A 55,813-nucleotide genomic window follows, 5' to 3' on the forward strand; every position below is an offset into this window, starting at 1 on the left:
AAAACAAAGCTCGTCGGGGCCGCTGCCCCGGCGAGCACACCACCCGATCGGAACTCGAAATCGACTCTGCTGATCGGAAAAAATGTACACGCGATCAATCGCTGACCTAAAAGCAGTGCTTGATCAGAGTTTCCTTAGCTCTTAGCTCGCAGGAGATGCTATGACGCGCGTTCTCGGACTGATTGGATTGCTCATCGCCATGGCGATTGGGTTTTACCTGTACACCAAATCGGCGCAAACGGCGTCGTCGGCTGCGGGAGCGGCAAGCCCGAGAGCTGCCATTGACGTGACCGGCGTGCGCAATGACCTGCTGGCGTTTGCCAGCGCGGAAAAACAGCAGTTCGCGCTGGAAGGAAAGTACCTGTCTCTGGATGAATTGCGCGCCAAAGGGACGGTGTTGCCGCAGGATCGCCGTGGGCCATACAGCTATTCGGCCGACGTCAGCGCGACGAGCTTCCGCATTACCGCGACCTATTCCGGGCCGGAGATGGCGGGCGCGCCCAAGTCGCTGAGCATCGGGGAGACGATGCAGATCGAAACGCAATAGGCTGCAGGCTCCGGGCTTCAGGCTGCAGGCTTCAGGCGAGCAATTCTGCTATCGCACGATCCACGTGTATTCGGGTCGTGTCCAGGAATGGAATGCCGACGCGGTCGGCGACCTCGCGCAGGATCAGCGGCAGCTCGGTGCCGGCGAGAATGACTCCCTGGATGCGATCCCGCTGTTTCATCTTCTCCACAATGGCCAGTAATCCGTCGCGCGTCGCCGGAAGAAAAATGTTCTCCAGCAACTCGTTGATGTACTTGTCGTGAATGAAGGCCTGCTCTTCTTTGCTGGGAACGACGAGTTCAATGCCCGCGCGCGCGAAAACGTCGGGGAAGAAGCGCCCCTTCATGGTGAAACCGGTACCCAGAAGAGCGAGCCTGCTCAGCCGCAAGCGCTGCGCCGCTTCGCACGCGGCTTCGACAATGCTGATCAGCGGGATGGGCGAACGGCGCTGTACCGGGTCGAAAACGATGTGCGGGGTGTTGGCGGCGATCAGCGCGAAGTCGGCGCCGGCTCGCGCCAGGCTTTCTACTGCGGCCACAAGATAGTCCTCAAGCTCGTCGAGTTGGTTGGCATTGAGGAGCGCGATCCCGCGCTGCACGTCAAGGCTGTTGATGATGATGGAGGGAGAACTGCCGTCGGGCCGGCGCTCACGGTAGGCTGCCAACAGGAAGCGGTAATACTCAATCGTGGACTCGGGCCCAAGGCCGCCGATAATGCCAAGAGTCTTCATGGCTTTATGGCATTGGTCACCGTGTCACTGGTGCACGTGCGGGCTTTGCGCCGGATTGCGGCGATGACTGCTGGTACTGGCCGCTTTCGTAATCCTCACGTCAAACGCGACCGGTAGCTGGCCCGGCGGGTAGCAGGCGCGGTCATCGCAAGCCTGGTACTTGAGGGTCCCCCTCACGCGGTAGGTTCCCGGCGGCATCGTGCGCGCGGCCCGCACCAGCCCGGTCACGGTGAAGTCGCCGGTGTACACGTTCAGTTTGTCACCGGGCGCAAACGGAAACGAGCGGTCTTCGCCGGCGGGATAGGTCAGCTTGGCGACCGCGATGTCGGTGGGCGGCTTGACGCTGAGCACCGTCGGGACAAGCAGCTCGGAGGTAGGCTTGTTGGAATTGATGTGATAGCCGCGGGTCACGCGGAATGGGAGCTCAACCGTGGTGGACTTTCCCGCGGCAATTTTTACGGGTGCGACCGGCGCAAAGGCGACGCGCTGCGTGGCGCCGGGCTTGGAGGAGCCGAGGACCTGATCCTGCGCGAACATCGAAGCCGCACCGAGCAGAAGGGCGAGGACGAAGTGGAAATCGCGCGACCTCATCAGCGGGCCGCTCCCGCGGCGGGCGTGGAATTCTGGGCGACCGCCGGGCCCTGCTTGAGCGCGGCGCGTACGTTGTCTTCAATCTCTCTGTGGCTTACCAGGCCGAAAACGCGGGTGACGATCTTGCCGTCGCGTCCGATATAAAACGTGGTGGGCAGCGCATCCACGCCGCCGTATTGGTCGGCGACCTTGTCGTCTCCGAGCAACACGGGGTAGTTCAATCCCATTTCCTTGGCGAACTTGGCGACCGCGTCGTGGGCGTTGCCATCATCCATGGCGACGCCGACGATCTGCAACCCCTGTGGCCCGTACTGCTTCTGGAGATCCACGAACCACGGCATCTCGATCTTGCACGGCGGGCACCAGGTGGCCCAGAAATTCAGCAGCACGGCTTTGCCGCGCAGGTCGGCGAGCCGGACGTGGTTGCCGTCGAGGTCGGTCAACTGAAAGTCGGGCGCGGGTTTGCCTTTCAGGGCGGCATTGCTGCCGGAGATGGAGGCGCCCGGGGTGGGCGGCTTGGTCAGGCGCTTGCCCGCAATCAGCATGCCGGCGATCACCAGGACAACGACGGCGATCACGGTGGCGTCACGTTTCACAGTTCTCCCTCGTTACAGCGCAAAGCGGTTGAGAAATGACAAATAGCCCGAAAGCACGGTGAAGCGCCCGGTCAGCACCAGCGCGCCGATGGCGATCAGCAGCACCCCGCTGGCCACCTCCACCGCATGCAGGTGACGGCGGAAGCGAACGTAGAACGACAGGAACCGGTCCACCCCGAGCGAGGTCAGCAGGAACGGGACGGCCAGCCCGGCGGAATAGACGGCCAGCAAAAGCATGCCCTTGGTCACGGTTTCTTCCGCGGCGGCGAGGGTGAGAATTCCGGCAAGGATGGGGCCGATGCACGGGGTCCACCCGAAGGCGAAGGCGAATCCCACGAAGAAGGCGCCGAGCGCGGAGCTGCCGCCCTTGACGTCGTGCAGGCGCTTGTCGGCATACAGCGCTTTGATCTTCAGCAGCCCGGTCAGGTGAAGGCCGAAAACGATGATCACAATGCCGGCGACGAATGTCAGGTCGCGGCGGAAGCGGCCGACCACCTGGCCCAGCGCCGTGGCGCCGGCGCCCAGCAGGATGAAGACGAGGCTGAAGCCCAGGATGAACGTGATGGAGTTCAGCATGACGGTGCGCAGCGCGCGGCGCTCGTGCGCCACGCTGTCCACACTGGTACCCGAGATCAGCGACACGTATCCCGGCACCAGCGGCAACACGCACGGCGACAGGAACGAGAGTAGACCGGCCACAAAAGCCGCGATCGGAAGAGGCGTTCCGGACATCGATGGTTATTTTACCTTCCCTGGGGATTCGATGTGCCAGGAGTCAGGGCGTTACAAAAGTGTGGGCAGTGGCCTGCGGCTGGTGCCGCGTTTTCGGTTGCCGGTTATCGGTTTTCGGTTTTCGGTAAACAGGAACACCTGCAGCGTGCGCCTGAAGACTGAAGACTGGCGACTGAAGCCTAATCGGCGTTGACGTTTTCGTTCTCAAACAACGCCGGCCGGATGTCGTCAACCGCAACGAAGTCGGTGGGGTACTCGCCGGTGTAGCAGGCGGTGCAGTAGGTGGTCTGGTCGCCTTCGCCGCAAGCCTTCTTCAATCCCTCCAGTGAAACGTAGGCGAGCGAGTCGGCGCCGATGAACTGGCGGATTTCCTCGACGCTCTTGTTGGCGGCGATCAACTGGCGCTTGGAGGGCGTGTCCACGCCGTAGTAGCAGGGCGAAATGGTGGGCGGGCAGGAAATCCGCATGTGGACTTCGCGGGCGCCGGCGTTGCGGATCATGCGCACGATCTTGCGGCTGGTAGTGCCGCGGACGATGGAGTCGTCAATCAGGATGACGCGCTTGCCGTCGAGCACGCTGCGCACCGGGTTGAGTTTGAGCTTGACGCCGAAGTCGCGCACGCGCTGCTCGGGTTCGATGAAGGTGCGGCCGACGTAGTGACTGCGGATCAGCCCGACGCGGAACGGCAGCCCGCTTTCGCCGGCGTAGCCGATGGCGGCGGGCACGCCGGAGTCGGGCACGGCCACGATGATGTCGGCGTCCACCGGCGCCTCGCGCGCCAGTTGGCGGCCGAGGGCTTCGCGGCTGTCGTTGACCGAGCGGCCGAAGACGAAGCTGTCGGGGCGCGAAAAGTACACATGCTCGAAAATGCACGCCGACTGCGGCGCCGCCGGAGCGTAGAAGCGCGATTGCAGGCCTTCCGGACCGATCACCACAAGTTCACCCGGCTTGATGTCGCGCTCGAAGATGGCGCCCAGCAAATCGAAGGCGGTGCTCTCGGAAGCCAGGGCAAAGGCGTCGTTGACGCGCGTGCCGGCGGCGGGAATGCGGCCGAGCGAGAGCGGGCGGAAGCCGCGCGGGTCGCGGGCGGCGTAGATGCGGTCGCGGGTGATGACTACCAGCGAGAATGCGCCGTCAATGCGGCGGAGCGCGTCGGCGATGGCGTCGGGCAGCGCCTGCTCGCGCGAGTGCGCGATCAGGTGGACGATGACCTCGGTATCGCTGGTGGTCTGGAAAATCGAGCCCTCGGCCTCGAGCCGCGAACGAATCTCGCCGGCGTTCACCAGGTTGCCGTTGTGCGCCACCGCGATCATGCCCTTGTTGCAGTCCACGCGAATGGGCTGCGCGTTCAGCAGGGCGGAGTCGCCGGTGGTGGAATAGCGCGTGTGGCCGATGGCGAGCGCGCCGGGAAGCCCGGCCAGCACGGTCGCGGTGAAGATGTCGCCGACCAGGCCCATGGATTTGTGCACGCGGATGTTGGAGCCGTTCGAAGCGGCGATGCCGGCGGATTCCTGCCCGCGGTGCTGCAAGGCGTGCAGGCCGAGGTAGGCGAGGGTCGAGGCCTCGGGATGGCCGTAGATGGCGACCACGCCACACTCTTCGCGGAATTTATCGAGAACCGGCATTTGGGGTTACAGAGTCAATTCTCAGTCACCAGCTAAAACGGTTATGTAGTTTGCAATCGTACTTGGCTCGGGAATGGGATCGCCGTCTTCGCGCATGCCTTCCAGATGCATTTCGATGGCCTCGCGCATGAGTTGTTCGGTTTCCTCGAGCGTGTCGCCAGCAGCGACGCAGCCAGGAAGATCAGGCACGTGGGCGCTGTATCCAGTGGCGGTCTTTTCGTATAGAACCGCGTATTTCATCGCAAACCCGCCTGTCTCAGAATCGACCTGAATGTCTTCGGGTCCAAGTCCTTCGATGGATGGCCGGCAATCGTAACGCGCCCCTTCTTCACCGCATGCTTATATTGCCGATGGCTTCCTTTGGTTGCCACAAGGTACCACCCATCGTCCTCAACGAGCTTGATGACGTCGCGAATCTTCATGCGTCATCAGCTTTTCTGCAAAATTTCCTGTGCCAAGCGCTCTTCAGTTTCGGTGTGCAGCGCGCGTTCCAGGGCGTGCTCCCATGAATCTCTCAGTTCGGACACCGGCGCCGACACTACCACCTGACCGTCCACAAGAAATTCCAGTTTTTCGGATTGCGTGACGCCGATGGGGAGCGCGGCCACGCTGTATTTTACCGCTATTTCTTGGATTCTCGGGACGTTTTCGCGGACGCAGGAGATCACGATCCGGCTCGCGTCTTCGCCGAACAGCAGGTACTCGGGAAGCAGGCCGTCGCCGCCCAGGTCCTCCCGTTTCAGATCGAGGCGCGCGCCGGTCTGGCGCGGGAAGCAGGATTCGGCCACCGCGACCGCCAGCCCGCCGGTGGAGCAGTCGTGCGCGCTGTCAATCAGCCCGAGGCCGACGAGGTCAATGATGCAGTCCTGCAGCGCTTTCTCCCTCTCCAGTTCGAGCGCCGGCGGGAAGCCCCAGACCTCGCCGAAAATTTCCCTGGCGTACTCGGAGGAACCGAATTCGATTTCCGCGTCTACGGCATCGCCGGGTTCGGAGCCGCGCAGCAGCACGATGGCGCGGCCTGCTTCGCGGAAGTCGTGGGTCATGGCGCGGTCCACGTGTTCAATCAGGCCGACGATGCCGACCACCGGCGTGGGATAAATGCCTTCGCCCAAGGTCTCGTTGTAGAAGCTGACGTTGCCGCCGGTGATGGGCGTTTCCAGTTCCTCGCACGCCTTGGTCATGCCGTCCACCACTTGCGAGAACTGCCACATGATGTGCGGCTTCTCGGGATTGCCGAAGTTCAGGCAATTGGTGGCGCCGATGGGACGCGCGCCGGCGCAGGCGACGTTGCGCGCCGCTTCCGCCACCGCGTGCATGGCGCCGAGACGGGGATCGAGCCAGCACCAGCGCCCATTGCCGTCAAGCGCCATGGCCAGACCGCGCTCGGTGCCCTTGACGCGCAGCACGCCGGCATCGCCGCCGGGGCGCTGCGTGCTCACAAGCTGAACGTAACTTTCGTACTGCTCGGTAATCCAGCGCTTGGAGCAGATATTCGGCGAGGCCAGCAGGCGCTCGAAGTTCGGCGTGAGATCGTCTTCGGCGCCAAGCTGAACCTGCTCCGGCTTTTCCCGCGGAACGGGCGCATCCCAGCGCGCCAGCGGACGCTTGTACACCGGCGCCTCGTCGGTGAGCGCGTCGTTGGGAATTTCGGCGACCACCTGTCCGTGGTGCAGCACGCGCATCTTCCCGTCGTTGGTGACGCGGCCAACGGTGGAGGCATCGAGTCCCCACTTGCGGAACACGGCGAAAACCTCTTCTTCACGGCCTTGTTCGGCGACCAGCAGCATGCGTTCCTGCGATTCGCTGAGCATGATTTCGTACGGCGTCATGCCGGTCTCGCGCTGCGGCACGAGGTCGAGTTCGATCTCCAGGCCGACGTGGCCGCGCGCGCCCATCTCGCAGGTTGAGCACGTCAGCCCGGCGGCGCCCATGTCCTGGATGCCGACCACCGCGCCGGTTTCCATGGCTTCCACGCAGGCCTCGAGCAGCAACTTTTCCAGGAACGGATCGCCCACCTGCACGTTGGGACGCTTCTGCTCGCTGGTTTCGCTGAACTCCTCGCTCGCCATGGTGCAGCCGTGAATGCCGTCGCGCCCGGTTTTGGAGCCGACGTAGATGACGGGATTCCCCTCGCCGGAGGCGCGCGCGTAGAAAATCTTGTCGCGGCGGACTAGGCCGAGCGCGAAGGCGTTGACCAGCGGATTCTGCGAGTAGCAGTTCTCGAACTTGGTTTCGCCGCCCAGGTTGGGCACGCCGAAACAATTGCCGTAGCCGGCAATGCCGCTGACCACGCCTTCCAGGATGGAATGATTGCGGTGGATGATCTTGACGTCCCGCTCGTCTTTGCCGGGACGGATGGGACCGAAGCGCAGCGAGTCCATCACCGCCACCGGGCGCGCGCCCATGGTGAAGATGTCGCGCAGGATGCCGCCGACGCCGGTGGCCGCTCCCTGGAAGGGCTCGATGAACGAAGGATGATTGTGCGACTCGATCTTGAAGGCGCAGGCCCAGCCGTCGCCGATGTCGATGATGCCGGCGTTCTCCCCCGGCCCCTGCACCACGCGGCGGCTGCGCGTCGGCAGGCGCTTCAGGTGCACGCGCGAGGATTTGTAGGAGCAGTGCTCGCTCCACATCACGCTGAAGATGCCCAGCTCGGTCAGGGTGGGCGCGCGGCCCAGCAGCTTTTCGATCTTCTGGTATTCCTCGGGCGTGAGGTTGTGTTCGCGGACCACTTCGGGAGTAATCGGGCTGGCAGTCGGCATCGGGGGAGCTCGTAACCATTGTCGCATGATCAACCCCGGTTGCCGCATTGCGATAAACTTCCCTGCGATGAAGTCTGTCATCGTCGGGACCGCCGGACACATCGATCACGGCAAGACTGCGCTGGTCAAAGCGCTCACCGGGATTGACGCCGACCGCCTGGAGGAAGAAAAGCGCCGCGGCATCACCATTGACATCGGCTTCGCGCACCTTGACCTGCCCGGCGAGCGCGGCGAGACACTGCGCCTCGGCTTTGTGGATGTGCCGGGCCACGAGCGTTTCGTGCGCAACATGCTGGCCGGAGTGGGCGGCATTGACCTGGTGCTGCTGGTGGTCGCGGCCGACGAAGGCATCAAGCCACAGACGCGCGAGCACTTCGACATCTGCCGCCTGCTCGCCATCCCGCGCGGCATCACCGTGCTCACCAAGTCCGACCTGGTGGACAGCGACTCGCTCGGCGTGGTCAAACTCGAGTTGGAAGAATACTTGAGCACTTCGTTTCTCGACCCCGCTCGCATTCCGATCATTGCCGTCAGCTCAAAAACCGGCGCCGGCCTGGAGGACCTGAAGCGGGCGCTGGTGCGGGTGGCGGGCGAAGCGCCAGCCAAGGATTCGACTTCGGTGCCGCGGCTGCCCATTGACCGCGTCTTCACCATGAAGGGATTCGGCACGGTCGTAACCGGCACGCTGCTGTCGGGCACGATCAGGAAGGATGCCGAACTGGAGGTCTTCCCCGGCGGACGGCGGGTGCGCGTGCGCGGCGTGCAGGTGCACGGTGCGGCGGCGGAGCAGGCCATCGCCGGACAGCGGACTGCGCTCAACCTTGCCGGCGCCGCCACCGAGGACCTGGCGCGCGGCATGACGCTGATGCATCCCGGGGTGTTTCACACCACGTTGCGCGCCAACGTGCAGCTCTCCTTGCTGCCCTCGGCCAAGCCGCTGCGCGACCGCGCGCGCGTTCACCTGCACGTGCACACCAGCGAAACCATCGCTGAAGTCGCGGTCTTTGGCGGCAAGCCGCTGCCGCCGGGGCAGTTGGGATTCGCGCAGTTGCGCTTCCGCCATCCCCTGCTGGTGCTGCCCGGGGACCGCTTCATCATCCGCCAGTTTTCGCCGGTGGTGACTATCGGCGGCGGTGCTGTGATTGACGCTGCGCCGCCGGTGAAAGGCGTGTCCGCCGACCAGACCATCCGATTCCTGGAGACCGTTTCGCGCGGCACGCCGCCGGAAGTGCTGGCGGCGAGAGTAGCGCGGCGCGGCAAGCGCGGGTTGAGATTGTTCGCGGCGCTCGCCGAAACCGGTTGGTGGCCGCCCCGGCGCGTGGATGAAATTGCCGCCTCGCTTGCGCCCGGAGCAACGGCTGCGACAACGGCCGTGCTAAGGATCGCCGACGTGCTGATCTCCGCCGCTGCATTTCAGCAGTCCCGCGACGAGGCGGTGGCGGCGGTGAACGCATTTCATTCCGCCAATCCGCTGGTGGCGGGCATCGCCAAGGGCGAACTGGCGGAAAAGCTCGGCCTGGAGGAAACCGTATTCAACGCTGTCCTGGATTCGCTGGTCCGGGACAAGAAACTGGAAACCTCGGCGGAGATCGTGCGCGCCGCCGGCCGCGGCGTGGTGATGAAAGACGAGGAAGCAGAATCGAAGAAGATCATCGAAAACGCCTTCGCCGGCGCCGGGCTGAAAGTACCGGCGCTCAAGGACGTGCTCGCGGGCGTGAAGGTGGACCGGGTACGCGCGCAGAAAATCGTCACCCTGCTGCTGCGCGATCGCGTGCTGGTGAAGTTATCCGACGAGCTGGTATTCCACCGCGATGCCCTCGATCAGTTGCGCAAGCTGATGGCCGGGGAGAAAGCGCGCTCGCCAAAGATCGACGTTGCCAAATTCAAGGACCTGACGGGTGTTTCGCGCAAGTACGCCATCCCGCTGCTGGAGTACCTGGACCGCGAGCGCGTGACGCGAAGGGTGGGGGACGAACGCGTCATCCTTTGATCCCTGGTTCACCACCGAGACACCGAGTGCACCGAGACACACCGAGTCTGCCAGAGTCTCGGTGATCCTCGGTGGCCTCGGTGTCTCGGTGGTTAGGAACAGACGTGGCCACGTTGCACGCGATCGGCCACTCCACCCGCTTGCTGGACGAACCGGCGGATTACTCCTGGATCGTCTCCTTCTCCGGCCGCGCCATGCCCAGCATGATCTGGAACAGCAGCAGGTAGCGCTTCACGTTGCTGGTCATCAGGAAATTTTCCTTGGCGTGCTCCCGCCCGTTGCGGCCCAGTTGCGCCGCGAATTCCGGGTGCGTGAGCAGGTAGCGGATCTGGTAGGCGCAGCCCTCCACCGAGTGCACCAGCACGCCCGTGAGCTTGTGAATGATCTGCGTCGGAATGCCGCCCACCGCCCCGGCGATCACCGGCTTGTTCTTCCACAGCGCCTCGGTGACCGTAAGTCCGAAGCCTTCCTTGATGGACTTCTGCACCACGATGGTCGCGGCGCGTTGCAGGGCATTGATCTCCAGCGCCGACCACGGCGGCAGGTTGAGAATGATGACATCGGGATCTTCGCCCGCCTCGTCCATCACTTCCTGCAGCACGGCCGCGCCCTCGGGATCGTCGGTGGCGCCGCCGCCGGCCAGCACCAATTGGCAATCCACATATTTCTTCGCCAGCTTGTAGGCCTGGATCACGCCCACCGGGTCCTTCAGGCGATCGAAGCGGGAAATCTGGGTGACGATGGGACGGGTGCGGTCAATCCCAAAGTCGTCGCACACTTTGGCGATGAATTCTTCGGGGAGTTCCTTGTTCTTTTCCGACAGCGGATCAATGGCGGGATACAACAGGTATTGCGGGATGGACAGTTGGCGCGAGAACGCCGGCGAGGAAAAAATGGCGGCGTCATACTGCTCGACCAGCGGGCGCAGGAAGCCCCACACCTCGGGGTGCGGGTTGCTGACGTCAATGTGGCACCGCCAGATCCAGCGGCCGCGGTTGCTCGCCCGCGAGCGGATCAGCCCCACCGGCTGCGGATCGTGGATGACGAACAGGTCTTCGCCGAACTCCATGCGCTCGCGATTCTGCTCGTTGTACAGCATGAAGATATCTTTGCCCTGCGGCGTCAGGTTGTAGTCGCCGCCATGCAAGGCGTTGTGGAAGCCCTTGGTGACCTCGAAGAAATCGTTGCCACCGGTGATGACCTCCCACTTGGTGTGCACTTCCAGCTCGTTCATCAGCGGGACCAGGCGGTTCAGGATTTCCGCCACGCCGCCGCCGACCGCAGTCGAGTTCACCATCTTGACCGTCTTCCCGCGAAGCTGGCGGGCAAGGAAGTGCAGCTCATCGAGCTCGGGACGGCCGATGATGGGCTCGTAATCATCCAGCCGAGGCGGAGGCGGCGGCGCCGGCGGCGTTTCCGAAATTCGCGAGTGCTGGCGGCGTTCTTTTGCCGGGACCTCCGGCGGAGGCGCGGCGATGCTGCCCTTGCCGTCGTCCTTGGCGTCCCGGCCGGGCAGCGTCGCCCGCTTGGCCTTCTTCCGCTCGTCCATGGATTCCGTCTCTCCTCAGTGCGCCGGGGCCGGTGACGCGGCGCGTTCCAGGATACGCAGGATTTGGTCGCGTACGCCGTGCAGGGTGGAAGTATAAATGTCGATCCGGTTCAGCCGGTCGGCGAGCGGGCCAAGGTCCATCTCCTCTTCCAGCCACACCGAAAAATCGTTCGAGTTCAGCTTGATCCGCAGGCGGGCCTCGATGAAATGGTGGTGGATGCTGTGGATGCTGACCTTTTTCAGCGACTCGATGAACTCCGCCAAATTGCGCGCGACGAATGGCGTGGGAATGACCACCGTGTCGGACGCGCAGAAATAGAACGGCTCCAGTGCGGCGCGGTCGCGGGCGCGCGGGTTGCGCCTCAGGTATTCCTCCACGATCGCCACCAGCCGGTTCCGCAGGTCGGGAATGCTGGTGAACTCGCGCACGTCGATGGCGGCCAGCCTTTCCGCGAGTCCGACTTCGTTGCAGGCGGCAAAGGCCCAGTGGGCAAAGTCATTGGAAAAACCTTCGCGGATAAAATGGTGCTCCTGCAGGGTCTGGAAGGTGTGCTCGAAGATGGAATCGTTGGGGCACGCGCGCAGCCCTTCCAGCAGCTCCGTCAAATTGGCGGCCCGTTCGCGCCCGATGCGCAGCAGGTGCGCCTCGGAGTTGAAATAGAAGGGCGCACGCGCCCAACGGTCCACCAGGGACGGTGACTGCGCGGTCGCCATCGGGGTTCCTCCTCCGCGGGGATGTTACGCGCGGACGCCGCTGCACTGAAAACACTAGGATGCGCCCTGGGCGGCGACTTGTTGTTTTGTGGAAAGGTTCGTTGGCACGCGAACTGGCTGGAAGAATCGGTCCTTGGGTAGGGCACGGCGGAACCTGTCCCGAGCTTGTCGAGGGAGCCGTGCCGCTCGAGGCCGCAAAAACAGTGGGCTTTAGCCCCTGAGGGACATTTTTCCTGAGGCGAAAATGCATTTTTGAAATCAGTTCTGATGCCGGCGAACGAAAATGCCCTAGATTGATGGCCGCGCCGCGGAAATCGAGGGCCGCGGGCAGCTCGAAATCCAGCAGCTCCTCTCGATTTTTGTAGCCAGCGGCGCGCGGTTACGTTAGACAGAACTAATTGGTTGGAAGTCGCAAGATGCCCCAGCACGCAGACACGTTCCTGCTCGAATTGTTCGCCATTTTTGTCTGGGCGAAAGTGTTCGCCGAGATCTTCGAGCGATTGTCTTTGCCGGCGGTGCTGGGGGAGCTTCTCGCCGGCGTCATTCTCGGCCCGCACGCTGCCGGGCTGATTGCACCGTCCGACACGGTCGGTTCGATCGCCGAGATCGGCGCCATCTTTCTGCTGTTCACGGTCGGCCTGGAGACTCGGCCGCAAGACTTGATCCGCGTCGGCCGGCAATCCATCCGTGTCGCCATCGCCGGCGTCGCGTTCCCGTTCCTGCTGGGTTTTGGCTACCTGCACCTGCGCGGCGAACCGGTACGCGAGTCGGTGTTCGTCGCCGCCGCCATGGTGGCCACCAGCGTCGGCATCACCGCGCGTGTGCTCAGCGACCTTCACGCTTTGCACACGCGCGTGGCCCGCGTCATCCTGGGCGCGGCTGTCTTCGACGACATCCTCGGCATGATCGTGCTGACCGTCGTCGCCGGGCTGGCCACCGGCGGCAGCATCCGCTGGATCCACATGGCCGTCCTCATCGTCGAAGCCTTGGCCTTCGCCATCTTCATGATCTTCATCGGCCCGCGCGTGGTCGGCAGAATGCGGACCGGCCTGCAACGCATGTCGACCCCGAACGCGCCGCTGATCCTGGCGCTGGCCATCTGCCTCGGCCTTTCGGCGCTGGCGACCAGGATTGGCATGGCGGCGATCATCGGCGCCTTTTTCGCCGGCCTGATGTTCGCCGACTACTCACCCGAGTGGAACCTCCAGCCCCGCGTGCACGCCATCAACGAATTCCTGGCGCCGTTTTTCTTTTTTGTCATGGGAGCGCGGCTCGACATTCACCTGTTCACCGGCCCGGTGTGGGCAACCGCCGTTGTCATTTCGCTGCTGGCCATCGTTTCCAAGGTGCTGGGCTGCGGCCTGCCGATGCTCGGCGAAGGCGTTTCCGCCGCGCTCAAGGTCGGCGTCGGCATGATGCCCCGCGGCGAAGTCGCGCTCATCGTCGCGCTCATCGGGCTGCAGATGAACGTCGTCTCGCAGCAGGGGTACGCGGTGGTGATCTTCATGGCGGGCGTGACCACCGTGCTGGCCCCGCCCCTGCTGCGTTACCTGTTCCGCCACGTCGAGCCGGAGCCCGGTCCGCCCGACCAACTGGAAACAGAAATGCGAGCGAGCCGGCTGGGGTAGGTTTTCGGTTGACGGTTATCGGTCTTCGGTTACCGACAACCGTAAACCGACAACCGCAAACCCTCTTGCTATAATCCCCGCTTTCAGGAGCAAGCGATGGCGGAAGCAAACGCCGAGTACCGCGGCATCCGGCTTGACGGGCGTGTAGCGCTGGTGACCGGCGCGTCGCAGGGCATCGGACGCGCCTGCGCCCTGGCGCTGGCCGAAGCCGGCGCTGCCGTCGCGCTGGCGGCTCGCAACGAGCACAAGCTGGCGGAAACCGCCGATCAGATCCGCGCTACCGGCGGCCGCGCCGAGACCTTCAAGATGGATCTTGCCGTCGAAGACGAGATCAAGTCCGGCATCAAGGCTGCGATCGCCAAGCTGGGCAAGCTCGATATCCTGGTCAACAATGCCGGCATTACCCGCGACCAGCTCGCTTTGCGCATGAAGCGCGCCGATTGGGACGCCGTCATCGCTACCAACCTGACCGGCGCCTATCTCTGCAGCCAGCAGGCGCTCAGTTCCATGCTCCGCCAGCACTGGGGAAGGATCATCAATATCACCAGCATCTTCGGGCAGATCGGGCAGGCGGGGCAGGCGAACTACGCGGCCTCGAAGGCGGGGCTGATCGGCCTGACCATGGCGCTGGCCCGCGAGGTGGCCTCGCGGAACATCACGGTGAACGCGGTTGCGCCCGGATTCATCGAGACGGCAATGACCGAGGTGCTGGCCCCCGAGATGAAGGAAGCGGTCACGAAAATGATTCCGCTCGGCCGCGCCGGCACGCCGCAGGATGTCGCCGCCGCCGTCCGCTTTCTCGCCTCCGACGAGGCCTCCTATATCACCGGCCACGTGCTCAGCGTGAACGGTGGCATGCTCATGGGTTGAGTGTCACTAACGTTAAGTGCCCAATGGTTACGATGGCGGAATTTAGCGCCCCGACTGGAGTTGCGAAACTCGCCGCGCGGGTGACAAAAAATGTGCTTGCGCCGCCGTTCTACTCTGGTTACTATGCACGCACCCCCGAATCGTTCAGACCAACATGAATATCGGCGAAACCATCCGCAGTTTCCGTCTCCAAAAGGGCATGTCGCAAGGCGACATCGAAAAGCGCACCGGGTTGCTGCGCTGCTATCTCTCGCGGGTCGAGAATGGCCACACCATTCCGTCGCTCGACACCCTGGCCAAGATCGCCGGCGCCATGGAAATTGCCCTGGCCCAGTTTTTCGCCGATAGCCCGCACGATAACGGCGCCCGCAACTTACCCCAGTTGAGCGAGGACGAAATCCGCTTCCTGACCCAGATCCGGCGCTATTCCTCCAGCCTCAACGACAGCGACCGCAAGCTGGTGCTTGCCATGGTCAAGAAAATGGCCGCGGGGCCGGGGAAGTAATTTCAGTTTCAGTTTCAGTTTCAGTTTCGACAGACTTGGGTGGATGGAAGCTCACAGCTGAGAGCTGATAGCTGACAGCTAGTACGGCGAAAACGTCAGCGTCTTATCCTTTTTTTCCACCCAGATGCGCGCCGGCTCCTTGCGTTCGTTGATGGTCACCACCACCACCACGCCGCTTCCCTCCTTGGGATTGGCCGAGCCGTCAATGTGGAAGCTTTTGATGATGCCCCACTCTCCGCCCGGTCCCCAATCGTTGTAGAACTCGCGGAACGAGTAGTTGGGATAATTCTGCGGGTGCTGCTTCCAGGTGGGATCGTGCTCCCAGATGCCGTACGCCGTCTCGAAATCCTTGTTGACCAGCGCGGTGAAGAAATGGCCGACCACGCGCTCCTCCGGCCAGTTGCGGTACAGGTAGGCGAAGACGCCAACGACAATGGCCGCGGCCACCACCGCTGCCATGATGACGCGCTTGCGCCGCTCGCGCCGCGGATCGTATTGGGGAGCGGTGAAGACTGTGGTGGACACGCCTCGATTGTAACAATTAGCACTGCGCAGCACTAAGCTGTCAGCTATCAGCTGTCAGCTCTCAGCTTGGACACGAATGACGCCAGCATTTTCTTTACTTCAACAACTTGCGCATTCAGCGTTTGGTATTCACTCGTGGGCAGGAATGTCAGATCGCGCGCGAGGAGAAGATGATACTCCGCCTCGCAGGCCGAACCCATCGCCATATACAAAAAGCGGCTCATCTCAGGATCGCTTTGCCTGCCACATCCTTCGGCAATATTTGCCGCGATCGAGGCACAGGACCTCCGAAGTTGGCTGGAGAGGCCATACAGTTCATATTTTGGAAATGTTGCGGTGACTTGATAGGCGCTGAGTGTGAGTTTGTGTGCTTTTTCCCAGACCTTCAGGTTGCGGAAGTTTTGCATGTCTGCTCCTGTCCACAGCAGTACTTCCTCACCCCACGCCGTATTAGCTGAAAGCTGAGAGCTGAGAGCTGAGAGCTACGGGTGGCATGTTAACGCCTTACAGAGTTCTCTTAAACAGCGGCGTTGCAATCGAGAGCATCACGGCCGCAAACAAGGTGAGGAAAAGCAGGTCGTGCCAGATCGCCGCCAGTCCCGCATCCTTCAGCAGCAGCGCTTTGAAGCCGTGCACCGCGTAGGAAAACGGGTCGGCGGTGGCGACTGCCCGCAGCCACTTGGGAAAGGCATTGATCGGGTAGATGGCGCCGCTGGGAAAGAACAGCAGCGTGTTGAGCACGCCGAAGGTGGCGCGCGGCACCAGCGGGTCCTCCACGCGCACCATGAACAGGAACATCATGGCGTTGAAGGCGAGCGAGGTCACCAGGATCAGCAGCGCCAGCAGCACCGCCTGCTGCGCGTGAAACGTGTTGCTCACCCCCGAGATCAGCGAGCCCACCACGGTGATCACCACCCCCGACGCGATCGCCTTCAGCGCCCCGGCCGTGTTGAGCCCGAAGATCAGTTCCAGCTTGGTGATCGGGGTTACCAGGTACCCCTCATGGATGCCGCGCGCCTTGTCGTCAATGTAGAGCATGCCCCCGCCGATCATCACCGACACGAACATCGCCAGCGTGATCGACCCCGGCAGCAGGTACTTCATGTATTCGATATACGGGTACAGCTCGACGATATCGAGCGCCACCTGCTGCACCACGCGTGGCTGCACGTCGGGCGTGTTGAGCGCCTGCGTCAATTCCGTCAGCTTCTGCTCCAGCGACGAGCTCATGAAGTTGTCGCTGTTGTCCACCACCAGCGCGATCCGCGGATCTTCCTGGGCATAGAGGCGGCGCGAATACTGCGGCGGGATAATGAGCGCGCCATCAATTTTGCCGTCCTTCACGTCCTGCTTCGCCTGCTGGTCGTTCTCGTAATAAACCGGCACAAAGGTGCGGACGTTGGCAGCCACGGAGTTGAACGCTTCCTTGATCCGCAGCGCCTGCACGCCCCCGTCCTGGTCCACCACGCCCAGGCGCGCGTCGCGGATCTTGCCTCCGAAGGCGTTGCCCAGCACGATGAGCTGGATGAGCGGAAACACCAGCGACACCAGCATCAGCGCCGGCGAGCGCAGGAACTTCCGCAGTTCGCGTTCCACGATCGCCCACATGCGGTTCATGCGCGATCTCCCGGCCGTTCCGGCATGACGAACGCGTAGGCCTTCACCTGCTCGTCGCGCAACTGCCGCCCGGTGTAGTGAACGAACACGTCGTCCAACGTGGTGCTTTGCACCGACAACGACTTGATCTCGACATCGGCGGACAGCGCGCACTCCACCAGCGCAGTCACGCTGGTCGCACCCGCCGACAGGATGCGGTACATGCCCGCTCCCTCGGACTGGACCGAGTTGACCTTGGGCAGCGCTTGCAGCGTGCGTTCCCAGTCCGGCGGCGCGTGGACGAACTGCGCTTCAATCACGTTCTCGGCATGCACGTTCGCTTTCAGCTTCAGCGGCGTGTCCAGCGCCACCAGCTTTCCGTGGTCCACGATGGCGATGCGGTCGCACAGCCGGTCGGCTTCGTCCATGTAGTGCGTGGTGATCAGCATGGTCAGCCGCCGCTCGTGCTTGATCTTGGTCAGCATCTCCCAGACCGCGACTCGCGACACCGGGTCCAGCCCGGTGGTCGGTTCATCGAGAAAGAAGATCTTCGGGCTATGCACCAGGCCGCGGGCCACCTCCAGCCGCCGGCGCATGCCGCCCGACAGCGTCTTGGTCTGCGCGCCGCGCCACTTGGTAAGTTCCACGTCCTCCAGCATCCGGTTGATGGCGCGCTTGCGCTCCTCGCGCGGTACGCCGTACAGCTTGGCGTAAATGCTGAGGTTTTCCTCCACCGTCAGGTCCAGGTCGCTGGTCATCGCCTGCGGGATCACGCCGATGGTGCGCCGCGCCGCATCGGGTTCCCGGCTCACGTCGTGCCCGGCGATGTACGCCTTTCCGCCGGTGATCGGGATGAGCGTGGTCATCATGCGGATCAGCGTGGACTTGCCCGCGCCGTTTGGCCCCAGCAGCCCGAAGATCTCGCCCTCCGCCACCGAAAACGACACCTCGTCCACCGCCGTGAACTCGCCGTACTTCTTGGTGATGTGTTCCACCGCGATCGCCGGCGGCGCGTCCGCGTTCGAAGGCGCGTGCGCTCCATCGCGCATGGTCGGCTCGCTGGTCATTTTCCCTGTCCTGTGGCGGCGGTTTGCCTTGCGGCATTCAATTTCGACGCCGGCACCAGCACTTCGGCGGTCATGCCGGTGGCGTACTTCATCCCCTGGTTGTCAATCCGCAGCTTCAGCGCCACCGTCTTGATGTCGCGCTTGGTCCGGCTGACGTCCCGCTGCGTCGCAAAATCCCCTTCCGTGTTCTTGAAAATGACTTTGCCGGGGATCTCCGCGCCGCTGGGCATGCGCACCTGCAGCGTGTCGCCGAGCGCAATCTTGTCGGCGTAGGTCTCCGGCACCGCGGCGCGCACCCAGGTGTCGGTGAGGTCAACCAGGGTGACGATCGCTGCGCCCGGGTTTACCACCTCGCCCTGGCGCGCGGCCCGCAGCGAAACCACGCCCGTAATCGGCGCCGTCACCCGCGTGTACCCCAGCCGCGTGTCCACCTCAGCCAGTTGCGCCTCGGCGCTCAGCATCTGCGCGCGTGTCGAAGCCACGGTGCTTTCCGCGGCGCGGGTGTTGTGCAGGCGCGCCTCGGTCGAGGCCAGGTCGGCTTCGGCGGCCCGCACCTGGTCACGCAGTGACTGCACGTTCGCCTTGGCCGACTTCAGCGCCGCCACCGCGCGGTCGCGGTCCTGCTTGGACGCGACGCCCTGATCGGCGAGCGACACGGTTCGCTCGGTATCGGCGGACACCTGTTCCAGGTTGGCCTCTGCCATGATCAGCTGGCTCTTCACGGATTGCAGGCGCGCGCGCGCATTCAGAACATCGCTGGAGGTCGAGCCGCGCGTCATCATCTCCGTCGCGCTCGTACCCGTCACCTGGGAGCGCAGACCGGCAATCACGTGCTCCGCGGCGCGCTTCTGCGCTTCCAGTTCGGCGGAATCCAGCACCGCGATCAGGTCGCCTTCCTTGACCGGCGTGCCTTCATTCACCAGCAGCTTCTCGATTCGCCCCTGAATTCTTGCGCTCACGATCACCTGGTTGGCGTCGACCGTTCCGATCAGCACCAGGCCCTTGTCGCGCTCCGTGGTCGCCAGGTAGTAGCCGATGGAAACGGCGAGGATGATCAACAGAAGAATAAAAAAGCGCCCGCGTTTCATCGGTTTCCCCCCGGGCGAGATTCAGGCCGGGTGAAGATGGCGGCGGAAATGAAATCCAGCACCGCCGCGCGCCGTCGCGCCACCCGCTCAGGCGACAGCGGATCAATCCCGGGCATCAGCAGCCGCATCATCGGCACCGAACTGAAGTAAAAAATGTTGAGCGCAATCAGCGACGGCACCACCTGCACCGGATCCACGTCGCGGACCTCCCCGCGCGCGATGCCTTCCAGCATCACCTCGCGCACGCGCGCGAACGTCGGCCGCAGGTAGCGCTCCACGATGCGCTTGATGTGCGGCGATCCCTTGCGCCCCGTCCGCATCATCTCCCGCTGTACCATGCGCGGGTACGCCGGGTGGCTGGCGATGAAATCGAAATGCGCGCCCACGAACTCGCGGATCTTTTCCCGCGGCGGCAGATCGCGCGCCAGCACTTCCAGGACCCGCTGCGTCAGCCCCTCAAACACCGCGTCCAGCGCCGCGCCGTAAAGCGTCTCTTTGTCGTTGAAGTAGTAATAGAGCAGCGCCTTGTTGACCTTGGCGGCGCGTGCGATGGCGTCGGTTCGCGCTCCCGCCGCGCCCTCACGGGCAAACTCGGTGATCGCCGCATTGAGGATGGCGGCGCGGGTCTGCTCCGGCTGCGCGCGGGTGCCCAGCGTTTTCGCCCTGCTCGCCATGGCTGAGCCTCTATTTAACTAACTGGTTAGTTAGCATAGCAGCAGGCGGGCCGTGATGCAAGAAGATTCCCACATTCAAGCCTTCCACGCCCCCAGCGCCTTGCGCACCAGAACCAACTGCCCAAGGTGATAGGAGTTGTGGTCGGCGACCAGCAGGGCTTCACGAAGGATGGTCTGGCCGTCGCCCCACGGGATGGGCTCGTGCAGGTCGGTCTTGGGGTTCGTCACCAGCTTGCGCATGGCGGCGAGATCGGCACGAAACCGGCGGACGCTTTTCTCCCACCCACCCGCCGGCGGCGCTTCCGTTTTCGGCCAGTAGCCTTCGGGCCAGGCCATGGATTGGTATTTCGGGTTGCGGCTGAAGTCGAGGATGTCCCACTGCGCCAGGCGCATGTGTTCCAGCAGTTGCCACGCGGTGTGCGGCAGGTGGGGCGGCTTGACGCCGCGCAGTTTGGCGCCAAGTCCGCGGACGGCATCGTCGAACGAGGCATGGGCGCCGCCGCCCGAGAGCAGCCAGGCGAGCCAGTGGCGGAGGGATTTTTCGCAGCCGTCCATGGCTGTTTCGATGCTGCGTTTAGCGAACGGGTGAGAAAGAAAAAGCTAACCGCAAGGGACGCAGAGGAACGCCAAGGAAAACAGAAGAAATACTTTGCGACCCTTTGCGTCCTTTGCGGTTGATGGTTATTGCTTCTTTTTTTTCTGAAAAATTCCCAGAATTCCCCCGATGCCTTGTTCCACGCCCTGTGCAGGCGCGGTGACGGTGTTGCCGATGAATCCGCCGACGTCGGGCAGGAACACGGGATTCTGCGTGGTGCCCTGGATGAGGAACGGAATCGCCTTGTTGGCCGCGCCGAGTCCGGCGATCTTTTGCAGGCCGCCCACCAGGCTGGCGTTGCTGCTGAGCTTGGCTGCCATCTTGAAGTTGAGCGCGTTGGCCGCCGACATGGTGCCCGCGCCGGTAATGGTGCCGAGCTCGGGAACGACGATGGAGAGCGCGTCGGCGCGAATGCCTTCCGGTGCAACGCGCAGGCGGGAGCTCATGGACTGGATGGTGGTGTCGGAACTGGTGCGGATTCCGGCGAGCATGGCGATGGCGCTCATCTTCGACCCGAGGTTGAAGTTGGCCAGCTTGACGTTGGCCAGATCGAGCGTGCCGGTGGTGACCAGCTTGTCGACGGCGCCGTCGAGCGCGAGATTCGTCGTCACCGATCCGCCTTGCAGCGACGACCCTGCCGGCAGGGCGACGCCGAACGCGGGCAGAAGCGCGGCGATGTCGGCGATGGGCAGGTTTTGGCCCGTCAGCTTCATGTGGACGACAGCCTGCTCGCCGTGGGCGTCGTAGTTGCCGCTGACGCGGACGACGGAATTGCCGGTGTGGACTTCACCGCTGGCGAGCGAGCCCGCCTGGCGCTGCAGGTCGTAATCCGACGTATAGGTAACCGTGACCGGCTGGCGCGTCGGCGAGCCGGTCTTCACCAGGCGAAGATCGTGGGTCTTGGCGGTCCCTGCGCTCTTCAGGACCTTCCCGTCGGACGAGAGCGTGCCGGTGTAATCCAAGATCCCCGCAACCCCGGAATCCGCAGGCAGGAAGCCGGTTTTGGCGAGGTCCGCTCCGGTGATGGTGACCGAGGCCTGCAGCGGAGTGCGCGCGGCGTCGGTGCGATCGATGGGTCCGGCGTTGCCGTCAACCTTCAGCTTGCCGCCGCCGGGCGTGGTGGCCTCGACGGTGAACGGAATGGGCGACGTATAGGAGATGTTGCCGGCGTCGAGCGTAACGTCGTCGTAGGTGAGCGGCTTCTTGCCGACGACGGCGACCGAGACCCGTCCGCGGACGATGCGCAGTTTCTGCACCGAAAAATTGGCGGCGCCGCCTGGGGCCTTAGCGGCAGTCTCCTTGGCCGCGCCCAGCGTGGAGAAGTTCCATTTGCCGGCGTTGGTGTGAACCAGCGCGACCTCGGGCTGGACCACGGTGATGGAGTGGATGTTGAGCGTGCGGGAGAAGATGAGCGCGGGCAGGTCCACGCCCACGTCGAGCGACTTGGCGCTCAGAAAGGGCTTGGCACTGAAGGCGGGGTCGTCGGCAATGGAGATGTCTGCGGCGGAGACGCCGCCGGCCATCAGGGAGAGCGAGAGGTGGCCGATTTTGACCTCGCGGGCCAGCGCGGTGTGCAGTTCCGCCTCGATACGCGGGCGGAAAGAATCGGCGTCGATGAACAGCGGCAGCGCGATGCCGATAACCACCAGAACAGCGACGACGACGGCGACGATAATGAGCGCGCGCTTCATAAGCAGCCTCCGCGCGTGAAAGCTTACCGCTCCGCAGTGGCTAGTGGCTAGTGGTCAGTAACTGGTTAACTTGTGATTTGTGGTTGAGTTCCGAATTGCCGCCGCGCCACTGGCGCTCGCGATCATGATGGGGCCCTCCCACCGCTGCGCGACTGGCCACTCTCCACTGTTTCACGGGGCCATGGCGACAGCAGCGGCGCAGCGCACCAGGGCGAGGGTGGTGGCATCGTTTTCGCCGAGGGGATCGGACTCGGCGATCTGGTGGTTGCTCTTCGACAGCAGGCGATGCTTGTGCTGGCTCTCGAGGAATTCCCGCACCCGCTCCAGCACGCAATGGCAGAGGACTTGCGCGTCGTGGCCGGGCGCCTCCCGGACCGCCTGCTTGACGCGTTCCAGGCCGAATTCTTCCTTGTTTGCCTTGGCCTCAACCAAACCGCGGGAAACCAGCACCAGCGCCGAGCCGGGGCCCATGACGCATATTTGGGCATCGTGCGTGGCGTGGGAGAAAAGGCCGAGGGGGAGGCCATTGGCTTCGAGCACGGTGATTTCGCTGTCTTGCCTGAGCAGCGCCGAGGTGTGGCCGGCGTTGACGTAGCAGCAGGTGCCGAGAACCTCGTTGTAACAGCCGAGAAAGGCGGGGGCACAGCGCACGCCCCCGGCAGCGTCCATGATGGCGCGGTTGATGTCGAGCAGCATGCTGATGAGAGCAACCGGCTCGTTGACGTCATCGGCGTAGAACAGGTCGGCGGCGCCGTGGAAAACGTCCTGGATGGCGGCGGCGATGTGCAGGGCTTCTTCGCGCTTGCCGGCGATGTCGAGCAGCAGAACCAGAAGGCGCGAGGAACCGACCTGGATGAAGTCGAAGAAGTCGCCGCCAACGCGCGCGCCGCGATACAGCGCACCGACCCGCAAGGTGGGCAAATCGGGAAACTTCGCCGGCGTCGGCTTGCGCAGTTCGCGGACGGGAGCACGGGAGCGGAAAGGAATCTTCATTCGGGCACCGTAGGGTGCGGGAAAGTTAGCACAGGACAGTTGTCGGTTGCCAGCAGTGAGTACGGACTACCTGGTACTGAGTACAGCACATTCCTCGGGGAACAAATTCCCTTCGGAATGACAATCATTAAGAGCGGTCCCAAAAGCATCGCGCTCGGTACTCAGTACTGCTTTCCGTACTTGAGGTAGAGGTAGCGGGCGATCTGGTCTTCCAGGTCGGAGTAGCCGGAGTGGAGGGTGACGCGGAGTGAGGTTTCGGTGGAGGAGCCGTCGCCGAGGCGCTCGAGGATGGCGCGCAGCTCGGCGATGCCGTAGGTGTCGCGGATGTATTCGGCGGCGGCGAGGGATTCGTCGTAGGCGAGGACGGCCTCAAACGGCGAGAAGCTGAGGAAGGAGCTCTCCAGCGTGGCGAGCGGGATCTGATGTCCGCCGCGGTAGAGATCGGCGAGGCGGCGGCCGCGCGTGGGACCGAGTTGCTTGGGCTCCACCAGTTGCGCGATGCCTTCGTTGAGCCATTGCGGGCAGCGCCCGCGGGAAACCTGGTTGATAAAAGAGTGCGCCAGCTCATGCTTGAGGACGCGCGCCAGGTCGGGGGTGACGCCGCTCAGACCCTGGATGGGAATGCGCAACTTGCCGTCATTGAGCGCGCCGATCCAGGACGGGGCTTCGGTGACGTCAAAGAATGCCTGGTTGGTGTAGAGGGAGACGGAGATGTTCTGGCGCGGGGAGATGCCGAGGTCGCGGACGAGGTCGGAGTAACTGTTCTCCAGGGAAGCCTGCACCTGCTGGCGGAGGTCGGCCGAGGTCGTCGTGCCCTCGTAATGAAAGCTGAAGTGGCCGGAATCGGCCTGCGAGAAGTCAGATTCGGCGTTGAGTTCGCGTTGCGCGCGGGCAAGGTACTTCTGAACGTTGTCATCGGGGCGGAGGGTGAGCGAACGCTTCCACGCGATGACCGCCTGGGGAAGCCGGTCGGCGCTGTAGTCGGCGAAGCCCAGGATCATCCAGGCGTCGGCGGAGTTCGGGGCAGCGCGGGTGGCGCGCTCGGCGAAATCAATGGCGTCGCCAGGTCGCCCGAGTTGAATCAGGACGGCGGCGTAACTGACCAGGATGACATCGTTCTGGGGCGCAAAGGAAAGGGCGCGGTCAAGGTAGAAGCGGGCGCGCTCGCGGTCGCCGCGCTCGTATTCGTGGCGTCCGGCGAGAAAAAATCCTGCGGCGGCCTGCTCGGCGCTGCCGGCACGCTCCAAAGCGGCCAGAGCCTCGGAATCGACGCGGCCGTCCTTGATGATCTTGAGCGCGACGGCGTCGCTGCCGGCGAGGCTGCCGGAGACGTTGGGAACATCGGCGGGCTTGGGGGAGAGGGGCGAAGCCGAGCGGGGCGGCGGCGCGCCGCCGGTTTCGATGTGGTCCACCAGCGCCTTGGGAATGGCATAGGCGTCGTCGCCGACCTCATAATAGACACGCGGGCCGTTCTCCGTGGCCTTGTCGGCGAAAATGGTACGGCCGTTTTTCAGGTAGATGGTGTCCGCCGACATGAGCGCGGAACAGACGAGCAAGGCGAAGATCCAGGGAGGTCGCACGCTGGCGCATTCTAGCATTAGTGTTTTCCGCCGCGGCTTGACGCAGCTGATCACTGCGGTGCTGGGATCATGGTGCGCGCTGGCGGGCGCGGCGTGGGCGCAGACCGGCGCCAACGCACCGCAGCCGGCGACTTCGGCGCCGGCGGCGCCGACGGCCGCTCAGATGGCAACCGCGCCGGTGCCTGGGCCGGGACTGGCGCTTTACCGCCAACTCCGCGATGTGGGTCTGGATCCGGCGGCGGTGTACAACGTGCGCGACGCCGCCATCCAGCGCGAAGACCTGCATATCACGCTCGACGACGGGACCCTGGCCTTTGTGCGCAGCGTGGACGGCCGCGTCACGGGTGCGTTCTTCGAGGGCGAAGGCGAGGTGCTGCTGTTCCCGCCCAGCCAGGCGGAGCGCGGATCGCTGGCGCTGTTCACCGGGGCGGCGATCCTGGAGGAAAAATTCACCACCGCGTACTTCCGCTTCAACGACCGGACTGCCGAGGAACTCCAGCCCGCGCTGCGGCGGGAGGAAGAGGCGCAGGCGTTCGTCGAGAAATACGACAAGGCGGCGCGTACCCTGGCCGAAGCCGATGCGCTGCGGCTGATGACCACCTACCTGAACCAGCAGACTTACGGCGATGATCGGCTCTTCCGCGCGCGCCTGCAGGGGGAGAAGCTGGGGATCTTTGACGTTTACTTCGACACGCTGGTCGCGGAGCAGATCACGGTGCTGAAGCTGACGTACGCGGGAGGAAGCGGATACTACGACATTCTGTGCTCGTTCCCGATGAGGTCGGCGAGGAGTTCCGGTGAAGCGAGAGCAAGCCCCGCTGACAAGGGTGGGACGCCCACCGGCGGCGAACAGGTTGAGGCAGCCGCGCTGAGGATCACGAAGTACACGATCAAGGCGCGCATCGAGCCGCCGCATGTGCTGGGGGCGGATGTGACGCTCGACGTTGACGTGCGCCGCGGCGGGCAGCGCATCGAGTTTTTCGAACTATCGCGCTATCTGAAACTGACGGCCGCGGAGGCGGACGGCAAAGCCATCGAATTCCTGCAAAACGAAGCCATCGAGGGCAGCGCGCTGGCGCGGCGCGGCAACGATGTGATCGCGGTGGTGTTCCCCGAAGCGCTGCGCCGCGGGCAAAAGCTGCGGCTGAAATTCACCTACGCGGGAAACGTTTTGTCCGAGGCCGGCGGGGGCCTGGTGTACGTCGGGGCGCGCGGCGTGTGGTATCCCAACCGCGGGCTGACGATGGCGGAATACGACCTGGAGTTCCGCTTCCCGGAGGCATGGACGCTGGTGGCGACGGGGAAGCGCGTGTCGCAAGAGCGCGCCGGCGCCGAGCAGGTGTCACACTACGTGTCGGAGCGGCCGATGCCGGTGGCGGGCTTCAACCTGGGCCGCTACTCGGTGGCGAGCGCAACCGCGGGCAATAATGTGCTGGTGGAGGCGTACGCCACGGCGGGCATGGAGAGCACATTCCCGCAGCAGCGGCAGCAGGTGGTGGTGGTTGCGCCGCCGCCGCGCGCTCCGCGAGTGATGCCGCCGCTGGTAGTGATGCCGCGGCCCGCTCCCGCGGCCGCCAGCTACGGGGAAGTGGTGGCGCAACGATCGGCGCGCGCGATTGATTTCTTCGCCCGCAGTTTTGGCCCCTATCCATACGGTTCGCTGACGCTATCGCAGATGCCGGGCAGAAACAGCCAGGGCTGGCCCGGACTGATCTTCCTGTCGAGCTATGCGTTTCTATCGCCGGGAGAACTGCGGACAGCGCGGGTTGGCACGGAGGCTGCGCTCACTTACAACGGCTTCATGCAGACGCATGAGACCGCACACCAGTGGTGGGGCGACCTGGTGGGATGGAAGACCTATCGCGACCAGTGGCTGGTGGAGGCGCTGGCCAGCTATTCGGCGATTCTGGCGTACGAAAAAGATCGCGCCGCGGACTGCAGGCAGATGCTGCGGAACTACCGGGCGGACCTGTTGTCGAAGAATGCCGAGGGCGAGGAGTATGCCCGCGCGGGACCGGTAACCCTGGGACTGCGGCTGACGTCGTCCCATTTCCCCGACGGCTTTGACGTGGTGAGCTACGGGCGCGGCGCATGGCTGCTGCACATGCTGCGCTCCATGATGCGGGATGCGGCAGGCGGCAGCGACGAACCGTTCCTGCGCGCGCTGCGGACATTGCGCGACCGGTACCAGGAAAGAGAGATGACCACGTCGGACTTTCTGCGTGTGATGGAAGAGGAGTTGCCGGATTCGCTGCGCTATGAAGACAGTAGATCGCTGGAGTGGTTTCTGGAAAGTTGGGTAAAGGGGACGGCGATCCCGCGTCTGGCGCTCAAGGATGTCAAGGTAGTGCGGCGGGGCGCGGGCGCGTTGGTCACGGGAAAAATTCTGCAGACGGAAGCGCCGGATGAGCTGGTGACCTCGGTGCCGGTGTATGTCTCCGTTGGCGGTCGCAACGTGCTGTTGGGACGCGTGTTCGCCGACGGCAAGGAGACGAGCTTCCGGTTCAGCGCGCCCGCAGGCGCCCGGAATGTGGCGCTGGATCCCTACGATACGGTGCTGAGGAGATAATGGCGGGCTTTCAGTGTGCGGCGTGCGGCGCGTGGAATGAGACGTCGGTGGATGTGTCGGCGGGGCGCCGCCAGCAGTACGTGGAGGATTGTCAAGTGTGCTGCAAGCCAAACCTGCTGAGGGTGGAGTACGACGGAGAAGAGTGGCGGATGGAAGCGGAGCTGGAATGAATTCATTGCGGAATTGCCGAATTGCAGAATTGCGAAATTGAATTCGGAGGGGTCAATTCGGCAATTCCGCACTTCGGCAATTCGGCAATCTGGGGTCGCATTTTCATCATGAAGGCCAAACACATCGGCATCGTGGGCTGCAGCGCGGAGGGAGCGGCGCTGTGCTATCGCACGATCTGCGTGGAAGGCGAGCAGATGATGGGGAGGCACGATCATCCCGAGGTCTCGATGCACACCCACCCGCTCGCCGAATACATGAATTGCATTTACCGGAACGACTGGCAGGGTGTGGCGGAACTGATGCTGTCGTCGGCAGAGAAGCTGGCGAAGTGCGGCGCGGACTTTTTGATCTGCCCCGATAACACCATTCACCAGGCGATGCCGATGGTTAGGCCGCGGTCGCCGCTGCCGTGGATTGACATTGCAGGCGCGGTAGGCGATGAGGCGTTGCGGCGCGGCTTTCGCCAGTTGGGGATCACGGGAACAAAGTATCTCGTCGAGAGTAGTGTGTACCCGCAGGAATTGGAGAAGCGCGGGATCGGATGGTTGCGGCCGCAGGAGGAGGAGCGCGAGCGGATCAATGCGATCATTTTCGACGAACTGGTGCGCGGCCAATTTTCGGCGGAAGCGCTTAGCTACTTTCAGCAAGTGATCGAAAGCCTGAAGCGGCGCGGGTGCGATGCGGTGGTGCTGGGTTGCACCGAGATCCCGCTGCTGGTGAATGATGGGAATTCGCCGCTGCCGGTGCTGGATTCCACTCGATTGCTGGCGCGGGCGGCGCTGCGGCGGGCGACCGCAGGGGCGGCGGTGATGAAGTGAGCCGTCACGTACTCCGCCACAGGCGCTGCGCCATGGCCCAGGCGGCGGCAGGAATGAGAATGGCGGCGCCGGTGCAGGCGGCGAGAAAACGCACCGGGACGGCGGCATCGATGGCGGCGGAGGCAGCCCAGGCCGTCAGCGAGATGGCGGCCATGCAGATGCCGAGGTCGGCGGAGAAGACGCGGCCGCGGAACTGGTCGTCGGAATTGAGCTGAAGCAGGGTGGTAGAAAACGTCCAGATAATCGACCCGCCGAAGTGGGCGACGATGACGGAAAGAATCGCAAGCCAGACGCTGGGCGCGATGGAGATCGATCCCACACCGCAGGCGGCGGCCAGAAAGCCCAGCAAAATTCCCAGGCGGAGGCGGGAATCGCGCTGGCCGGCCCAGTCGGCGCCGAGCAGCGGGCCGAGAAGCGCTCCGATGCCGCGCGCGCCGATCAGCAGGCTCATGCCAAGCACCGCGCCGCGCTGCCCGGCGATGCCGGGGAGATGGACGGCAAAGTGGCGTTCGCCGAGGATGGTGTAGATAACCCAGGTGGACCCGATCATCAGGCCAAGCCCGCCTTTCACCAGCACGGTGGCGAGCAGGCGCGGACGGCCTTGCAGGTAGCGCAATCCTTTCATCATCGGCGAAAAATCCACGACATCGCGCGCACGCAAGCGCGGCAGGCCGGCGGCGTGGGGCTCGTCGAATTTCATTCCGCCGATCAGCAGCGCGGACGCGACGAAGGACACCGCGTTGAGTATGAACACGGCTTCGCGGCCGAGGAAGACGGCGACGATGCCGCCCAGCGACGCACCGATCGCCAGATCGAAGGACCAGGTGATGGACGAGAGCGTGTTGGCGACGATCACTTCCTGGCGCCCGACGACGTTGGGAATGACGGAATTGCGCGCCGGCTCGAAAAAGGCCGCCATCACCGTTTCCATCACCAGCAGCGGATAGACCAGCCACACGGTGGAGCGCGAGCGCACCAGCAACATCGCCAGCACGATGCCGGCGCGCAGGATGTCGGCGGTGATCATGACGCGCTTGCGGCGGACGCGGTCGTTGACCACCCCGGCGGAGGGTCCGGCGAAGGTCTGCGGCAGAACTTGCAGGACGAGCGCGAGGCCGACGGATTGCGCGCGTCCGGTGAATTGCAGCAGGAGCGTGTAGAGCGTAACGGTGTAGAACCAGTCGCCGATTTCGCTGACCATCTGCGCCAGCCACAGGCGCCGGAAGTTGCGGTTCGACTGCACCAGGCGCACGTAGGCGCGCGGGGAAATGCGCACCGGCGGGGAGGCGCTGAACTCGAGGGCGGTTTCGGGGGCAGAAGACAAGTCAGAATTAAGAAGTCAGAAGTGCAAGTGCGAATTACAAGGCCATGGGATTTTACTGCCCGCTTCCGACTTTTTACTTGTTACTTTCGACCTTTGTTTTTTCCTTTCCACCATGCAGTCCATGCAACTGCGTCTTCGCCGATGTTTTGGCCCGTGATGTTCTGTAGCGCTTTCCCTGCCGCGCTCTTGAGCGACTGATCCGAGGAGTCTCGCAGCAGCTCAATCAGAGGCAGCACAGCGCGATCATCCTTGCTCTCGCCGAGGGTGGCAACCATGGTGCCCCTGAGGTCCACCAAACTGGGATCGGGGTCACGAAGAGCCGCAGCAAGCACCGGCACCCCTTTCTCGGTTACAGCTAGTACCAAGAGCGCCTTCGTCCACACGTCGCTGTATGCTGTAAGAAGGCGACTAAGCTCTCTCGCCCGCGACAGCGCAGCATCGAGTTCGTAACCGTACAGTGTGGCCGCCTTCGCCCGAAGCTCTGCCAGGCTCTTCCCCTTGTTTTCATTCTTCGAATCGAAATCTTTGGAAGCTTGGCGCGCCACGTCAAGCAAGATCACGGGTTGGAGTCGCCCCCGCTCGATGAGATCCTTGCAGGCCTGAGCTGCTGTTTCACGCAGAGCTTTCGCGGCCTCGAACTTGTTGGGAGCACCGGTATCCCTCAATCGCGTAAGCAGTATCTCAGTGCCGGAGGGGTCACCGAGAGCCGCGGTGCCCCAGGCAAGGGCCACCTTGGAAAGTTCGTTTCCCTCGCGAGCCCCAAGTTCTTGGAGGGGCTGAAGCGAGCTCGCATCCCCAATGCTGAGCAGGTTCTGGACGGCAAGGAGAAGGTTGATTTCCCTCGCCCGCTGCTCTACCGACTCGGGTGCGTCGTCTCGGTGAGCGACAAGCAAAGCATGCAAGGCTGGCAGGGCCGGCCGCTTGTTTTTCTGCCCCTTGAGTCTCTCTAGGGCATGCATTTGGGTTGTCACGTTCTCTGAGCCCAATTGCTCCATGATTGCTTGCATTTCGCCGGTTGGCGCGATGGTTGCACCAGTCTTTTCCTGGCCGAATAGCGGTTGTGCGATGATGCAGAAGAGCACCAGAAAAGCTTGGGAGGTGGAACACTTGAAGCGTTCGTGCGGCATGGGAGACCTCGTTTTCCGAAGGTTCCTAGACGCTCCGAGCTGCCTCTCCGTCACTCACTCCGGCGATAGAGTGTTGACGATGACTTTGAAGCACGCCTCGTTCCCTTTTTGACAGGCGCCGCCCGGGGCAGTAAGTCACTCACAAGAGTCTCTTTTGTAATGAAGTGTCAGTGATGACCCGCACAATCCTCAGTGAGCATCTGGCGGCCCGGCGGGAGGAGTCGAGGAGGTGCGACTGGCAAGTCAGAAGTCAGAAGTGCGAATTGGAATTACAAGGCCGATAGGAATTTTACTTATTGCTTCCGACTTGTTATTTCTTACTTCTTATTTCTGACTTTCTTCAGGTCTTCCGCCCGGTTGGCGTCCAGCGCGTGCGCGCCATCGCCCTTGCCGGTGAGCTTGGCGGAATTGAATTGCTCGGACTCGCCGCGCGCGATGCTGAGCGTCTTCCATTCGGCGCCGCGAAAATGCTTGGCCAGAAAAACGATCTGGCCGACGTGGTAGGCGTAATGAGCCACGGCGCGGTGCAGCGCCTGGAATGCGGTGTAGGGTTCGCCGCGAATGGTGACCCTGCGCTCCAGATCGGCGGGCTGCAGCGATGCAAATGTGTCGAAGGCGATCTGCCAGGCGGCTTCCCACATTTGCATGAGCTGGGCACGCGTGGTGGCGGGCGAAATTTCGAATTCCCGGTCGCGATGGCGGTCGGGCTTTTCGCCGTCGCTGGTGAGGAAATCGGTGAGGCGCGAAGCGATGTTGCCGGCGATGTGCTTCATGATGACGGCAACGCTGTTCGATTCGGGATCGAGCTGAAGGAAGAGCTCGTGGTCGGAAAGCTGGGAGATGGCGCCCTCGGCGAGGCGCTTGTGGCCGCGCAGCGCGCGACGGGCTTCATCGAGATAGGCGGCGGCAACGTCCATGGGGACATTGTACTGAGTTGCCGGTTGCCGCTCGCAACTCACATCGCAGAACCAAGTAAAAGGGCTTCCGATGGCGGAAGCCCGTTGAAACTTCATCAGGGGCCCTGGGTACGCGAATGCGTACTCGTTAGTGCTTCTTGGCTTTCTTCTTTGCCTTTTTCTTTGCTGGCATGTGGTTGATTCCTCCTAGAACGTTTCTCCCTTGTTCAGAGCCCGGAGACCAATGAGCCAACCATTCTTGGCATGGCTCGTCACTCTGATCCAAGATATTGCGGTCAGTTAGTAGGCAAGTCAATAGTAAAATTCGTACTGGGGTTGTCGTTGCGGGCGAAGCACCGAGGGCCTGGTTGCAGCATGGCCGTTCCTGTGGAATTTAGAGTCGAAGACAATATCGGTGTTGTCCTTGCGGCTCACCTCGTGCTAGAAAACGCAGGGCAAGGCAGCGCGATGCCGGGTACTACGATGGCGACGGCGAGAAAATCCGCAAAACGCAAGGTGGAAGAAGTGCTGATCCCCGACAAACTGTATTTCCGCATCGGAGAGGTGTCGCGGCTGTGCCGGCTGCCGGCCTATGTGCTGCGATTCTGGGAGACCGAGTTCCCGCAACTGAAGCCGAACAAAAGCAGCACCGGGCAACGTATGTACCGGCGTCGCGATCTGGAAAACGTGCTGCGCATCAAGGCTCTGCTTTACGACCAGGGCTTCACCATTGCCGGGGCGCGGCAGCAACTGCGCACCGAGGCCAAGGCGACCAAAAACCAGGTGGGCTTGCCGTTTCCGCGGCGGGCGCCCAGCGATGGGCTGAAGCGTGTGCGCCAGGGCTTGCAGGAGATCCTGTCGATTCTCTCCCGGAGCGCGAAGCGGGCGAGGGCGTGAGCCGCCATGGGTGATGGGTAATTTGCAATGATTGGTTTTCGGCGGCCCGCCGATACTTGCTCTGTGACATATACTCTGCACGAATGTACCTGGTCATCCTATGCGCGTTGGTGGCGGTGGCGGTAACCGTCTGGCTGATCATGGCCGGAGAGGGAAAATCGCCGGAGTCGCGCCGCAACAACGCGCGCATTAAACTCGTGATCCCGGTGCAGGTGGAATCGTTCGGCGAGACCTACCAGGCCGACAGCCAGGACATCAGCCGCGGCGGCATGCTGCTGAAAGCCGAGGCGCCGGTCAAGGTGGCGCAGCCGGTACAGCTTTCCTTCATCCTGCCGGAAAAAACTCCCATCGAAATTCCCGCCGTGGTTTGCCATAAACGGGGCCAGCAGTTCGGCGTTCGCTTCGATCCGACGCACCACCGGCGAGGCGTGATCGAGCGCTGGGTGCGGCGCGCATTCGAAGAAGACCACCGGCGCGCGGCCAAAGCTCCCGTCCCCCAGTAAGCTCCCGCTTTTCTTTCCCTGCCAACTCCGGACTGCGATCTACGCTTATTTTGCCGCGGGCGGCGGCGGTTCGATGCGCTCGCGGAATTTTGTTAGCAGGCGCTCGGCGGCTTCCACCAGGTGTTCATCGCGTGCGCGCTGGCGGAACCCGCCCTTAGGCTGATCCGACGCGGCCCAGAGGGTGAGGTGCGTGCGAGCGTCGGACACGACCATCTTGATCGGCCCCTCGTAAACGTTCCGGCTGGCGGAGGCGGACTCCTCCATGCGGCCACTGGCGCCGACCTTTGTCTTGGTTGCGTTCTGCGAGGTGTGGTCGTCGTCCGGAGAGGTAACCTCAATGACGATGTCGGCCTGCGCGGGCGAATCGACCAGCAAGAACCTGCCCCAGCCTTCCAGTCCCCCGTTGATGACGTTAAACGGAATTTCGCTGCCGCCGTTGTTTTTTATGAATACCGTTTTGGCGGCGGCGAGGCGCGCCGACGGGCTGACATACGTGGGGTTCTTCTGCTCCGGCGCAGCTTGCGGCTTCTCCTGGGCGAGCAGAACGCCGGAAATCAACACGACGGCGACGAGCGGGGCTACGCAGCGCATGGCCGAGATTATAAGACGCGAAGCCGGCTGTGTCTTGGGCGTGCGAGCGCTCAGGATCGCGCGAGTTCGCTAGCTGGGGAAATGAAAGTAGACATCCTGCTGCGAAGGAATGGCGCGGCCGTCCATGATCGCGGGGCGGAAACGCCAGTTGCGCAAGGCGGCGACCACCTTCTCCTCAATGCCGTGTCCGAGTCCCTGAAGAACCTTGGTTTCGGTGACGTTGCCCTGCTCGTCAATGGTGACTTCGACGATCACATTGCCTTCCACGCCGGAAGGAACTTGCCAGGGCAGGATGGCGGGATTCGGGAAAACCAGCGGCAACGCCGGCCGGATGTCGTGGCCGGTGGCGGGTCCTTGCGCCAGCGAGCCGAAGGGAGATCCGGCGCGAGAGGGCTGGTCGGCGGAAACGATCTGTTGCGCGTTGTTCAGAGCCGAGGGCTTCGGGCTGGGCTTGGGGCGCGGGCGCGCCGGCGAGCGCAGCGCGATGCGGCGTTGTTCCGGCCTGGCTTCGGGATCTTGGGCGGCGGCCGAACCATGCTGCGACAGGTAAACCAGCTCGGTGGAAGTGCCGCCGTGTCCGAACGCGACCGAGGACGGCGTGACGTAGATGGGGCGGGGTGGCCGCACGAGAACGTAAATGACCACGCAGTGCAGAACGAAGGACACCAGCAACGAGGCGTTCCACCTGCGGTTCGAGGGTCGAGCTTCGCTGAACATGCGCACCCCAGCCGGTGAGGACATTGTAACGTGAGTTTGACCTGGTTTCAGTGCGAGAACTGAGTGGCTAGTGGTCAGTGGCCAGTCTCGGTCGCACTGACCACTGACCACTTGAGCCGCGTGCGCTGGACAGCGAATCGGCTCAGCGGTTATTCTGCCCCGCCATGAACCGCCGCGACTTCATCGCCACCGCCGCCGTGGGCGCCGCCGCATTCGCGTGGCCGCGTCTTGCCGAATCCGAAGAAGCCGATCTGAGGCCCATCTGGGCGGAAATCGAGAAGCGCCACGACGAGTCGGTGCGGCGCCTGCAGCAGTGGATCCGGCAGCCTTCCATCGCGGCGGAAAACCGCGGCGTGAACGAGGGCTGCGAGTTGACCATGAGCATGCTGCGCGAGGCGGGATTCACCAACGTGACGAAGGTCCCGACCGATGGCCAGCCGGGAATCTTCTCCGTCTACGACGCCGGCGCGCCCCGCACCCTCGGCCTGTATTTCATGTACGACGTCAAGCAGGTGGACCCGTCGGAGTGGTCGTCGCCGCCCTTTGAGGCCAGGCTGGTGGATAAGCCCGGACTGGGCAAGATTGTCGTCGGACGGGGCGCGGTGAACCAGAAGGGGCCGGAGGCCACATTCCTGGCGGCGCTGCACGCCATGCGGGGCGCCGGGCGGAAGCTGCCGGTGAACCTGGTATTCGTGGCGGAAGGCGAGGAGGAGATCGGATCGCCGCACTTTCCGCAGGTGGTGCGCCGGCCCGACGTCGCCGCCGCACTGAAGCGCTGTGAGGGCGTGTTTATGCCTTTTCCATCGCAGGACCTGCAAGGACAAGTCACCGTTTACCTGGGAGCGAAGGGAGTCATCGAATGCGAACTGGTGTCCAGCGGCGAGCGCTGGGGCCGCGGGCCGCAGCAGGACATCCACTCCAGCAACAAGGCGCGGGTGGACAGCCCGGCATGGCACCTGGTGCAGGCGCTGACCACGCTGGTGTCGGCGGACGGCAATACGCCCGCGATTGAAGGCTTTGCGGCCAAGGCGCGCCCGCTCTCGGCGGAGGAAAAGCAGATGATCGCGGTGGCAGCGCGGCGGATGAATGAAGAAGGGGCCAAAAAGCAGCTCGGCGTGCAGCACTGGGTGCACGACGTCAGTTTCCAGCAGGCGTTGGAGATGCTGGTTTCGCAGCCGACGGTGAATATCGAGGGCCTGGTCGGCGGGTACACCGGGCCGGGCGGCAAGACAATCCTGCCTCACAAAGCGGTGGCGAAACTCGATTTGCGCTTGGTGCCGGACATGACCGCGGCGGACGCGCTGGCGGCCTTGAAGGCACACCTGGCCAAACACGGCTTTGGCGACATCGAGGTCAACATGAGCGGCGGCTACGACCCGACGAGCACGCCGGCCAATTCGGCGCTGATTCGGGCGGAGACGGCGGTCTACCGGCGGGCGGGCATCGAGCCGGTGGTGATGCCGCGCCTGGCAGGTTCGTGGCCGGGATACGTGTTTACCGGCGATCCGCTGCGCTTGCCGGCGGGACACTTCGGCCTGGGACACGGAAGCGGCGCGCATGCCCCGGATGAGTATTACGTGATCGAGTCGGCGAACCCCAAGGTGCAGGGGATGGACGGGGCGGCGCGCTCCTATGTCGAGTACCTGTACGAGTTGGCGCGGACCAGCTAGACGACGGCGCTATTGCAGGCGGAAACGCTCCTTCATCAAACGTTGCAGCCGCGGTTTGTAGATGAGATCGTAGGCGAGTTCCTTGTCGGGGAACATGGCGAGGGCGGCGCGCTTGGCGTCGGCCACCAGCTCGGAAGCTTCCTCGACGGTCATGTTCACGTCCTGGCTGATGACGGACATGACCATGTTCATCATCACCTGCAGCCGCCGGATCATGCGCAATTCTTCCTGTTCGGCCTGGCTCCACTGCGGATTGCGCGTTTCCTCAGATTCCCTCATTTGGCCCCTGATTGGATGAAAATCACGCCACCGTGTTGCGCTTCGATCGAAAGCGGCTCTGGATGCCGGTCTTCAATTAGCCATGACAGCGAAGGCTCGGCTAGCGCGGGCTCATGCTGCGACCAGCCGCCCAACCTTTTTCCGCTTCTTTCTCGATGCCTGCCACAGATCGTATTGTGCCTGCATCCCGGACCACAAATCGGGACTGGTGCCAAGTGCATCGGACAGTCGCAAAGCCATGTCAGCCGATATTCCCGCGCTGCCGTTCAGGATGCGCGACAACGCAACCCGGGTGACACCCAGGTGCCTGGCCGCATTGGTCACCGACACGCCTTGCAGATAGTCCCGCAATACACTTCCCGGATGGGGTGGGTTGTACATCCTCATGTCCGCCTCAGTGATAATCCTTGTAGTCCACCAGCACTGCGTCCTCACCTTCGAAGGCAAATGTAAGACGCCAGTTTCCGCTCACTTCCACGGCCCAGTGGTTCTCTAAATCTCCCCGTAAACGATGCAGCCTCCAGCCCGGAGCGTTCATATCTTGCGGAGCCCTGGCGCTGTCCAGAGCAAAGAGCTGCTTACGAAGGCGTTCCGCGTGCTTCGCCTGAATCCTGGCTTTCGAGCCGTTCTTGAAGTACTGCTCGACACCTTTGTGCCGGAAGCTCTTGATCACTCCGTATAGTGTAAAGTATCACTATACAAAATGTCAAGGCCCGTTTTCCCGGAGCGGCACACGCCTAAGTTTTATCCGTGTCGCCTGGCGTCCCCTCGAGCCGGAACTCTGCTACGATTTGCTGCGGTCTGTTGCGCATCATATCGAGGCCCGCCGCGGATGCAAGCGGAATTCCGGCGTGCCCGAGTAACCGGAGTAACCGGATTGGCGCATCCAACCACGGGGGAGGATCTATGGCCACCAAACCTATGCCCAATGAAGAGCTGGTGCAGGTGTTTGGCTCCAACGAAGAATCGGAAGCGATGGTAGTGAGCGGATTGCTCGAGACCGCCGGCATCGACTGCATGGTGACCGCCATCGCTGCTCCCCAGGACGTGCTGCCCGGCGTCGGCGGCACAGTGGTCAAGGTTGCCGCGGAAGAGGCCGACGAGGCGCGCCGCATCATCGAGGAGTACCGGGCCAGCGCGGCGGGCGAGCTCAATTCGGAGAATGAAGAGGAAGAACCGGCCTGACGCCCTCGCCATCCAGGTAAAAACCAACCGCGCCCAGCGTGTCCGTACGGAAGGTGACGATGTGCCGCTCGGCCAACAGCTCCAGCACCTCCGGCCGCGGATGATGGAAAGCATTTCTGTAGCCTACCGAAATGAACGCGAACCGCGGCCGCACCGTGTCCAGAAACTCGGGCGCGCTGGAGGTCAGGCTGCCGTTGTGACCAACCTTGAGCAGCTCCGCCCGGGGCAGCGGCGCTTGTTCCACCAGCGCGCGCTCGATCTTGCGCTCCGCGTCGGCAGGCAGCAGCGCCGCGGAATTTCGATACACGATCTTCAGCACAAGCGAATCGTTGTTGCGCACCCGCGCCGCGACCTTCCAATCGCGCGGTGGGGAAAGCACCTCGAAAGTCGCGCCGCCGAAGACGATCTTATCGCCGGCGTAGCGGCGGATGACGGCGACGTTGTTGGCCGATGCCTGCCGCAATAGACGCGTATATCCCGCGGTCAGCGCGTTCGGTCCGACCCAGAGCTCCCGCGGGCGAAAGCCGCTGATGATGGTCGCCATGCCGCCGAGATGGTCGGAGTGCGCGTGCGTGAGCACGGCGGCGTCCAGGCGCGTGATGCCGCGCCACCACAGGTAGGGCGCGATCACGTCTTCCCCGAAATCGAATTCCGAGACGGAGGGGCCGAGCGCACCGGCGGAGTCCACCACCAACGTCTTGCCCTCGGGCGTCACCACCAGCGTGCAATCGGCCTGGCCGACGTCGATGGCGGTAATCTCCAGCACGCCCGGCACAAGCTGTGGCTTGCGCGGAACGAGGATGAGCACAAGTGCGGATAGCAGGAGCGCGGCAAGGCCGGCGCCGGCGAGCGCGCGGCGACGTTGTCGCAGCGACCACACGCAGACGACGAACGCGCACACGGCACACACGGCCGCCAACCATGTGGGCGGCGGCACGCGCCAATCCGCCGCCCTCAAGCCGCCCAGGACTCGTATGGAGCCGGTGATGCCGTCCAGCGCCCAGGCGGTGACCATGACGGCAGGTTTCGCCAGTGCGGGCGAGACGTACGACAGCCCCAGCGCCGCCACTGCGGCGGGCATCAGCACGCCGGTGAGCGGGACTACCACCGCATTCGCCGGCAGGCCGACAACGGTGGCGCGGTGGAAATACACAATCATGGGCAGCGTCAGCGCGAACTGCGCGACGATGGAGATCAGCAGGATTTCGCAGGCCGCGACCAGCGTCTGCGGGATTCCGATCACAACCACATGAGCGACCCAGCCGCCGGTGAGCTTCGCCAGCCGCTGGCGCAACAGGCGCAGGTCGAGCCGAAACTGCGCCATGCGCGGCGGCATGGTGAGGTCGCGGCCGGTTTCGTCCAGTCCGCTGAGAGCGCGCCGGTATGCTTCCGAGGTCCGGCGGAGCAGCGGCACGCCGATGCCCGCGATCGCCAGCACCGCGCCGAAGGTCAGTTGAAAACTGGCATCGAACAGTGAACGTGGATCGAGCGCCAGCAGCACCAGCGCCGCGGTGCCCACCGCATTGAGCGCCGCGCGGTCGCGATAGAGCAAGCGCGTGCCGAGATAAACCGTGAGCATGAAGACGGCACGCAGGATGGGCGCGCCGAGATCCGCGATGTAGGCGTACCCAATCGACATGACGACCGTCGTTGCCGACGAGATCACTTCACTCACGCGCAGCCGCCGCAGCACCCAGAAAATCACGAACGCCAGGATGCTGACGTTCATGCCCGACACCACCAGGATGTGGTAGACGCCGGTGCGCTGGAACGCCATGCGCGTGTCGCGGTGGATGGAGGCGGTATCACCGATGAGCATGGCGTCAATCAGCGCCGCGCGCGGCGGGTCCCATAGCGCATGCACGTGCGCAAGAATGCTGCGGTGGGCGCGGCTCGCCCAATCGCCCCAGCGCGTGCCACTGAAGCCGGGGAGCAGCTCGATGCGGTCCGCTCTTACCGACGCCAGGCTTGTGATACCGCGTCCCGCCAGATACCCGCGGTAGTCCCACGCGCCGGGATTGCCGAAATTGCGCGGCTCCCTCAGCCGCGCCGTGAAGCGCAGCCGCTCGCCATAAGTAAATTGGTGGTGAGCCGAAGTCTCGGGCGCGTCGCTGTCTTCGTTTTCATCGCGCGAGTAGATGGTCAGGCGCATCCCGGCATGAACGGCAGCTTGTGGCACACGCGCCCCCGCGTGTGTGTCTTCCGCCGGCGCGATTTCCTCCGTCTCGATCTCCACGATCTGCCGCCGGTCGCCTCCGAGCACGCGAACCACACCGTCGCGGACGACATGCGCGGTAATGTTCACTTCCGAACCGTCGAGGTAAGGCGCGATTTGCTGGCCGCGAATGGAATCTGAGAATTCGGCATTGCGCGCCTCACCGGCGAGGCAACCGAGCGCCACGACGGCACACAACGCCGCGCCCATGGCTGTCGTCGAGTTCTTCCGGCGGAACACCAGCGCTGCAGCAACCAGGACGAAACAGGCAACCGCCCACCACATCGGCGGACGCCATACGCGCGAGGCAAGCAGGATACCGGCGGTAAAGGCGGTGGCGGCCAGCAGCGCGGGCGCTCGCTCGTGCGGCGGCGGGTTGGCAAGTTGCGGAAGCATCGCCTGAACCGCTGATTATCAGGGGAAAACATCCGCCGCAGCCGAGAACTTATCGCTCCAGCCGGACAACAGTTTCGATATGGAACGTCTGGGGGAAGAGATCGAGGAGGTGAATCTGGCGCATGCTATACCCGGCTTGCGTCAGCACGCGCAGGTCGCGCGCCAGCGTTGCCGGGTCGCAGGAGACATACGTAATTTGCGGCGCTTTGAGCCCGGCGAGAACCAACGCGACTTTCTCGCCCAGGCCGCCGCGCGGCGGATCCACGATCACGTAGTCGAAACGGGTTTCGGCTGGCACCTGCGCCAGAAACTTCTGCACGTCAACCCGGTAGCCGGTCGCGTTCGAGGGCGAGTTCACCTGCAAGTCGTGAAATGAGCAGTCTGCCGACTCCACCGCCGCCACCTGCCGGAAATTCTGTGACAGCGGCAGCGAGAACAGCCCCACGCCCGCATAGAGGTCGAGGGCAAAGCCGCCGCTGCAATCCGCGCTGACCAGCGCCACCATTTCGTCGATCAGGAAACGGTTGGTCTGAAAGAACGATCCGGCGCTGACCCGGTAATTGGCGTGGCGCGTGCGGTACACCAGGAAGTCGCCGCCAAAGTCCGCGGCCATGTCTTTCGGAACATCAATCCGAACCACGCTTGCGTTGGCCGCCGGCTGAAATGGAACCACGCCCACCGCCGCGGGAAATTCATGGCGCAATTCACGGGCAAAGTCCGCCACGGCGCGAAGGTCTGGCGAGTGCTGCGGCGCAAGCGTCACCTCCAGCAGCAGCTCGGAATCTTCGGCGTTGGCGAAGAACTCGATTTCCGTCACCCCGGCCGGAACTTTTCCCGCTTCGCCAAGATTCCATATCGTGGCCAGCGCGCGATTGATCAGGGGCGAGCTGATCGGGCACTGGCGCACCGGCAGCAGCGCGTGCGAGGCGAAGCGGTTGTAGCCGACAACGAATTCGGGTTCGGTGCGGACGCGCATGCGCGTGCGGTTGCGATAGTTCCATGGCTGCGAGGGATGGACGTTGATGTCGTTGTCAAACTCCAGTTTGGCGAGCCGGCGCAGAGTTTCGCGCACGATGCCGGCCTTGATTTGCAGTTGATGTTCGTACGACGCGTGCTGGTACTGGCATCCGCCACACTGGCCGAAATGCGGGCAGCCGGGCTCGATGCGTTCCGCCGCAGGCTGCAGCACGCGGTTCAGCCGCGCGCGCGCAAATCCGGGCTTCTCGTCTTTTAGTGTGGCGTCCACCCGCTCGCCGGGGAGGACGAACGGCACAAACACGGCTTTGCCTTTGCCGCGTTCGGGGTCCCCGCGAAGGCCGCCTTTGCCGCCGCGGGGTGGTCGTTCCTCAGCGGGCAGATGCGCCAAGCCATCGCCGCCGTAGATCAGTTTTTCGATGGTGAGTTCCAAGAGTCTGATTATACGGGCCGGTCAGATTCACCACGGGAACAAGGAAGCATGTGCGGCTCATTTAGTAATTTCGTAAGTTGGTAATTTGGTGATTTGCAGTGCTCGTTAGCGAACCTCAATTACTAAATTACCCAATTACCAAATTACAAAATTCTCGGCTCACTGCATGTAAAACAGGCTCAACCGCGGCAGGCCGTACCGTTCCAGCAGGCGTTTGTGGACATACTGCTTCTGGAGCTGTTCGATCTGCGGCGCGGCCATGTTGCGGCGATAGGGCGCGAGTTCGCGGTCGGCCTCGGCGCGCACAGCCAGGAGTTGCTCGTCGGGTGTGGCCGCCAGCAATGAGGCGAACAGCTTGTCTTCGAGCACGGTGAGCCGGCGCTCCAGGTCCTCCAGTCCGGCGCGTGGCTTGATTTCGCCCGACAATCCGCGCAACGACTGTGCTGTCTCGGCGGCGAGCGGTTGCGAAATCTCCGGCAGCCCAGCGCGGGACAATTCAATCGCCGCCGCATTGTGCTCCAGGTAGGCCGCAATTTCTTCCGGCGCGAATCCGGCATCCGGCTTTTCCGCGCGCGCCGTTCCCACCTCCGCCTCTTTCATCTCCTCGGCCGCGGCCAGCACCTCCTGCGCGCAGTAAGCCAGGCTGTTCACCTTGCGGGTCTTCGAGGGACGCCGCTCCCAGCGCTCAAAGGCGGCATCAATCCCGCGCAGCGCGGCTTCCAGCGGAATGCCGGCATCCTTCCAGGTCTCGATCAACGCCCAATCGAGTGTGGACAGCAGCAGGATGGTGCCCCGCCGCCGCTGGAAGTGCTCCTCGATTTCGGTGAAGTAATTGAAGTAGTTTTCCACGAGAAAACAATTGACCACGGATTTGCACGGATGAACACGGATTGTTTCTTCTCTTCTCATCCGTGTGAATCCGCGGCGATCCGTGGTTTATTTTGCCGTTTTTCGTTTCGCGCTCGGCGTCGCCTGGTTGCGTTGCCAGATGATGCGCAAGCCTTCCAGCGTCAGCAGGTCGTCCACCTCGGTGATGAACCGGGAGTGCGCCCCGATCATGCTGCCCAACCCGCCGGTGGCGACGACTTTGGTTTTTTCGCCGAGTTCCGCGATCAGCCGCTCCAGGATGCCGTCCACCAGCCCGAGGTACCCGTAAAACAGGCCGGCCTGCAGGCTGCTCACGGTATTGGTGCCGATGATCTTCGCCGGCTTGCGAATGTCCACGCGTGGCAGGCGCGCGGTGTGCTCGAAGAGCGCGTCGGCGGAAATTCCGATGCCGGGCGCAATCACCCCGCCCAGGTACTCGCCCTTGGCGGAAATCGCGTCGAAGGTGGTGGCCGTGCCGAAGTCCACCACGATGCAGGGTCCGCCGAATTTCTGGAACGCGGCGACGCCGTTCACCACGCGGTCGGCGCCGACCTCCGCCGGATTATCGTAGTGCACCGGCATGCCGGTCTTGACGCCCGGCTCGATGAACAGCGGCTTGGTGTGAAAATATTGTTCGCAGACCTCGTGCAGGGTGGTGTCCATGGGCGGCACCACCGACGAGATCACGATTCCCTTTACCTGCTCGACTTCCAATTGCGCCATGGCGAACAGGTTGCGGAAGAGCACGCCGTACTCGTCCACCGTCTGCGTCTTGATGGTGGCGACGCGCCAGTGCGCCAGCAGGCGCGCAGGCTCGCTGTCGCGTTCGAACCCGGCGGCGGATTCGAAGACGCCCAGCACCGTATTGGTGTTGCCCACATCGAGAACCAAAAGCATGGCTTCGGGCTCTAGGCTTCAGGCTTCAGGCCTGAGGCTGTCTGAATGACTCACCCATGAGTTGCATGGCGGTAGCCGCCCTCGGCTGCCGCAACTCTATTCCGATCCGTGTTCATCCGTGGCGATCCGTGGTTAATCCTGTTCCCTCACTCCCCCCGAAAGCACTGTCCTTACGCCGGACTCCGTCCGCACCCGCAAAAACCCGCGCTCATCCAGGCCTTCGGTGACTCCCTCGTAACCGCCGTCTTCCTCGACCCGCACGCGCCGCCCACGGGCCGACGAAGAACTCTGTTCAAAGCGCAGCCGCACCTGGTTGCGCGCCGCAGCATCGGGAAGCCGGCGGTACTCGCGGTCGAGCGATTTTAGCAAAGCGGCCGCCAGTTCCACCCGCGACCACGTTCTCCCGCTCTCCATCCGCAACGACGTCGCTGCGATGCTGGGAGGAAACGTCTCCTGGTTGACGTTGATGCCCATGCCCACAACCGCGTAGCGCACGCGCGTGGCCTCGGCATTCATCTCGATGAGGATGCCGCAGAATTTCTTGCCGCCGAGCAGCAGGTCGTTGGGCCAGCGCAAATCGGCGCGCAAGCCGGTCACCTGTTCGACCCCTTGGCGCACCGCGAGTCCAGCCGCCAGGGAAAGCATGAGCACATCGGCCGGCGCGACCTGCGGGCGCAAGACGACCGAGCAGTAGATTCCCGCCGAGCGCGCCGAGTGCCACCCGTGACCTCCGCGGCCGCGGCCCGCCGTCTGCTCCTCGGCCACGTACACGCTGCCCTCAGGCGCCGGGATCCCCGCCGCGTGCGATCTTCGCCCGGTGGCGCGGTCAGGCGAACCTGCGGCGGCGGCGTTCATCGCTTCCGCGTTGGTGGAGCCGATGCGGAAGTAATGATGAATGTGCTCGGCAAAGATGGTGCCCTGGAGTGCGGGCGCAAGAAATTCGGGCAGCATCAGGTCAGGCATGCTTTCGATCTGGTATCCCGTCGCAGGACGGCCGACGATGCGCACGCCCAGCCGCCGTAACTGCTGCACCAGGCGCCAGACTTCCGACCGGCTGGCCGCAATCTCCTGCGCCAGCTTGGTGCCGCTCACTACCACCATGGCGTGGTCGGCAAGCAGGCGCACGATCCGGCCCAGCCGCGCGTCGCTCAGCGCGCCGTCGTGGACGCGCAGTTTCGCCGGGGGCCGCAATTGCCGCGGTGTCCGGGATGTGCGGTTGCGTGGTATGGGGAGATTATGCGTGACCAGCGAATAGGAACGCAAAGTATTCCGCGATCCGAAGTGCCGCTGACGGCTGAGAGCTGATAGCTGAGAGCTCAGAGCTAGGCGGGTTTCGTCCTCAAATTCATGTCTACCGCGGACGGGGAATGGGTGAGCGAGCCGATGGAGATGAACTCCACGCCGGTTTCCGCGTAGGCGCGCACGGTTTCCAGGTTCACCCCGCCGGAAACCTCCAGCGGCACGCGGCGCGTGTGATGCGCCACCCGCACCACCGCGCGTTTGACCTCCTCCACCGGCATGTTATCGAGCAGAATGGCTTCGGCGCCATGCAGCAGCGCCTGTTCCAATTGATCGAGGTTGCGCACCTCGATCTCGATCGGCTGATCGCCGCGGCGGTTGCGGTGCGCCCGCTCCAGCGCCGGGGCGATGCCGCCCGCCAGCGCGATGTGGTTGTTCTTGATGAGCACGCCGTCGCTCAAATCGAGCCGGTGATTGTGGCCGCCGCCGCAGCGCACGCCGTACTTGTCGAGCATGCGCAGGCCGGGGGCGGTCTTACGAGTGTCAAGGATGTGCGCTCCCGTGCCCTCAATGGCGTCCACAAACTTTCGCGTCATGGTCGCGATGCCGCTGAGCCGCTGCAGAAGATTCAGGATCACCCGCTCGCAAGAGAGAATGACACGCGCATTGTGCTGGATCACGGCAACGAAGTCGCCCTTGTGAAGCCGCACGCCGTCGAAAACTTCCGGGTGGCTGCGCACGTCGGGATAACCGCTGACCGTGCCGTCGAGCTGCGCGAAAACGTCGAAGATGCGCGGGATGGCGCCCAACCCGGCGAGCACGCAGTCCTGCTTGGTCATGATGGTGGCGGTCGCCTGCTGCTGCGGCTCGATGCAGGCATAGGTCGTCGCGTCGCTGGTGGCTTTGTCTTCCAGCAGCGCGTTCTCCAGGATCGCCGTGATTCTTCGTGAATGCCAGTCCATGGCCAGTCTTCGGTCGTCAGTCTTCAGGCGCTAGTCGTCGGTCGTTAGTCGCCAGTCTTCAGTCGCCAGTCGTCGGTCGTTAGTCGCCAGTCTTCAGGCGCTAGTCGTCGGTCGTTAGTCGCCAGTCTTCAGTCGCCAGTCTTCAGCCGTCGGTCGTCAGCAATGACCAGCGCCGGAGGCGCGGAATTCGTTAGCCCACCGCGGCAGCGGTGGGAACACGTAGTGACAAGGTACACGAGCGCCGGAGGTGCGGCACTATTTCATCTCCCGCAACCCCGCCCTGGTCTTCTCCCGCAGCATCTTCGACTCCGTCAACTGCTTCCGCAGTCCCTCCACCACCTTGGCAGGCGCCTTCGCCAGGAACTGCTCGTTGCCCAACTGCCGCTCGGCGCTCTCGATCTGTTTCTCGATCCTCGCCAGCTCCTTGTTCAACCGCTCGCGTTCGGCCGCAACGTCAATTTTCTTCTCGTAGAGCACGCGCACGTCGAACCGCGCCGTCGAACGCGCCCCAGCTTCCTTGGCCAGCGACTGCGGCACAAACGCCATCTCCCCGACATTCGCCAGGCGCTCCACCGCACCGCGATTCGCTTCGAAGATCCGCCGCACGCCATCCTGCGTGTGCACCTGGATAGGAATATTCTGCCGCGGCTCCACCTTCAATTCCGCGCGCAAATTGCGCACGCTGACGATCAGGTCCTGCAGGATCGCCATTTCGGTTTCAGCCGCTTCGTCCATCTGCGCCGCGTCCGCTTGCGGGTAGGGCGCCAGCGCGATCGATTTCAGCGGCGGCTCCTGATCGTAGAGCGCGTGCCAGATCTCCTCGGTGATGAACGGCATGATGGGATGCAGCAGGCGCAGCGCCGCCTCGAACAGCGCCACCAGGTTGCTACAGGCGCGCGCCACCGTCGGCTTGTCCTCGCTGTTCTCTTTTGCGGGGTCCCCAGCGCGCGCCTCGCGCGATGGGGTGCTCAGCCGCGGCTTGATCAGCTCCAGGTACCAGTCGCAGAACTCGCCCCAGAAAAATTGGTAGATGACGTGGCACGTATTGTCGAAGCGATAAGTCTTGATCGCCTCATTCATCTCCTGTGCCACGCGATTGAACCGCGACAGAATCCAGCGGTCCTCCAGCGCGGCTGCCTCAAAGCCCCGCACACCAGCGGTGAGCCTGCCAGCTTGTGTGGCGCGGGTCTCTGACCCGCGTCTTTCTGACCACTGGCCACTGGCCACTGACCACTCAGGATTCCACGAGCCCATCTCTTTTGCGCGGTTGACGTTCATGAACATGAACCGCGCCGCATTCCAGATCTTGTTGGCAAACGCGCGATAGCCCTCGGTGCGCGACGGATTGAACGCGATGTCCGTGCCGGGCGCAGCCTGCGCCGCCAGCGTGAAGCGCGTGGCGTCGGTGCCGTACTTCTCAATCACCTCGATCGGGTCCATCACGTTGCCCTTAGTCTTCGACATCTTCTGCCGCTCGGCGTCGCGCACCAGCGCGTGGATGTACACCTCGCGAAACGGCACGCTCTCCGCCAGTTCGTTCTTCGCCGTCGACCGTCGACCAGAGCCTGCCCCGAGCGCAGCCGAGGGGACCGTCGACTGCCCTCCTGCAGCCTGCTCTCCGGTTTTTCCTGACGACTGAAGACTGACGACTGAAGACTCGTTCATGAAATGGCAACCCATCATCACCATCCGCGCCACCCAAAAGAACAGGATGTCGAAGCCGGTGATCAACAGCGTGTTGGGATAAAACACTTCCAGGTCACGGGTTGCGTCGGGCCAGCCCAGCGACGTGAACGGCAGCAGCGCGGAGGAAAACCACGTATCCAGCACGTCCGGATCCTGCTCCAGGCTGCTGCTTCCGCAATGCGGGCAGGTATTGGGCGCCTCGCGCGCCACCGTGATCTTGTGACAGTTGCCGCAGTGCCACGCCGGAATGCGGTGTCCCCACCACAACTGCCGCGAGATGCACCAGTCGTGCAGGTTCGCCATCCATTGCAGGTAGATGGCCGCATTGTTCTCCGGCGTGAAGCGCAACGCGCCCGAGTTCACCACCTCAACCGCGGCCCCGGCCATGCTCAAGCGGATCTCTGTGCCCCTCGAATTTTGTCCGCTCGTTTTACTCTCTGGACTTGGGACTCGGGACTCGGGACTTTTGTTCACCGCCACGAACCACTGCGTCGAAATCCGCGGCTCGACAATCGAGTGGCAGCGCTGGCACTTGCCCAGCGGCACCATGTAATCCTTCGTTCCGGCGAGCAATCCCTGCTCCTGCAAGTCGTGCACGATGCGCGCGCGCGCGGTGAAGCGATCGAGCCCGGCGTACGCGCCCGCGTTTTCGTTCATGCGCGCGTGCTCGTCCATCACCGTGATCTGCGGCAGATGGTGGCGCAGGCCGGCCTCGTAATCGTTGGGATCGTGCGCCGGCGTGACCTTCACCGCGCCGGTACCGAATTCCGGGTTCGCCACTTCATCCAGAATGATGGGAATTTCGCGGTTCATCAGCGGCAGGATGACTTTTTTCCCATGCAGATGCGTGTAGCGCGCATCGTTGGGATTCACCGCCACCGCCGTGTCGCCCAGCATGGTCTCCGGACGCGTGGTTGCCACCGTGATGAACTCCGGGTGGCCCACCCTTGTCTCGCCCGGGGTTGGCGAGACAGGGTGGGGACGTTCCAATCCGCTCACTGGATACTTGATCTGGTACAGCTTGCCCGGCGTGTCCTCGTGCACCACCTCCAGGTCGCTGATCGCCGTCCCGCACCGCGGGCACCAGTTGATGATGTACGTTCCGCGGTAGATCAGCCCTTCGTCGTACAGGCGGACGAACACTTCCCTCACCGCGCGCGATAGGCGCTCGTCCATGGTGAAATACTCGCGGTCCCAATCCACCGACGTCCCCAGCCGCTTCATCTGCTTGAGGATGGTCCCGCCGTAGTGCTCGCGCCACTGCCACACGCGCTCCAGGAATTTCTCGCGCCCCATCTGGCGCCGGTCGAGCTTCTCGCTGGCCAGTTGACGCTCCACCAGCATCTGGGTCGCGATGCCGGCATGGTCGGTGCCGGGAATCCACAGCGTCAGGTCGCCCCGCATGCGGTGCCAGCGCACCACGATGTCGCTCTCGGTGTGTTCCAGCATGTGTCCCATGTGGAGCGCACCGGTGACGTTGGGCGGCGGCAGCAGCAAGGTGAACACCGGCGGCTTCGGCGGTTGCCCCACCCTTGTCTCGCCCGGGTTTGGCGAGACAGGGTGGGGGTTTTCCGCAGGCGGCGTCTTCACCGAAAACAGCTTTTCGCTTACCCAGTATTCCGCCCAGCGCTGCTCGATGGCGCCCGGGTCGTACGCCTTGGACAATTCGTGGGGCATGGGCCTTTCTGAAACTGAAACCGAAACTGAAACTGAACTTTGATATTACAGGCGGGCGGAAAAAGGGGTCAAACTAACACGGTCTATCGAATCCGGGCGCTGAGAGACTTCGGCGATGTGAGGCGCGGCGACTTGGGAGGGTATATAGAGAGCGAGAACAATTTGTGCCACGCGGGGGATGCGTGGGTTTACGATGCGGCGCAAGTTTACGGGCCGTTCGCCGTGGTGCGGGACAATGGACGTGTTAGAGGCTGCGCGTGGGTGATGGGTTGCGTCGAGGACGACGCACAGGTTGATGATTTGGCGATCGTGGCGGAGGGCGCCCGCGTGGGCGACCGGGAGATTTTACTCTATGACGAGATCGCAAGGGCGCGGACGCCGGAGCTGACGCTGCGGCCGACACGTGCGGTTTCGGCGGCGGCGATGCGCTGAGTGCCGTAGAAGCTTTGGGCGTCGGCGGTGTGGAAGCGTGCGGCGGACTCGCTCAGGCTTGCTCGGAGGTGGACGGCGCGAGATTTTGCACTTCATACCGAAGCGCAGAACTAATCGACATGGTACTTGCTTGCCGGAAGGTCGGGGATAGGGTGGTACAACTTGAAGAAATCCCGCCAGAATCTCACCACAACCTCAAGCAACGCGCCAGCGGGATAAAATCGGTGCTCTGCGGCCTGCTCTCCAAAATCTATGAGTAGGTAGGGCTGTCCATAGGGACCGACCCCATACGGTCCTTGACCGTATCCTTGTATTTTCTGAGTGTCGAAGCCTGGCTTTCGGATGAAATGTTTTGAGCCGTTAGCCAGAGCCTGGATGCTGGAAAACCAAGGACAGGCTTTATCTATCCACGCCAGAAAGGACTCCTTGTCGCGAATGCTCAGCGCTTTCCGCGTGAGATAGTCCGTTCCGAGCCAGTCTCCCCATACCCACTCATGGAGATGATAAGCGGTTATGGCGCAATGAATCGCGCGCCGCGAGGATTGCTGGTCTTCAATGAATTCATCGAAGTCCTGTACCAGCATGGCGTAGAAATCTTGGGAGCTGGAAATATCGAACATGGCTTACAGTCTATTTGAACCGAGAGTGCGCAGAATCCCTCGTGGGTCTTACCCAGAGTATTCGAGACACAGGTTGCGAAAATTATCGCGTATGACCTGGCGAGTCGACACCTCAGACTGGTACCAGATTCGAGCAAGATCGACTGTTCCCAAGTTTCGGATTCGTTGAAGCCATTGGATTGCGATTCCTGCGGTAAGGTCGAGAGCTGCGATTACGCGGTTGCGCAGCAACTGGTGTCCCGGACGTGACTCGGGAATTGGCATTTGAAGAACTGCACCTTAAGAGGCTCTTACCGCGAACTGTTTTTTCTACTTTTCTCGATAGCGGCTAACAGTTTCTCCCGCTTACCTGCCGCGATAACCCATTGACGCAATCGGGCATGGGCCTTTCTGAAACTGAAACTGAAGTTCGATATTACAGGCGGGTGGAAAACAGGGTCAAACGGCGGGCAGGGCAAGTGACTAAATCGGCCACTATTCGGCTAGCTTATCGGACAGTTTAACCACTGCCTGCCGCCGTACTTCAGCATCCTTCTGAAATGCTTTCAGAGATGCTCTCTTCTCACGAATTGTCTTGAGTTGAGACTGGAATCGGTCTCTTTGTACAAGTCCATTTCGACAAGCCGTTCGCCATCCATCGATCAACTCCTCAGATGCCCCACGCTGTCGAAGCGAGATTTCCGAGCCCTTGCAATTGTTTACGAGAGTGGCAAACTGTTTTTCCAGATTCGTTCCACCATCGGACAGCCTGTCCCATGCCGAATCAACTTGGGTGTCGAAATTGTAGCCCTCGATGTCCAGGTGATAAACGTTGGTTGATATCTGGTATCTGACACTGCTATCGGCGATTGTGCGTTCCCTTCCGATGAGTTTTTGCATCCGTGTCTCAATTTGCCGGTATCCATTTTCGATGGCGGGCAATTGTTGAACGCGGCCTTGCGCTTCTGATATCCAAGCGTCGGAGGTGGGTACCATCTGTTTGACGGCTTTAACGAACTGGGACAGCAGAGCGTTGGTCGAAATTGCTGTGGCTCTTTTCTTTAATTCGTCAGTGTACGTTGCGAACAGGCTTTCCGAAGCGCGAGATAACACCATTGGCGTTACCTTGCCTTTATCGATGATTTGGAGAGTTATGGTGTTCCCGCGCACAGTGCCTGAGCACGTCGGTTTTCCAAAACCAAGAAAGCCTTCTCCAAATGTTAAAGTGATTTGCCCGTTATCGGTGACGCCTCTGACGCTTACCTGAGAGGCTTCAATCTTTCCGTCTTTCAATAAAACGAGACTGAACACACCCGCCAGTTGTCCGTCATTTGTTTGGGTCAACTGAAGCATCATCGCCCCGCTATTATCGTGTGCCAGGTAGGCCCCGCTAATCCGTGCCTGCCCTTCAGCGCCTAGGCAGAACATGAAGGCCAACACGACAACGGCGTACAGTGAGACAGTCGAATTGCCTCGTGTAAGCATGTGGATAGCATTAGTATCTTTGGCGCGCGGGCGCACGCGCCCGATAAAGCACTGTCGGATTACTGCCCCGAGGCGGACTGGTTGTGCACCGTCGCCAGCGCGACCAGGCAATACTCCGAGACCTCCAGAATGCCCGCGATGCGCCGAATCTGCGGCGGCGACGGCACGCAGCGATTGCCTTCCAGCTTGCTGATGTAGGTGCGCGCGATGCCCATTTTCTTTGCCATATCGCGCTGCGACATTCCGCGCGCCGAGCGCAGCAGCCAGATCGCCGTGGCCATGTCGACCGACGGACGCGCTGGACCGGCGGACTGGGCCGGCTGGCATTCGGGCACAACCACCGGAGGTTCTTCGCACAGCAAGGGCCGGCGACAGCGCCGGCAGTTTCCTTGCCTGGTCATAAACTGGTTGAGCTGGCACTTCTTACAGCGGATCACAGCCTTGGTATCGATCGCAATGGCTGGCGCTGGCGTGGTTTCGGCAACCGTGACGTCCATTGGTGTCCTCATTCACCCTGGGGGGCTGTCACGGTTAATGGCAGGTTGGCTTCCAACTTGTTACTTCGGTAACAATAAATTGTAACTAATTGAAATCATTGATGATATCTGGCGCGCAGCGACACTTCTGCCCAAGTCCAGGAGCAAAATGTGTCTCAATAGTAGCCAGGGAATCGGCGAAATGCCGTGTGGCGTCTCATTGCGAGACAGGGGATGCAGTTGAATTTGCAGTAGTGGCGATGGCAGTGATCGGTATCGGCCTCGCAGCTTTCGTTGTGCGTCTCGCGGGCTTTCGCCTAATCCCCAAGCCCCTCGATCCGCAGCATCACGACATCGCCGGCTTTGATGGCAGTGATCGTGAGGGCAACGGAAGCATGAGCGCCTTCCAGCGTTAAAGTCGCTGGAATGCCGCTTTCCGGTTCGCCGGTTTCGAAGGTCTTGAGCACGGCCTTCCGGATGGCGCAGCCGGAGCAGCACACCGCCCTGCCACAGCCTCCTGGGAGGCGTGCCAGCTCGCACTCAAACACGTCTCCAGGCAGTCGGGTTGCCGAATCTTTGGGGTTGCTGCCGGTGATTTCGCAGGCTTTGCGATTCAAAGCTACGATCTGGAACTTGCTGTCGAGAACCAGAATCGGAAGCGGAATGCTGTCCAGGTAACTCTGCAGTGCGACGCCTTCCTGGCAGTCGATATTATTCCGGCAGGATGCGCAGATGCCGTGGCTGACGGGGCTATCGGCAGGCTCTTCCGTTCCACTGGGCGCGATCTCGGATCCACACCACGCGCATATAGACTTCATCTCCGCACTTTTTCCGCTTCCCGCAAGAGTAGCCGGTGAGGTACAAGCTCCCAGGGATTCCGCCCTTGTGAGCCTAGCCTGGGATGTACGCCGAGGCTGTAACCGCCGTCACAATCGCTTGTGAGGGGCAGTGCACGGGTCACAGTCTGATGTTGGCGGGGGCTTTTTATCCGGGAAGCCGGTCACGCCATGAGCGATTCGAATTCGGGATCGCCGTGCAGGCAGTCCAGGTCGGAATCCTGCCGGGCGTAGCCCTTGTTCAGATGCCCCATCGCGTTCAGCTTCTTGAGCAGGTCCAACGCTTCCGGTTTTTTTTGCAGGATGCCGTAGGTGCACGCCGCATTGTAGAGGATGTTGCTATCGTTGGGCCGCAGCGCAACCGCAATCTGCAGCGCCTGAACCGCCTCTTCGATCCGTCCGAGCCAGGCCAGGTTGCTGGCCAGCAGGATGCGTGCCCGCACATCCTCGGGAACCAGGGCGAGTTGCTGCTCCAGCGAGACTAAGCTCCGTTCGCGCAGCCGGCGCGTGCCTTCCTTGTCACCCTGCCGCTCCGTCGCCACCATCAGCGGGACATACACGTTGTAGTCATCGCCATTGGCTGCCAAAGCGGCCTCCGTCAGGCGGGCCGCTTCCTCCGGGTGCCCAGAGGCGATGAATGCCCGGGCCAGCACGAAGTACGCTCCATCGCAATCGGGTTTGCGTTCAATGGCCTGCTTCGCCAGGCGGGTACCCTCATCGTAGCGCTTCACCGCGTAGGCAATGCGTCCCTGGGCCAGCAGCGCCTCCGGCAAGTGCGGCTCCAGCGCCAGGGCCCGGAGCGCTGCCTCGGTGCCCTTCTCGATCCATCGCTGGTCGTGTTCGTGCCACTCGTAGTATTCGCCGCAAGCATTGGCCATTCCCGCGTGCGCCAGGGCAAAACGGGAATCCAGAGCGATGGCCTGTTCGAACATTTGCATGGCGAATTCCAGGTCGGAGCGGGTCACGCGGCGGGCGAAGCTGCGGCCGCGCAGGTAGGAGTCATACGCCTGGGTGTTCTCGGTGGGCTTGCGGGCGATGGCCTTCTCTTCCTGGGGCGAGAGGGTAATGCGCAGCGCCTGGGTGATGCTGCGGGCGATCTCGTCCTGCACCTCGAAGACGTCCTTCAGCTCACGGTCGTAGCGCTCCGCCCAAGCGGCGTGCCCGGTGCGCGTCTCCACCAGTTGCGCCGTGATGCGCAGGCGGTTGCCGGCGCGGCGCAGGCTGCCGGTGAGCACGTGCCGGGCATTGAGCTGCTGGCCCACCTGCGGTCCGGTCACCGCCTGGTCGCGGAAGCTGAGCACCGCCGCCCGGGGAAACACTTTCAGGTTCTTGATCTTGGACAGCTCGGTAATAACGTCTTCCGTCATGCCGTCGCGGAAGTACTCGTCCTCCTTGGCGCCACTGAGGTTTTCGAAATAGAGCACGGCCAGGGAGCGCTCCGCCGGCGCCGCCACCGCTGCCGTCCGGCTGGAATCGCTGTCGCGCTTGAGCTGTTGCAGATCGGCCTTCAGCCGGGCAGCGCTGTCATAGCGTGACCGCGCGTTCTTCTCCAGCGTCTTGCTGAGGATCGGTTCCAAGCCGGGCGGCAGGTTCGGGTTCAACCGGACCGGGTCAAGCGGCGCCCGGTTCAGGATGGCATCGAACACCACCGCCGAGGTATTACCGGGGAAGGCTTCTTTTCCGGTGGCCATCTCGTAGAGCACCACGCCCAGGGAGAAGATGTCGGAGCGGCTGTCGACTTCATCCCCGCGTGCCTGCTCGGGGGACATATAAGCGACCGTCCCAATCGCCGTACCGGGGCTGGTCAAGTGTTCTGCCATGGTATCCGCGTTGGGACCAATCAGCGCGCCGGCCCCCATCGCCACCCTGTCTCTCTGGGGCATCAGTTTGGCCAGGCCGAAGTCCAGAATTTTGGCTTGGCCGCGCCCGGTGACAAAGATGTTGGCCGGCTTGATGTCGCGATGAACGATGCCCCGCTTGTGGGCTACATCGAGCGCATCCGCGAGTTGGATCCCCAGATCCAGCAGCTCGTCGGTGGAAAACGGTCCCTGCGCCAGGCGCCGCCTCACGGTCTCGCCTTCCAGCAGCTCCATGACCATGAAGGGACGGCCTTCGTACTCGTCGATGTCGTAGATGGTGCAGATGTTGGGGTGGTTGAGCGCGGAAGCCGCACGGGCCTCGCGCTTGAAGCGTTCCACCGCCTGGCTGTCCCGGGCGTATCCCTCGGCCAGGAACTTCAGCGCCACGGTCCGGCCCAGCCTGGCGTCATCGGCGCAATACACCACGCCCATGCCACCTTCGCCGAGCTTGTCGGTGATGCGGTAGTGGGAAATTGTCTTGCCGATCATCGCGAGGAGGTCACCCTAGAAGTTTTGCCATCTTAGGTCTTGCCGGCAAAAGGTGTCAAGAACCGCTCGGCCGCACGGATGGTTGCTGCGAACGGCTGGTGGCCCGCATCTCCAGCGCGGCGTTCGACTCGACGGTGCCCCACATCTGCCCGCCGTTGGCAGATGTGGGAACGAAAAACCCGGCGCGTCGCAGCAAATGAAACAGCCGTCAGGCTCGAAACCCGACGGCTGATAGCTGAGAGCTGACAGCTAGCTTTTCAACTCCGGCACGAATGTTGCGATCTAGAACGACGCCTGGTTGATCAGGTTGGCGATGTTTTTCGCCAGGAACTGCGTCGCTTTGATGTTCTCGCCAAACAGACGGACTGTGCCCGCCACCGTCTTGTCCACCTTGATTTGCGAGTCGCGCGTGGCCAGTTGTGCGTGCACCGTAACCTTGGTGGCGCCGGCCACCGTGGTGACGGCACGCTTGGTTTGACTGCCGCGCTCGAATTTCTCCAGCTTGGTGGTGAGAATCAGCAAGTTGGGCACGTCGGTCGCCCGCCGATCGCCGCTGCGGAATACTTGCTGAAACTTGTTGGTCTTCCCGACTTCCTCGATCAGCTTTTCGTAGATGGCCATGGCGAAGTCGGGCGGGAGCTGGCCTTCTTCAGCCGAGACCGGCTCGATCTGGATTGCCCACGGGGTAGCCGTCGCGGCCGGTTTCGCCGTCGGTGTCGCGGCTGGCTTTTCCTGTGTGAAAGCGGATGCGCCGGCCAGCAGCGTCAGCAGCAGCGCCGCGGCCGCCAGGGCACGCCAAAGTGCTCGTTGGCTATTCATTTCTTCTCCTTCGTGTCGGCGGTTGCTTCCACCGGCATGCTGGCTTTCGCGCCCTGAGCAACCAGTTGTGTCTTGA

At 63.0% G+C, this 55,813-nt stretch carries 55 protein-coding genes (1 of these 55 cut by a window edge); 13 read left to right on the forward strand and 42 right to left on the reverse strand.

The features are described from left to right. Window positions 1-160: 160 nt before the first annotated feature. Window positions 161-547: a hypothetical protein gene (locus LAN70_04785; protein ID MBZ5510468.1), complete on the forward strand. Its 387-nt coding sequence runs from the start codon at window positions 161-163 to the stop codon at window positions 545-547. Between the two features lie 31 nt (window positions 548-578). Here the strand turns inward: LAN70_04785 and LAN70_04790 are convergent, their stop codons facing one another. The 8 genes from LAN70_04790 to purL all read right to left on the reverse strand — a co-directional run bounded on the left by LAN70_04790 (window position 579) and on the right by purL (window position 7,583). Beyond that, window positions 579-1,277: an amino acid racemase gene (locus tag LAN70_04790; GenBank protein MBZ5510469.1), complete on the reverse strand. Its 699-nt coding sequence runs from the start codon at window positions 1,275-1,277 to the stop codon at window positions 579-581. Between the two features lie 24 nt (window positions 1,278-1,301). Next, window positions 1,302-1,868 carry a protein-disulfide reductase DsbD N-terminal domain-containing protein gene (locus tag LAN70_04795; GenBank protein MBZ5510470.1) on the reverse strand — a complete coding sequence of 189 codons (567 nt, stop codon included), beginning with the start codon at window positions 1,866-1,868 and terminating at the stop codon, window positions 1,302-1,304. Next, a complete protein-coding gene (locus LAN70_04800) occupies window positions 1,868-2,413 on the reverse strand; it encodes a TlpA family protein disulfide reductase (protein ID MBZ5510471.1) in 546 nt (181 codons plus the stop codon). Before LAN70_04800 ends, LAN70_04795 begins: the two co-directional genes overlap by 1 nt. A gap of 63 nt (window positions 2,414-2,476) precedes the next feature. Further along, window positions 2,477-3,196 (reverse strand): cytochrome c biogenesis protein CcdA, encoded by a 720-nt coding sequence (locus tag LAN70_04805; protein MBZ5510472.1) that lies wholly within the window; start codon window positions 3,194-3,196, stop codon window positions 2,477-2,479. Between the two features lie 179 nt (window positions 3,197-3,375). Then, window positions 3,376-4,821: an amidophosphoribosyltransferase gene (purF, locus tag LAN70_04810; protein MBZ5510473.1), complete on the reverse strand. Its 1,446-nt coding sequence runs from the start codon at window positions 4,819-4,821 to the stop codon at window positions 3,376-3,378. A 21-nt stretch (window positions 4,822-4,842) separates the two neighbouring features. After that, window positions 4,843-5,061 carry a type II toxin-antitoxin system HicB family antitoxin gene (locus LAN70_04815; GenBank protein ID MBZ5510474.1) on the reverse strand — a complete coding sequence of 73 codons (219 nt, stop codon included), beginning with the start codon at window positions 5,059-5,061 and terminating at the stop codon, window positions 4,843-4,845. After that, window positions 5,058-5,243, reverse strand: a complete 186-nt coding sequence (locus tag LAN70_04820; protein ID MBZ5510475.1) for a type II toxin-antitoxin system HicA family toxin — start codon at window positions 5,241-5,243, stop codon at window positions 5,058-5,060. The genes LAN70_04815 and LAN70_04820 overlap by 4 nt, the downstream gene beginning before the upstream one ends. Window positions 5,244-5,249: 6 nt before the next feature. Then, window positions 5,250-7,583: a phosphoribosylformylglycinamidine synthase subunit PurL gene (gene purL, locus LAN70_04825; protein MBZ5510476.1), complete on the reverse strand. Its 2,334-nt coding sequence runs from the start codon at window positions 7,581-7,583 to the stop codon at window positions 5,250-5,252. Between the two features lie 67 nt (window positions 7,584-7,650). Here purL and selB point away from each other — a divergent pair, with 67 nt between their 5' ends. Then, window positions 7,651-9,573: a selenocysteine-specific translation elongation factor gene (gene selB / locus LAN70_04830; GenBank protein ID MBZ5510477.1), complete on the forward strand. Its 1,923-nt coding sequence runs from the start codon at window positions 7,651-7,653 to the stop codon at window positions 9,571-9,573. A gap of 160 nt (window positions 9,574-9,733) precedes the next feature. Here selB and LAN70_04835 read toward each other — a convergent pair whose 3' ends face one another. Next, on the reverse strand, window positions 9,734-11,122 hold the full coding sequence (locus LAN70_04835) for a glycosyltransferase (protein ID MBZ5510478.1): 1,389 nt from the start codon (window positions 11,120-11,122) through the stop codon (window positions 9,734-9,736). 15 nt (window positions 11,123-11,137) lie between these two features. After that, on the reverse strand, window positions 11,138-11,836 hold the full coding sequence (locus LAN70_04840) for a DUF5752 family protein (GenBank protein MBZ5510479.1): 699 nt from the start codon (window positions 11,834-11,836) through the stop codon (window positions 11,138-11,140). Between the two features lie 416 nt (window positions 11,837-12,252). Here LAN70_04840 and LAN70_04845 point away from each other — a divergent pair, with 416 nt between their 5' ends. The 3 genes from LAN70_04845 to LAN70_04855 all read left to right on the forward strand — a co-directional run bounded on the left by LAN70_04845 (window position 12,253) and on the right by LAN70_04855 (window position 14,839). Beyond that, window positions 12,253-13,464 (forward strand): cation:proton antiporter, encoded by a 1,212-nt coding sequence (locus LAN70_04845; GenBank protein MBZ5510480.1) that lies wholly within the window; start codon window positions 12,253-12,255, stop codon window positions 13,462-13,464. A gap of 96 nt (window positions 13,465-13,560) precedes the next feature. Next, on the forward strand, window positions 13,561-14,334 hold the full coding sequence (gene fabG / locus LAN70_04850; protein MBZ5510481.1) for a 3-oxoacyl-[acyl-carrier-protein] reductase: 774 nt from the start codon (window positions 13,561-13,563) through the stop codon (window positions 14,332-14,334). 154 nt (window positions 14,335-14,488) lie between these two features. Next, window positions 14,489-14,839 carry a helix-turn-helix domain-containing protein gene (locus tag LAN70_04855; GenBank protein ID MBZ5510482.1) on the forward strand — a complete coding sequence of 117 codons (351 nt, stop codon included), beginning with the start codon at window positions 14,489-14,491 and terminating at the stop codon, window positions 14,837-14,839. Window positions 14,840-14,917: 78 nt separating this feature from the next. On the opposite strand, the gene LAN70_04860 is transcribed toward LAN70_04855, so the two are convergent. The 10 genes from LAN70_04860 to LAN70_04905 all read right to left on the reverse strand — a co-directional run bounded on the left by LAN70_04860 (window position 14,918) and on the right by LAN70_04905 (window position 24,648). Then, entirely contained in the window at window positions 14,918-15,364 is a 447-nt protein-coding gene (locus tag LAN70_04860) for a hypothetical protein (protein ID MBZ5510483.1), read from the reverse strand. A 47-nt stretch (window positions 15,365-15,411) separates the two neighbouring features. After that, complete coding sequence (locus tag LAN70_04865) at window positions 15,412-15,771, reverse strand: four helix bundle protein (protein ID MBZ5510484.1); 360 nt, start codon at window positions 15,769-15,771, stop codon at window positions 15,412-15,414. A gap of 97 nt (window positions 15,772-15,868) precedes the next feature. Beyond that, on the reverse strand, window positions 15,869-16,981 hold the full coding sequence (locus LAN70_04870; GenBank protein ID MBZ5510485.1) for an ABC transporter permease: 1,113 nt from the start codon (window positions 16,979-16,981) through the stop codon (window positions 15,869-15,871). Continuing rightward, entirely contained in the window at window positions 16,978-18,009 is a 1,032-nt protein-coding gene (locus tag LAN70_04875; protein MBZ5510486.1) for an ATP-binding cassette domain-containing protein, read from the reverse strand. The genes LAN70_04870 and LAN70_04875 overlap by 4 nt, the downstream gene beginning before the upstream one ends. 14 nt (window positions 18,010-18,023) lie before the next feature. Next, a complete protein-coding gene (locus LAN70_04880; protein MBZ5510487.1) occupies window positions 18,024-19,115 on the reverse strand; it encodes an efflux RND transporter periplasmic adaptor subunit in 1,092 nt (363 codons plus the stop codon). Further along, window positions 19,112-19,789 (reverse strand): TetR family transcriptional regulator, encoded by a 678-nt coding sequence (locus tag LAN70_04885; GenBank protein MBZ5510488.1) that lies wholly within the window; start codon window positions 19,787-19,789, stop codon window positions 19,112-19,114. Before LAN70_04885 ends, LAN70_04880 begins: the two co-directional genes overlap by 4 nt. Before the next feature lie 75 nt (window positions 19,790-19,864). Next, window positions 19,865-20,344, reverse strand: a complete 480-nt coding sequence (locus LAN70_04890) for a DinB family protein (protein ID MBZ5510489.1) — start codon at window positions 20,342-20,344, stop codon at window positions 19,865-19,867. 126 nt (window positions 20,345-20,470) lie between these two features. Further along, on the reverse strand, window positions 20,471-22,075 hold the full coding sequence (locus tag LAN70_04895) for an AsmA family protein (GenBank protein ID MBZ5510490.1): 1,605 nt from the start codon (window positions 22,073-22,075) through the stop codon (window positions 20,471-20,473). A 171-nt stretch (window positions 22,076-22,246) separates the two neighbouring features. Next, window positions 22,247-23,068: a SpoIIE family protein phosphatase gene (locus tag LAN70_04900; protein MBZ5510491.1), complete on the reverse strand. Its 822-nt coding sequence runs from the start codon at window positions 23,066-23,068 to the stop codon at window positions 22,247-22,249. A 161-nt stretch (window positions 23,069-23,229) separates the two neighbouring features. Next, the gene (locus LAN70_04905; protein ID MBZ5510492.1) at window positions 23,230-24,648 is read right to left on the reverse strand and encodes a tetratricopeptide repeat protein; all 1,419 of its coding nucleotides are present in this window, start codon (window positions 24,646-24,648) and stop codon (window positions 23,230-23,232) included. Here LAN70_04905 and LAN70_04910 point away from each other — a divergent pair. The 3 genes from LAN70_04910 (at window position 24,602) to LAN70_04920 (ending at window position 28,206) form a co-directional block, all read left to right on the forward strand. Next, the gene (locus LAN70_04910; GenBank protein ID MBZ5510493.1) at window positions 24,602-27,217 is read left to right on the forward strand and encodes a hypothetical protein; all 2,616 of its coding nucleotides are present in this window, start codon (window positions 24,602-24,604) and stop codon (window positions 27,215-27,217) included. The two genes, LAN70_04905 and LAN70_04910, sit on opposite strands and share 47 nt — an antisense overlap. Continuing rightward, window positions 27,217-27,387: a CPXCG motif-containing cysteine-rich protein gene (locus LAN70_04915; GenBank protein ID MBZ5510494.1), complete on the forward strand. Its 171-nt coding sequence runs from the start codon at window positions 27,217-27,219 to the stop codon at window positions 27,385-27,387. Before LAN70_04910 ends, LAN70_04915 begins: the two co-directional genes overlap by 1 nt. Before the next feature lie 108 nt (window positions 27,388-27,495). Further along, window positions 27,496-28,206, forward strand: coding sequence for an amino acid racemase (locus LAN70_04920; GenBank protein MBZ5510495.1), 711 nt, complete (start codon window positions 27,496-27,498; stop codon window positions 28,204-28,206). Between the two features lie 4 nt (window positions 28,207-28,210). Here the strand turns inward: LAN70_04920 and LAN70_04925 are convergent, their stop codons facing one another. The 3 genes from LAN70_04925 to LAN70_04935 form a co-directional block, all read right to left on the reverse strand. Then, the gene (locus LAN70_04925) at window positions 28,211-29,407 is read right to left on the reverse strand and encodes an MFS transporter (GenBank protein ID MBZ5510496.1); all 1,197 of its coding nucleotides are present in this window, start codon (window positions 29,405-29,407) and stop codon (window positions 28,211-28,213) included. Window positions 29,408-29,610: 203 nt separating this feature from the next. Further along, window positions 29,611-30,657 (reverse strand): HEAT repeat domain-containing protein, encoded by a 1,047-nt coding sequence (locus LAN70_04930; GenBank protein ID MBZ5510497.1) that lies wholly within the window; start codon window positions 30,655-30,657, stop codon window positions 29,611-29,613. Window positions 30,658-30,974: 317 nt separating this feature from the next. Next, on the reverse strand, window positions 30,975-31,574 hold the full coding sequence (locus tag LAN70_04935; GenBank protein MBZ5510498.1) for a DUF1572 domain-containing protein: 600 nt from the start codon (window positions 31,572-31,574) through the stop codon (window positions 30,975-30,977). A gap of 447 nt (window positions 31,575-32,021) precedes the next feature. Between LAN70_04935 and LAN70_04940 the strand changes: the two genes are divergently transcribed. Further along, the gene (locus LAN70_04940; protein ID MBZ5510499.1) at window positions 32,022-32,450 is read left to right on the forward strand and encodes a MerR family transcriptional regulator; all 429 of its coding nucleotides are present in this window, start codon (window positions 32,022-32,024) and stop codon (window positions 32,448-32,450) included. An 83-nt stretch (window positions 32,451-32,533) separates the two neighbouring features. Continuing rightward, the gene (locus tag LAN70_04945) at window positions 32,534-32,953 is read left to right on the forward strand and encodes a PilZ domain-containing protein (protein ID MBZ5510500.1); all 420 of its coding nucleotides are present in this window, start codon (window positions 32,534-32,536) and stop codon (window positions 32,951-32,953) included. A 45-nt stretch (window positions 32,954-32,998) separates the two neighbouring features. On the opposite strand, the gene LAN70_04950 is transcribed toward LAN70_04945, so the two are convergent. Further along, entirely contained in the window at window positions 32,999-33,544 is a 546-nt protein-coding gene (locus LAN70_04950; GenBank protein ID MBZ5510501.1) for a hypothetical protein, read from the reverse strand. A 69-nt stretch (window positions 33,545-33,613) separates the two neighbouring features. Then, window positions 33,614-34,261, reverse strand: coding sequence for an energy transducer TonB (locus LAN70_04955; protein ID MBZ5510502.1), 648 nt, complete (start codon window positions 34,259-34,261; stop codon window positions 33,614-33,616). Between the two features lie 164 nt (window positions 34,262-34,425). On the opposite strand from LAN70_04955, the gene LAN70_04960 reads away from it, so the two are divergent. Further along, entirely contained in the window at window positions 34,426-35,931 is a 1,506-nt protein-coding gene (locus LAN70_04960) for a M20/M25/M40 family metallo-hydrolase (GenBank protein ID MBZ5510503.1), read from the forward strand. A 9-nt stretch (window positions 35,932-35,940) separates the two neighbouring features. Here LAN70_04960 and LAN70_04965 read toward each other — a convergent pair whose 3' ends face one another. From LAN70_04965 to LAN70_04975, 3 genes are all read right to left on the reverse strand, one after another. Next, the gene (locus tag LAN70_04965; protein MBZ5510504.1) at window positions 35,941-36,210 is read right to left on the reverse strand and encodes a hypothetical protein; all 270 of its coding nucleotides are present in this window, start codon (window positions 36,208-36,210) and stop codon (window positions 35,941-35,943) included. A gap of 111 nt (window positions 36,211-36,321) precedes the next feature. After that, window positions 36,322-36,597, reverse strand: a complete 276-nt coding sequence (locus LAN70_04970) for a HigA family addiction module antidote protein (GenBank protein MBZ5510505.1) — start codon at window positions 36,595-36,597, stop codon at window positions 36,322-36,324. Between the two features lie 7 nt (window positions 36,598-36,604). After that, the gene (locus tag LAN70_04975) at window positions 36,605-36,883 is read right to left on the reverse strand and encodes a type II toxin-antitoxin system RelE/ParE family toxin (protein ID MBZ5510506.1); all 279 of its coding nucleotides are present in this window, start codon (window positions 36,881-36,883) and stop codon (window positions 36,605-36,607) included. A 233-nt stretch (window positions 36,884-37,116) separates the two neighbouring features. Between LAN70_04975 and LAN70_04980 the strand changes: the two genes are divergently transcribed. Continuing rightward, a complete protein-coding gene (locus LAN70_04980; protein MBZ5510507.1) occupies window positions 37,117-37,395 on the forward strand; it encodes a DUF2007 domain-containing protein in 279 nt (92 codons plus the stop codon). Here LAN70_04980 and LAN70_04985 read toward each other — a convergent pair. From LAN70_04985 to LAN70_05015, 7 genes are all read right to left on the reverse strand, one after another. Further along, on the reverse strand, window positions 37,361-40,006 hold the full coding sequence (locus LAN70_04985; protein ID MBZ5510508.1) for a ComEC/Rec2 family competence protein: 2,646 nt from the start codon (window positions 40,004-40,006) through the stop codon (window positions 37,361-37,363). The two genes, LAN70_04980 and LAN70_04985, sit on opposite strands and share 35 nt — an antisense overlap. Window positions 40,007-40,055: 49 nt before the next feature. Next, entirely contained in the window at window positions 40,056-41,414 is a 1,359-nt protein-coding gene (gene rlmD, locus LAN70_04990) for a 23S rRNA (uracil(1939)-C(5))-methyltransferase RlmD (protein ID MBZ5510509.1), read from the reverse strand. A 159-nt stretch (window positions 41,415-41,573) separates the two neighbouring features. Continuing rightward, window positions 41,574-42,263 carry a hypothetical protein gene (locus LAN70_04995; protein MBZ5510510.1) on the reverse strand — a complete coding sequence of 230 codons (690 nt, stop codon included), beginning with the start codon at window positions 42,261-42,263 and terminating at the stop codon, window positions 41,574-41,576. An 87-nt stretch (window positions 42,264-42,350) separates the two neighbouring features. Further along, window positions 42,351-43,178 (reverse strand): type III pantothenate kinase, encoded by an 828-nt coding sequence (locus tag LAN70_05000; GenBank protein MBZ5510511.1) that lies wholly within the window; start codon window positions 43,176-43,178, stop codon window positions 42,351-42,353. 132 nt (window positions 43,179-43,310) lie between these two features. Further along, window positions 43,311-44,369, reverse strand: coding sequence for a biotin--[acetyl-CoA-carboxylase] ligase (locus tag LAN70_05005; GenBank protein MBZ5510512.1), 1,059 nt, complete (start codon window positions 44,367-44,369; stop codon window positions 43,311-43,313). 131 nt (window positions 44,370-44,500) lie between these two features. Continuing rightward, window positions 44,501-45,379, reverse strand: a complete 879-nt coding sequence (gene nadC, locus LAN70_05010) for a carboxylating nicotinate-nucleotide diphosphorylase (GenBank protein MBZ5510513.1) — start codon at window positions 45,377-45,379, stop codon at window positions 44,501-44,503. A 255-nt stretch (window positions 45,380-45,634) separates the two neighbouring features. Beyond that, window positions 45,635-48,742 carry a valine--tRNA ligase gene (locus LAN70_05015; GenBank protein ID MBZ5510514.1) on the reverse strand — a complete coding sequence of 1,036 codons (3,108 nt, stop codon included), beginning with the start codon at window positions 48,740-48,742 and terminating at the stop codon, window positions 45,635-45,637. Window positions 48,743-48,874: 132 nt separating this feature from the next. Between LAN70_05015 and LAN70_05020 the strand changes: the two genes are divergently transcribed. Then, entirely contained in the window at window positions 48,875-49,174 is a 300-nt protein-coding gene (locus tag LAN70_05020) for a hypothetical protein (GenBank protein MBZ5510515.1), read from the forward strand. A gap of 110 nt (window positions 49,175-49,284) precedes the next feature. On the opposite strand, the gene LAN70_05025 is transcribed toward LAN70_05020, so the two are convergent. From LAN70_05025 to LAN70_05055, 7 genes are all read right to left on the reverse strand, one after another. Next, window positions 49,285-49,794: a hypothetical protein gene (locus LAN70_05025; protein MBZ5510516.1), complete on the reverse strand. Its 510-nt coding sequence runs from the start codon at window positions 49,792-49,794 to the stop codon at window positions 49,285-49,287. A gap of 474 nt (window positions 49,795-50,268) precedes the next feature. Continuing rightward, entirely contained in the window at window positions 50,269-51,210 is a 942-nt protein-coding gene (locus LAN70_05030) for a hypothetical protein (GenBank protein MBZ5510517.1), read from the reverse strand. Between the two features lie 107 nt (window positions 51,211-51,317). After that, window positions 51,318-51,755 carry a helix-turn-helix domain-containing protein gene (locus LAN70_05035; GenBank protein ID MBZ5510518.1) on the reverse strand — a complete coding sequence of 146 codons (438 nt, stop codon included), beginning with the start codon at window positions 51,753-51,755 and terminating at the stop codon, window positions 51,318-51,320. Window positions 51,756-52,051: 296 nt separating this feature from the next. After that, a complete protein-coding gene (locus LAN70_05040) occupies window positions 52,052-52,552 on the reverse strand; it encodes a PAS domain-containing protein (GenBank protein MBZ5510519.1) in 501 nt (166 codons plus the stop codon). A 182-nt stretch (window positions 52,553-52,734) separates the two neighbouring features. Then, window positions 52,735-54,918 (reverse strand): protein kinase, encoded by a 2,184-nt coding sequence (locus tag LAN70_05045; protein ID MBZ5510520.1) that lies wholly within the window; start codon window positions 54,916-54,918, stop codon window positions 52,735-52,737. Between the two features lie 282 nt (window positions 54,919-55,200). Beyond that, a complete protein-coding gene (locus tag LAN70_05050) occupies window positions 55,201-55,737 on the reverse strand; it encodes a hypothetical protein (GenBank protein MBZ5510521.1) in 537 nt (178 codons plus the stop codon). Next, window positions 55,734-55,813, reverse strand: partial view of a hypothetical protein gene (locus tag LAN70_05055; GenBank protein MBZ5510522.1) — the 3' end only. 457 nt of this gene lie beyond the right edge of the window; 80 of the gene's 537 nt are visible here — the last part of the coding sequence; its start codon lies off the right edge, out of view; it ends in the stop codon at window positions 55,734-55,736. The genes LAN70_05050 and LAN70_05055 overlap by 4 nt, the downstream gene beginning before the upstream one ends.

This window comes from Terriglobia bacterium, assembly GCA_020072845.1.
In the GTDB taxonomy this organism is placed as follows: domain Bacteria; phylum Acidobacteriota; class Terriglobia; order Terriglobales; family Acidobacteriaceae; genus JAIQGF01.

What these genes read in the sequence shown, in the direction of transcription:
- LAN70_04785 (MBZ5510468.1), top strand. Translation starts at nt 161, where the DNA reads ATGACGCGCGTTCTCGGACTGATTGGATTGCTCATCGCCATGGCGATT.
- LAN70_04790 (MBZ5510469.1), bottom strand. Translation starts at nt 1,277, where the DNA reads ATGAAGACTCTTGGCATTATCGGCGGCCTTGGGCCCGAGTCCACGATT.
- LAN70_04795 (MBZ5510470.1), bottom strand. Translation starts at nt 1,868, where the DNA reads ATGAGGTCGCGCGATTTCCACTTCGTCCTCGCCCTTCTGCTCGGTGCG.
- LAN70_04800 (MBZ5510471.1), bottom strand. Translation starts at nt 2,413, where the DNA reads ATGCTGATTGCGGGCAAGCGCCTGACCAAGCCGCCCACCCCGGGCGCC.
- LAN70_04805 (MBZ5510472.1), bottom strand. Translation starts at nt 3,196, where the DNA reads ATGTCCGGAACGCCTCTTCCGATCGCGGCTTTTGTGGCCGGTCTACTC.
- purF (MBZ5510473.1), bottom strand. Translation starts at nt 4,821, where the DNA reads ATGCCGGTTCTCGATAAATTCCGCGAAGAGTGTGGCGTGGTCGCCATC.
- LAN70_04815 (MBZ5510474.1), bottom strand. Translation starts at nt 5,061, where the DNA reads ATGAAATACGCGGTTCTATACGAAAAGACCGCCACTGGATACAGCGCC.
- LAN70_04820 (MBZ5510475.1), bottom strand. Translation starts at nt 5,243, where the DNA reads ATGAAGATTCGCGACGTCATCAAGCTCGTTGAGGACGATGGGTGGTAC.
- purL (MBZ5510476.1), bottom strand. Translation starts at nt 7,583, where the DNA reads ATGCCGACTGCCAGCCCGATTACTCCCGAAGTGGTCCGCGAACACAAC.
- selB (MBZ5510477.1), top strand. Translation starts at nt 7,651, where the DNA reads ATGAAGTCTGTCATCGTCGGGACCGCCGGACACATCGATCACGGCAAG.
- LAN70_04835 (MBZ5510478.1), bottom strand. Translation starts at nt 11,122, where the DNA reads ATGGACGAGCGGAAGAAGGCCAAGCGGGCGACGCTGCCCGGCCGGGAC.
- LAN70_04840 (MBZ5510479.1), bottom strand. Translation starts at nt 11,836, where the DNA reads ATGGCGACCGCGCAGTCACCGTCCCTGGTGGACCGTTGGGCGCGTGCG.
- LAN70_04845 (MBZ5510480.1), top strand. Translation starts at nt 12,253, where the DNA reads ATGCCCCAGCACGCAGACACGTTCCTGCTCGAATTGTTCGCCATTTTT.
- fabG (MBZ5510481.1), top strand. Translation starts at nt 13,561, where the DNA reads ATGGCGGAAGCAAACGCCGAGTACCGCGGCATCCGGCTTGACGGGCGT.
- LAN70_04855 (MBZ5510482.1), top strand. Translation starts at nt 14,489, where the DNA reads ATGAATATCGGCGAAACCATCCGCAGTTTCCGTCTCCAAAAGGGCATG.
- LAN70_04865 (MBZ5510484.1), bottom strand. Translation starts at nt 15,771, where the DNA reads ATGCAAAACTTCCGCAACCTGAAGGTCTGGGAAAAAGCACACAAACTC.
- LAN70_04870 (MBZ5510485.1), bottom strand. Translation starts at nt 16,981, where the DNA reads ATGAACCGCATGTGGGCGATCGTGGAACGCGAACTGCGGAAGTTCCTG.
- LAN70_04875 (MBZ5510486.1), bottom strand. Translation starts at nt 18,009, where the DNA reads ATGCGCGATGGAGCGCACGCGCCTTCGAACGCGGACGCGCCGCCGGCG.
- LAN70_04880 (MBZ5510487.1), bottom strand. Translation starts at nt 19,115, where the DNA reads ATGAAACGCGGGCGCTTTTTTATTCTTCTGTTGATCATCCTCGCCGTT.
- LAN70_04885 (MBZ5510488.1), bottom strand. Translation starts at nt 19,789, where the DNA reads ATGGCGAGCAGGGCGAAAACGCTGGGCACCCGCGCGCAGCCGGAGCAG.
- LAN70_04890 (MBZ5510489.1), bottom strand. Translation starts at nt 20,344, where the DNA reads ATGGACGGCTGCGAAAAATCCCTCCGCCACTGGCTCGCCTGGCTGCTC.
- LAN70_04895 (MBZ5510490.1), bottom strand. Translation starts at nt 22,075, where the DNA reads ATGAAGCGCGCGCTCATTATCGTCGCCGTCGTCGTCGCTGTTCTGGTG.
- LAN70_04900 (MBZ5510491.1), bottom strand. Translation starts at nt 23,068, where the DNA reads ATGAAGATTCCTTTCCGCTCCCGTGCTCCCGTCCGCGAACTGCGCAAG.
- LAN70_04910 (MBZ5510493.1), top strand. Translation starts at nt 24,602, where the DNA reads ATGAGCGCGGAACAGACGAGCAAGGCGAAGATCCAGGGAGGTCGCACG.
- LAN70_04915 (MBZ5510494.1), top strand. Translation starts at nt 27,217, where the DNA reads ATGGCGGGCTTTCAGTGTGCGGCGTGCGGCGCGTGGAATGAGACGTCG.
- LAN70_04920 (MBZ5510495.1), top strand. Translation starts at nt 27,496, where the DNA reads ATGAAGGCCAAACACATCGGCATCGTGGGCTGCAGCGCGGAGGGAGCG.
- LAN70_04925 (MBZ5510496.1), bottom strand. Translation starts at nt 29,407, where the DNA reads ATGGTCAGCGAAATCGGCGACTGGTTCTACACCGTTACGCTCTACACG.
- LAN70_04930 (MBZ5510497.1), bottom strand. Translation starts at nt 30,657, where the DNA reads ATGCCGCACGAACGCTTCAAGTGTTCCACCTCCCAAGCTTTTCTGGTG.
- LAN70_04935 (MBZ5510498.1), bottom strand. Translation starts at nt 31,574, where the DNA reads ATGGACGTTGCCGCCGCCTATCTCGATGAAGCCCGTCGCGCGCTGCGC.
- LAN70_04940 (MBZ5510499.1), top strand. Translation starts at nt 32,022, where the DNA reads ATGCCGGGTACTACGATGGCGACGGCGAGAAAATCCGCAAAACGCAAG.
- LAN70_04945 (MBZ5510500.1), top strand. Translation starts at nt 32,534, where the DNA reads ATGTACCTGGTCATCCTATGCGCGTTGGTGGCGGTGGCGGTAACCGTC.
- LAN70_04950 (MBZ5510501.1), bottom strand. Translation starts at nt 33,544, where the DNA reads ATGCGCTGCGTAGCCCCGCTCGTCGCCGTCGTGTTGATTTCCGGCGTT.
- LAN70_04955 (MBZ5510502.1), bottom strand. Translation starts at nt 34,261, where the DNA reads ATGTTCAGCGAAGCTCGACCCTCGAACCGCAGGTGGAACGCCTCGTTG.
- LAN70_04960 (MBZ5510503.1), top strand. Translation starts at nt 34,426, where the DNA reads ATGAACCGCCGCGACTTCATCGCCACCGCCGCCGTGGGCGCCGCCGCA.
- LAN70_04965 (MBZ5510504.1), bottom strand. Translation starts at nt 36,210, where the DNA reads ATGAGGGAATCTGAGGAAACGCGCAATCCGCAGTGGAGCCAGGCCGAA.
- LAN70_04970 (MBZ5510505.1), bottom strand. Translation starts at nt 36,597, where the DNA reads ATGAGGATGTACAACCCACCCCATCCGGGAAGTGTATTGCGGGACTAT.
- LAN70_04980 (MBZ5510507.1), top strand. Translation starts at nt 37,117, where the DNA reads ATGGCCACCAAACCTATGCCCAATGAAGAGCTGGTGCAGGTGTTTGGC.
- LAN70_04985 (MBZ5510508.1), bottom strand. Translation starts at nt 40,006, where the DNA reads ATGCTTCCGCAACTTGCCAACCCGCCGCCGCACGAGCGAGCGCCCGCG.
- LAN70_05000 (MBZ5510511.1), bottom strand. Translation starts at nt 43,178, where the DNA reads ATGCTTTTGGTTCTCGATGTGGGCAACACCAATACGGTGCTGGGCGTC.
- nadC (MBZ5510513.1), bottom strand. Translation starts at nt 45,379, where the DNA reads ATGGACTGGCATTCACGAAGAATCACGGCGATCCTGGAGAACGCGCTG.
- LAN70_05015 (MBZ5510514.1), bottom strand. Translation starts at nt 48,742, where the DNA reads ATGCCCCACGAATTGTCCAAGGCGTACGACCCGGGCGCCATCGAGCAG.
- LAN70_05025 (MBZ5510516.1), bottom strand. Translation starts at nt 49,794, where the DNA reads ATGTTCGATATTTCCAGCTCCCAAGATTTCTACGCCATGCTGGTACAG.
- LAN70_05035 (MBZ5510518.1), bottom strand. Translation starts at nt 51,755, where the DNA reads ATGGACGTCACGGTTGCCGAAACCACGCCAGCGCCAGCCATTGCGATC.
- LAN70_05040 (MBZ5510519.1), bottom strand. Translation starts at nt 52,552, where the DNA reads ATGAAGTCTATATGCGCGTGGTGTGGATCCGAGATCGCGCCCAGTGGA.
- LAN70_05045 (MBZ5510520.1), bottom strand. Translation starts at nt 54,918, where the DNA reads ATGATCGGCAAGACAATTTCCCACTACCGCATCACCGACAAGCTCGGC.
- LAN70_05050 (MBZ5510521.1), bottom strand. Translation starts at nt 55,737, where the DNA reads ATGAATAGCCAACGAGCACTTTGGCGTGCCCTGGCGGCCGCGGCGCTG.